Here is a 57671-nt window from a genome sequence, read left to right on the forward strand (position 1 = left end):
CGTTATTATGTTAAATTGAACGGTAAGAGTTTTGAACCTACTGAGCTAGGTGAGATTGTTGATAATCTTATCCAAGAATATTTCCCTGATATTGTTAATACTGATTTTACAGCTCACTTAGAAGATGAGCTTGATAATATCGAAGAAGGTAAAGAAGATTGGGTTAAGGTTGTTGATCGTTATTACAAACCTTTTGCTAAAGAACTCGAATCTGCAGAAGATAAAATCGAAAAAGTTCAAATTAAAGATGAACCAGCTGGTATGGATTGTGATATCTGTGGGGCTCCAATGGTTATCAAGATGGGCCGTTATGGTAAGTTCTATGCTTGTTCGCGTTTCCCAGAATGTCGTAATACTAAACCAATCGTTAAAGAAATCGGTGTAATTTGTCCTAAGTGTAAAAAGGGACAAGTTATTGAAAGAAAATCGAAGAAGAATCGTATTTTCTACGGTTGTTCCAGATATCCAGACTGTGACTTTGTTTCATGGGATAAGCCAATTGGCCGTGATTGTCCTAAGGATGGTCATTATCTAGTTGAAAAGAAGGTCAAAGGTGGCCGTCAAGTAATCTGTCCAAACGGAGATTATGAAGAGGATATTCAAAAATAAATGATAGAAAAAGAATTAATCGATAAATTTGTAGACAATTTAATGGTTAATCATCACTACTCAAAAGAAACAAAAAAATCTTATTTAGAAGATATAGATAATTTTGTTTCTTTTTTAGACCAAAATGGTGGATTTAAAGGATTTACTAAAGTCACACGAATTGATGTAGAAACATATTTGACTTATTTAGACGAAAAAAATTATGCAGACGAAACGATTGCTCGAAGAATTTCGGCACTGAGATCCTTGTATAATTTTTTAGTTAAAAATAAGTTTCTCAAGGCTAATCCGTTTGACTTGGTACAGTTACGTCACAAGGGTCGTAAATTGCCGCATTTCTTTTATGAGAAAGAAATGACACAATTATTTGAAGCAGTTAAAGGTGATGATCCACTCTCCCAAAGAAATTCCGCTTTATTAGAATTGCTCTATGCCACTGGCATGCGGGTGAGTGAGTGTGCTAATCTATTATTAGATCAATTGGATTTTTCTAATGAAATCGTTTTAATACATGGTAAAGGTGACAAGGATCGTTATGTTCCTTTTGGAAGTTTTGCTAAGAGTGCATTAGAAACTTACTTTGATCAAGGTAGAAAAGATTTGATGACAAAATATCATCAAGATCACCAATATGTTTTTGTAAATAGCCGGGGCAAGAATTTGACTAGTCGAGGAATTGAATATATTTTAAATCAGATTATCAAGAAAACGAGCTTGACATCTGATATTCATCCGCATATGATACGTCATACCTTTGCCACACACATGCTTGAACATGGTGCCGATCTGAGAACCGTCCAAGAATTATTAGGACACTCAAGTCTTTCGACGACTCAGATTTACACTCACGTGACAATGGACCATTTACAAAAAGATTATAAAAAATATTTTCCAAGATAGAGAAGGTAAATCAATGACTACAATAGTTGCTGTTAAGCATGATGATCACACTGCAATTGCTGGTGATGGTCAAGTTACAATGGGCGAAAAGTACATCATGAAGGGTACTGCTCACAAAGTAAGACGAATTTATGATGACAAGGTTATTATTGGCTTTGCCGGTGGTGTTGCTGACGCCATCACTCTCCAAGATTGGTTAGAGAAGAAATTAAAGGCCTATTCAGGTAATTTGAAACGTGCTGCTGTGGAATTGGCTCAAGATTGGCGTAAAGACCCTACATTGCAAAAATTAGAGGCACTTTTGATTGCGATGGATAAGGATAATTTACTATTGATCTCAGGTAGTGGAGAAGTTATTGAACCAGATGAAGATGTTGTTGCGATTGGTTCCGGTGGTAACTTTGCCCAAGCAGCAGCCATTGCTATGCAACGTCATGCTAAGGATATGGACGCACAACAAATCGCTGTCGAAGCAATTAAGATTGCATCAAGTATTGATATTTTTACTAACGAAAATATTATTTCAGATAAATTTTAGAGTGGAGATTAGTAAATGGACACATTAACACCGAAACAAATTGTTGCCCAATTGGACAATTATATTATTGGTCAAACAGATGCTAAAAAGGCTGTAGCGATTGCTTTATACAACCGTTACCGCCGTATGCAAGTACCAGCAAAACTACAACAAGAAATTACACCAAAAAATCTAATGATGATTGGACCTACTGGTGTTGGTAAAACTGAAATTGCTCGTCGTTTAGCAAAAATTGTTAACGCTCCTTTTGTTAAGGTCGAGGCAACTAAGTTTACTGAAGTAGGTTACGTCGGACGTGATGTTGAATCAATGGTCCGTGACCTAGTTAGTGTTGCTGTTTCAATGGTCGAAAAAGAAAAGTTTGAAGAAATTAGACCTGAAGTTCGTCGTGACGTTGATAAGAAATTAGTGAAATTACTTGCTCCTGGTGTTAAGAAAGAACAAAAGCAAAATAATAATGATTTCATGAGTATGTTAAATAGCATGCAAAATGGTGGTCAAAATCTTGGCAGTATCTTTAATAATGCTGATACTGTAGATGAAGATCCTGATGCTAATTCAGAGGTTACTGATGATGTTCGTAATCAACGTTTATCCGTTAAGGAACAATTAGACAAAGGTTTACTTGAAGATGAAGAAGTAACAATCAAAGTTGAAGAGTCAAAAAAAGTTGGTCCAATGGACGATCAAATGGGTCAAATGGGTATTGATATGTCAGGGATGATGGATTCATTGATGCCTAAGAAAACAATCACGAGAACTTTACCTGTTAAAGAAGCCCGTGAACTCTTGATTCAACAAGAATCACAAAAGCGTGTTGATCATGACGAAATTTATCAAAAGGCAATTGAAAAAACTCAAAATAATGGAATTATCTTTATTGATGAGTTTGATAAAATTGCTGCTGGTGATAAGAAGACTTCAGGTGAAGTTTCTCGTGAAGGTGTACAACGTGATATCTTGCCAATCGTTGAAGGTTCAAGAATCAACACTAAATATGGTCCCGTTGATACTGATCATATTCTCTTTATTGCTTCCGGTGCATTTGCCGAAAGTAAACCAAGTGATTTGATAGCTGAACTTCAAGGACGTTTCCCAATTCGTGTGGAATTAAATGACTTGACTGAAGACGACTTTATTCAAATCTTGACTAAACCAGACAATGCTTTGACAAAACAATATGTAGCGCTTACAAGAGCCGATGGAATACATTTAACTTTTACTAAAGAATCTGTCGAAGAGATTGCAAAAATTGCCTTTGAATTGAATAATAGTAATCAGAATATCGGTGCTAGACGACTTTCTACTGTCTTGGAAAAGATTTTGGCAGATATTCTCTATGAAGGACCAGATATGCAAATGGGTGACATTACCATCACTCGTGAATATGTTCATGAACAAGTTGGTAAAATTGCTCAAGATCAGGATCTTTCACGTTATATTCTTTAGGGGGAAAAACATGACAGTTTATCAATTGAAGAACGACTATTTAACATTAAAAGTTAATTCATTAGGTGCTGAAATGAACAGCATTGTAAATAATGAAGATTCAGAATTTATCTGGCAAGCCGACAAGAACGTTTGGGGTAGACATGCTCCTGTATTGTTCCCAATTGTTGGCCGTTTAAAGGATGACCATTATTTTGTAGATGGTAAAGAATACAAGATGACACAACATGGTTTTGCCCGTGATCAAGAATTTGCTCTAGATTCACAAACTGACTCAAAATTAGTTTTGAGTTTAACAACCAGTGAAGCAAGTCTTGAAAAGTATCCATACCATTTCAAATTAAGAATTGTTTATCAACTTGTTAAAGATACAGTTCAAATTTCTTATTTGGTTGACAGTCTAGAAGAATCAGATGACATGTACTTCTCAATTGGTGCTCATCCTGGATTTGAAGTTCCTTTCGATAAAGGTTTGAAATTTGAGGATTACAAGGTTTCAATCGATCCACTTGAAGCAAGAACTCATATTCCAATAGACAATCATTTGATTGATTTAAATGGTGAAAAGAAAGTTGAGAACCAAAACTTCCCAATGACTCGCGATTACTTCGTTAATGATGCTGTGGTTTATCGTTTAAGTGAACCGGCAGAAGTGACGATCTCAAGTGACAAGTCAAATCACAAGTTAACATTAGATACAGGTAACGCCAAGTTCTTCGGTATGTGGTCAACATATCCTGATGACAATGGTAAGTTCATGTGTATCGAACCATGGTGGGGACTAGCTGATAAGACTGACAGCGACAATAATTTCAAGAATAAATACGCTATTAATAAGTTAGCTCCTAAGGAACAATTTGAAGCCTACTTCTCAATTTCAGTTAAATAATAAGAAAAAACCACTCATTAATTGAGTGGTTTTTTGTCTTTAGAATTTAAATGTCGTTAAAAATAAGATTATTGATTTAACAGCTTTATTTGATTCCTGTCTGGCTTTTTCCGCTAACAGTACCGTCGGTCAAAGTAACGATAAAATTGGCTCCTGTGTTGCCCTTAACGCCAGAAGAGTAGGTATATTCTTTAACATCTTTGCCAGAAGCGATTGTTTCATTGTAATTGTTTGGACGACCAAGATTAGTGAAGATGGCATCTTCTGATTGACCATTTTGAATTGAACTATAGGCGTCTAATCCTAATTTCTGTTCACGATTAACTTTAACGCCAGTGATAGACTTGCTGACAGCATGTCCATTAGTAAAACTAACCTTCATATTAGAACCTAACTGGCCGTTTTTAATATTATTCCATGTATTGATTTCAGTTTTAGTATCACCTTGAGTGGTAGTTGAAGTTGAAGAGGGCTTTCCAAGGATTTGTTGAACTGTTTCCATTGGTGTTCCACTTTCAGCATTTAAATATATTCCGCTATATTGTGGAATGGTTACTCCAGATTTCTTTTTAGTGTTCTTCTTGGTGGAAGATTTCTTTTTGGTAGTTTTTTGAGAAGATGATTGACTAAAAGGACCCATTGAGGTCATCTTCATCCCCGTTAAACCACCACCAGTTAGGAGAATGATAATGATGATTGACCAAAACCACCACTTCTTGTAAAAATGTTTTTTCTGTTTTTTATGCGTTCGTTGATATTCTGCTCTAGTGGGCAAATTGTAGTTGTTCAATTGTGAGCCTCCCCTGATAACGCTTTTATTATTATTTTATCAGTAACGGAAGATAAATGTATCTTTTAATGACAAAAAAAGCATAAAACTAAAATTAGTTTTATGCTTTAATAATTATTTTGAATTTTGTTTCTCACGTTGTTGTTTTTTGTACCTTAATCCAATAGGAACAAGGTTTTCTTGGCCTTTAAGTAGTCGCTTGATATTAGGAATATGACGTACATAAATAATGACAGTAACAATTGCAGCGACGGTTGTTAAGATCCAATCATGCAAGAACAGAGTCGCGATAGTAAAGAAAAGAATCGTTGTTAAACTGGCCACACTAACCATACTAGTTGTATAGACGATAGCTGCTAAAAAGATAAAGCAGATCACAAACAACAAAGGATTATATGCTAGTAAAATACCAGCACTCGTTGCGACGGCCTTGCCACCACGAAATTTTAGAAAGATTGAGAAACAGTGGCCAATAACGGCACAGATACCGATAAATAGAATCCAATGACGGTCAAGTCCAAAGAATACAGGCATCAAGGCACCCAAAGTTCCTTTCAAAATATCAACGATCAAAACAACAGTTCCAGCAAATTTACCAAAGACTCGGTAAGCATTTGTGGTTCCAACATTACCGCTACCGTAGTCAAAAATATTCTTGTGGAAGAATACTTTACCGACGATATAAGCAGTCGGAAACGAGCCAATTAGATAGGCTAAAATTGCACAAATGAGAAGTTTCATTAAAAAATCACTCTCTCAGCTTTATTTTTTGGTATATTGTAACTCTATGGTGTTTTTAGGAGAATTATAAATACCAACCTAGACATTATCCACTATTTTACTCAAAATTAAAAGATTTCTCTTGAATACGAACGTATATTCGTATATCGTGAATAGTGTTATAATACTAGAATATTGATTTAGCAGTAAATGAAAAAGGAATGATATAAATGCCAAAATCATCTTATGATGATTCGTCAATTCAAATCCTTGAAGGATTGGAAGCTGTACGAAAAAGACCTGGTATGTACATTGGTTCCACTGATTCACGTGGATTACATCACTTGGTATATGAAATAGTTGATAATGCGGTCGATGAAGCTTTATCTGGATTCGGTAAAGAAATTAATGTCACTATCAATCAAGATAGTAGTATTACCGTGGTTGATCATGGACGTGGAATGCCAACAGGGATGCATGCTTCAGGTAAGCCAACTATTGAAGTTATTCTAACGGTACTGCACGCTGGTGGTAAGTTCTCAGAGAATAGTTATAAAACTTCTGGTGGTCTGCACGGTGTAGGTTCATCAGTAGTTAACGCTTTGTCAGAATGGATGACAGTTCGAGTTGTTCGTGATCACAAAGTTTATGAAGAACGTTTTGAAAATGGTGGTCACCCAGTTGGAACTTTAAAGAAGACAGGGACTACTAAAGAAAGCAGCGGAACAACTATTAGCTTTAAGCCAGATTCTTCAATTTTTCAAACAACTAAGTTTAACTATGATACTTTGGCGGAAAGATTAAGGGAATCAGCTTTCTTGCTTAAAGGTGTTAAGTTTACGATCACTGACAAACGTGGTGATGAAACTAAAGAAGATGTATTTCATTATGAAGATGGAATACAATCTTTCGTTAAATATCTGAATGAAGATAAAGATACACTTGGTGGTATTTTTTACGTTGAAGGAACTAATTCCGATATTGAAATTGAATTTTCCGGTCAATATAATGACGGTTATTCGGAAAACATTATTTCCTTCGTTAATAATGTTCGTACTGCTGATGGTGGGACACATGAAGCCGGAATGAAATCTGGTTTAACTAAGGCCTTTAATGATTATGCTAGAAAAGTCGGCTTGTTAAAGGAAAATAGTAAAAATCTTGAAGGTAGTGATGTTCGTGAAGGACTTTCAGCTATCATTTCTGTCAGAATTCCCGAAGAGATCTTACAGTTTGAAGGTCAAACTAAGGGAAAATTAGGTACTCCACAAGCTCGCTCGGCTGTTGATCAGTTGGTTTATGAACAAATGAGTTTCTACTTGATGGAAAATGGTGAGCAGGCTCAAATGCTTGTTAAGAAGGCTCTTAAAGCGCGTGAAGCACGGGATGCGGCTAGAAAAGCACGTGAAAGTACTCGTAGCGGTAAAAAGAATAAGAAAACTGATGGATTGCTTTCCGGTAAGTTAACGCCAGCACAATCGAAAAACTCAGATAGAAACGAATTGTTCTTAGTTGAGGGTGATTCTGCCGGTGGTTCAGCAAAGCAAGGTCGAGATCGTAAATTTCAAGCTATTTTGCCATTACGTGGTAAGGTCTTGAATACTCAAAAAGCAAAATTAGAAGATATTTATAAAAATGAAGAAATCAATACGATGATTTATACAATTGGTGCCGGTGTTGGTGCTGACTTTAAGTTGGAGAATCGTAACTATGATAAGGTTATTATTATGACCGATGCTGATGATGATGGTTCTCATATTCAAATCTTATTACTGACTTTCTTCTATCGTTATATGCGTCCATTAGTTGAATCTGGTCACGTCTATATTGCACTTTCTCCACTTTATAAATTGCAAAAAGGCAAGGGTGCTAAGACTCAAATCAGATATGCTTGGACACCAGATGAATTACAAGAAGATATCAAACAAATGGGTAAAGGATATGACTTGCAGAGATTTAAAGGTCTTGGTGAAATGAATGCCGATCAACTCTGGAAGACAACTATGGACCCGGAAAACCGCATCTTGATCAGAGTTAATATTGACGATGCAGCTTTGGCTGAACGTCGTGTTACAACTTTGATGGGTGATAAGGTTAAACCACGTCGTGATTGGATCGAGAGTAATGTTCGCTTTAACGGTACTGAAGAAGGCGACAATATCTTGGAAAAAGTTGATGAAACTGATCCAATTGACAGTAAAATCGTTGACGATTTATTGAATAAGGAATAGGTGATAAATAGTGACTGAAAATTCTCCTAAAATTCAAGATATCTCGCTCGAAAAAATCATGGGAGATCGATTTGCGAGATATTCAAAATCAATTATTCAAGAAAGAGCTTTACCAGACATTCGTGACGGTTTAAAACCAGTTCAACGGAGAATTTTGTATTCAATGTTTTTGGATGGCAATACTTATGACAAGGGCTTTAGAAAGTCTGCCAAGGGTGTTGGTAATGTTATGGGTAATTTCCATCCTCACGGAGATTCTTCAATTTATGAAGCCATGGTACGTTTATCGCAGGATTGGAAGTTACGAAATCCCTTGATTGAAATGCACGGTAATAATGGTTCAATGGATGGAGACCCACCCGCTGCGATGCGTTATACTGAAGCTCGATTGAGTAAAATTTCTGTTGAAATGCTTCGAGATATCAATAAAGATACTGTTGATGAAGAATGGAACTTTGATGATACTGAGAAAGAACCAAAAGTTTTACCAGCTAGGTTCCCCAATTTATTGGTTAATGGTGCTACTGGTATTTCAGCTGGATATGCGACTGAGATTCCACCTCATAATCTAGGTGAAGTTATTGATGCCACAATCAAAATGATCGATAACCCTGACATAACTTTGGAAGAATTAATGAAGATTGTTAAGGGACCAGATTTTCCAACCGGTGGTATTTTGCAAGGAAAAGCCGGAATAAGGGATGCTTATAAGACTGGTCGAGGCAAAGTATATTTACGTTCAAAGACTTCTATTCAAGAGATCAGAGGTCATAAGTCTCAAATCGTAATCACAGAGATTCCATATGAAGTTAATAAAGCTCAATTAGTTAAAAAGATGGATGAAATTCGTGTCTTGAAGAAGGTTGACGGAATCGCTGAAGTTCGTGATGAATCTGATCGTCAAGGACTTTCCATCGTAGTTGAATTAAAACGTGATGTTGATGCTAATGGTATTCTCAATTACTTGTTTAAGAATACGGATTTACAAATTTCGTACAATTTTAACATGGTTGCCATTGCTGACATGCGTCCTCAACAGGTCGGTTTAGTTCAAATCTTGAAGGAATATATTGAACATCAAAAAGACGTCGTCTTACGTCGAAGCCATTTTGATTTAACTAAGGCCAAGAAACGTCTTCATATTGTTGAAGGTTTGATCAAAGCCTTATCAATTCTAGACAAGGTAATCAAAACTATTCGTAGTAGTAAGAATAAATCTGATGCTAAGAATAATTTGATAAAAGAGTATCAGTTTACTGAAGAGCAAGCTGAAGCAATCGTTTCTTTGCAACTTTATCGTTTAACTAATACTGATGTTACCGAATTGGAAAAAGAAGATAAGGGTCTACGTAATCAAATCACTAGTTTAAATAAGATTATTGACGATCATACAACTTTGATGAATGTTATTAAAAAAGAACTTCTTACTGTGCGTGATACGTACGCTGATAAACGTCGGACTAAGATTGAAGCCAAGGTCGAAGAGATTGAGGTCGATACTCGCGTGATGGTAGCAAGTGAAGACGTACGTCTGTTAGTCAGTCATGATGGCTATGTTAAACGTAGTAGTCTTCGCTCATATCAAGCATCAAGTGAAACTGACAATGGTCTAAAAGATGAAGATTATCCAATTATTGATCAAAATGTTAATACTTTGGACCATTTATTCATCTTTACTGATAAAGGAAATCTGATTTATCGTCAAATTTTTGAAGTTGAAGATAGTCGTTGGAAAGATACTGGATCTCATTTATCCCAAGAAGTTGGACTAGATTCTGACGAATCAATCTTAAAAGCGTTTGTCTTTAAGGATTTGAAAGAGACTGGTAATTTCTTAGTGGCAACTAATGAAAACTATATTAAGCAAGTTGCTTTTAGTGACTTGTTGCCAGGGCGAACTTATAAATCTAGAGCATCAAAATATTGTAAGTTAAAAGACAAGGCTTCAGAAGTGATGAATGTTTATTATGTTGAAAAAGATGCCAAAAATTTAGTATATGTCTTTACAAAGCATTCATATGCTTCAGCTTTTCCAATTGAAGAAGTTCCTGTTGTCAGTGGTAAGGCCATGGGTGTTAAGTTTGTTAGTCTAAAAGATGATGATCAATTGGCAGATTATTTCTTAGCTACTGATGAAAATGATAAAATTGCTTTGTTGACCCAACGTGGATCATATAAACAAATGAAGTTATCTGAGATTCCAGTTACTAGTCGGGCTCGTCGTGGAGTATTGACACTACGCGAGTTGAAACGTCAACCACATCGAGTTTTGTTGGTAACTAACGTTTCAAATGAAATGAATCTTTCAATTGTAACTGATACTAATAAAGAAATTGAAATTGATCGATCAAATCACCAAAGTACAGATCGCTATTCTAATGGATCATTTATTATGGACCCAGCAACAGACGGTACTCCAGTAAGATTTGTGAAAAAGATTGAAGAAAACGCATAATATAAAGAGCATAGTTTCACTTTATATAGTATTATTATCTTATTGAATACATTATTTTTTACTTTCACAAATACCTAGGAGGATTCGTTATTGCTGGACGAAAAATCAAGAAGAGTCTTTAGTTCCAAAGCTTTGAATTATTTTGATGAGTTGACTAAGAATATGAGTTATACCAAAACAGCTCAGTTATTAGGAATTACGCAACCTGCATTGACTCAACAAATAAAAAAAATAGAACGTGTTGTAGGGGCACCATTGTTTTATAGTGTCGGAAAGAAGATCTATTTAACTGACGCTGGAACATCCCTATTAAAAGTGACACATCAAATGTTTGATTTGATCAACAATGTGACTGATCAGATTCAACAGGAGTCCTCGGAAAAGAGCGGTACGATCAGTATCGGTTTGTTATCAACTGCTGAATCGGTTGTTTTGGAAGACTTTATTGTTGAATACAATCGAATCAATCCTAATGTTATTATTGATTTGAATCTTTTGACCCGTAAAGAACTTTGGGACAATATCCAAAATAATCGAATTGATTTAGCTATTATGTATTTACCTGACAAGAATATTAAAAGTTGGAAGATATATAAATCTAAGAAAATCATTAGTGATAACATAATGTTGATTCACAACAATGAAAAGCTTAGTAAACGTAAGTCTGTTTGTTACAAGGATGCAGTTGCTAAACCTTGGGCAACTTATTTGAAGTCTTATTACTTTTCGGAATTGTTGGCAGAACGTTTCCGGGATGCTTTAGTAGATTCTCCAAAAGTTATTGCAAGATTTTCATCACCGTATCAACTTTTGAAGTTTGCTCAAGAATCCGATGATGTTTACACGGTTCTACCATTGAGTTTTTGCATTGCACATCAATCAATGTTTAAACTTTATCAAACACCACTTGAACCTGCTATATCAAGTGATTTATCATTTGTATATCGAGAAGATAAAGAAAAGATTCCGCGAATTCAAGAATTCTTGAGTGAGTGGGATAATTTCTTAGATAAAATGAGTTATATTGATCGTCTTAAATCTTCTAGATAAATTTTATAAAGGGGTATAGTACACATGCCAAAGGAAAAAGAACTAGTTTTTGGACACAAAAATCCTGATACTGATGCTGTTTCAGCAGCAGTTGCTTATTCATATTTACAAAATCAATTAGGTTACAACACTGAAGCCGTTGCTTTAGGTGAACCAAACCTTGAAACAAAGTTTGTTTATAACCATTTTGATGTTAAATATCCACGTATCATTTCAGCCATTAATGGTGAAGTTAAAAAAGTTATGCTAGTTGATCACAATGAAAGACAACAAAGTGTTGATGATATCGCTGATGTTGAAATTACTCACGTCGTAGATCATCACCGTATTGCTAACTTTGAAACAGCTCTACCTTTGTATTATCGTGCTGAACCAGTTGGTTGTGTAAGTACAATCATTTGGGAAATGTATAATGAAAATGAAGTTGAAGTTCCAGCTAAGATTGCTGCTATCATGGCTTCATCAATTATTTCAGATACATTACTATTGAAATCACCTACAACAACTGATGTTGACCGCGAAGCTTTAAAGAGCTTGGCTAAAACTGCTGGTATCGACTATGAATCATATGGTCTTGAAATGTTAAAGGCTGGTACTAATTTGGACAGCAAGACAACTCAAGAATTGATCGATATGGATGCTAAGAGCTTTGACATGAATGGTAACAGTGTACGTGTAGCCCAAGTAAATACTGTTGATGTTGATGATACTTTAAAGCGTGAAAGTGACTTTGTTAAGGATATTAAGGCTGAAAATGCCGATAAAGGTTACAATCTATTTGTACTTTTGATTACAAATATCTTAACAAGTGACACAACTGGTCTTGTTATTGGTGATGATGCCGCAATTGCTAAATTTGAAGCTGCCTTGAATACTAAGGTTTCTGATAACAAAGCTGCTTTGCCTGGCGTTGTATCACGTAAAAAACAAGTTGTACCTCCATTGAATGATCAATTCAATAAGTAATGCTTGTTAATTAATTTGATTTAAAGAATAAATGACATTTATGAGAGATTAGGTATGTAGCGTAATCTATCTTATAAATGTCATTTTTTTATTAAAATTTACTATCTCTATTTTTAAAATTAGTTTATGATTATTTAGGAAATTAATTAATAAACATAAAATAAATCAATGAAAATTGACAGTTAAATATTATGTAAATGTTGAAAACGTATTCGCATTTCTGTTATAATATTTTCATTGTCAAAAACTGCTGGATTTTTTGTCTAGCAGTTTTTATATTGATGATAATGGATTGTTTAATTTCAATTGCAAAGAGGGAGTTTTTTAATGAGTGCAATGAATATAGTTATTGGTCTTTTACCAATGATTGGTTGGGGATTTTTCCCCGTACTTACTGGTAAATTTGGTGGGAAGCCAGTAAATCAAATATTAGGAGCAACTTATGGTACATTGATTGCCGCAATCATCGTGGCCATAGTTCGCCAAACACCAATGCTAGGTGGTAAAGAGTTTTTATACACATTCTTGTCAGGTGCTTGTTGGTCATTAGGCCAGATTCTGGTATTTTATGCATTTTCTGAAATGGGTGTTTCTAGAACAATGCCTATTTCAACAGGTTTTCAATTAATTGGAGCATCACTTTGGAGTGTTTTAGTACTTGGTGAGTGGGCTAAGACATCTTCAAAAGTTATTGGATTTTTTGCCATTGCTTTAATTATTTTTGGTGTTTATCTAACTACTTATACAGAAAATAAAATTCCTAAAGAAGAAGGCGGAGCTAACGCTGTAAAAGGTGTACTATTAGTTCTTTGTGCCGAAGTAGGATATTTAGGCTATTCAGCCTTTCCACAGGCAATTCAAAATCTAGATGGTTTTGAAGCATTCTTGCCACAAGCTTTGGGTATGGCTGTCGTTGCAACGATTTTTGCCTTAGTAACTAAGAGCAATCGTGTATCTAAGCCATTTAAAACTAAGAGTTCATACACTAATCTGATTTCTGGATTTTTCTTTGCTTTTGCTGCTTTAACATATTTGATCTCAGCTCGTCCTGAAATCAATGGTTTGGCAACAGGATTTATTCTTTCACAAATGAATGTTATTATCGCTACTCTTGGTGGTGTTTATATTCTTCACGAGAGAAAGACTAAGAAAGAAATGAGTTCTATCTTAGCTGGATTAGCTCTAGTCGTCATAGCAGGGATTATCACATCATTCCTATAAAAGAAGAAAATAAAAACACGTTGGAAAATTAATTCCAACGTGTTTTTTTGTTATATATCAGAGAGTTTACATTTAATTGGTCTATCTTTTATTAATTAATACAAAATTGGGAGGATATTTATTTGTACGTAGTATTAATGAGAAAATCATATTTTGTAATGTATATCTAAGGAGTATATTTTTGTCAGATATCTTTATCTATCTGACGCCTAGAATATAACCCCATTTGTCAAAATAGGGAAGTAATATGCTCATGTTATTTATTATAACTTCTCATTGTTGGTGGGGTATAGGATTGAATAAATTGCCCGATTTCTGTTAAGGAATCGCTGAACAGCAGGGTTTTACGAGTTCTTGTTTCCATGAATCCTTGGTTAGTCATGGAATCGAAGAAACTTGCCAATTCGTCATAGTAATGATTGATGTTATAAAAGATACATGGATTGGTACTGTCGCCGATAATAGTCCAAGAGAAAGCCTCTGAGATCTCTTCCAAAGTTCCCGGACCACCAGGTAAAGCAATATTTGCAACGGAATCATCAAGCATAGCCTGTTTACGTTGCGACATGTCTGGTACGATATCTAATTTAGTAAGTTGATTATGTGACAATTCACGGTCAGCGAGTTCTTTAGTAATGATTCCGTGAACGAAGCCATCTTCTGCTAAGACACTGTTAGCGACAGCTCCCATAAGTCCAAAGCGACCACCACCGTACGTTAGACCATAATTGTTAGATACAATCCAATGACCAAGTTTTTGTGCTCCAATTTTGTAAATTTCATCATTACCTGTGGATGCGCCACAATATACTGCAATATTCTTCATTTTTTCACTCTCTTTAAATGTCAAAGTTTGTTTCGCGTTTAAGTCGACGGTAATACATCAAGGAAGGTGTATCTAAAGCATCTAAAGCTCTTTGTTGATCAGTAGATAGCTCTTTAGTGCTTAATGCTAAGAGAATGAAAGTCGTGTAAAGTTTTTTAGGAGATAAGTCCAAGCCTGTACTTTCACTGTCTTTTTTTAGATCCCGATGGATAGCGGGTACTGTCAATAAAGGGGTATTGGCACCACGATTACGACTTAGGAATAGATTGTTATTGTTCCAATAAGAGCGATAAGGCTCAATATACGCTTTGTATAAATTTAAGAACTGTAATTCATCTTTGTCAAATGATAATTGATTGAATTTTTTGTAAAAATCTGCTTGCATAGCTTCTTTATAGTTGAATCCTTTGGCAATAATCAAAATTAATAGCCTCGTGTAAATACTTAAATCAGTTTTAAGATATTCAGGAAGCTTTAAGAAGACCTCTACGGGGAAATCTGACTGTTTGGGTACAGTTACACTGTTGATATTTAAAGTTGGTATTTCGGGCGTTTTTTTAGTACTGAAGAGATATTTGAAGTAGACATTAAGGTTACTAATAACTTTATTGATCGTGCTGGGACTGAGTTGCAGATTATCGAGCATAAAATTTTTAAATAAACGAACATCCATTTCGTGAACATCTTTAATATCTTCCGATATTTTATAGTCATTGTTGTGTTGAATAGTGTAATTAAAAAAATCATTTAAAGAGTTCATATATTCGGTATGAGCTTTGTCAGAAATATGTCTGGTTTTAAGATTAGCTTCAAAGCCAGTGAGATAAGGGATTTTTACCATAATAAAACCTCCTTTTAATTTCATTATACATTTTGTTAATTTTTCCCACAAAAAACAATTGCAATGGAATGTAAAAAATCCCTGTGTGATTACCACACAAGGATTTTCTATTGATTAGGAATTACTATTTAACAGTAATTTTTAAAGCAGGATCACCTGCTGAAATTGTTTTTTCATCAAAATCACCCATATCTTTAACAGCATCAGAATTAGTAATGATCGTCATGATAGAAGTATCTTTACCAGCAGCTTTGACTTGTTCAAGATCCATTGAAACTAGTTTCTGGCCTGCTTTAACAGTGTCGTTTTCTTTAACAAAAGTTTCAAAGGGTTTGCCATTTAATTCAACTGTGTCGATACCTAGATGCAACATTACTTCCAAGCCATGTTCTGAGGTGATCATCAAAGCATGCTTAGTTGGGAAAACTGTGCCAATAACACCACCGATAGGAGCAACAATTTCATTATCACTAGGAGTTACAGCAAATCCGTCGCCCATTAATTTTTGTGAGAAAACTGGATCACTGACTTTATCCAAATGAATCAGTTCACCATTAGCAGGTGATACGAATTCGTCAATCTTTTTTCTAGAAAATAACCCCATTTTAACTTTCCTCCTTAAAATTCTTAGCAATATATTTTTGTGAAGTAATGATTTCTTTGACATGCTTTGAAAAATCTAATTTGAAGTAACTATAATACAACAAGTCAATTGCATAGAACTGGGCAATTAAGGAAGTCGTTGCGGCACTTCTCAAAGAACTATTTTCAGTACTGTCATCGTGAACCAGAACAACAGTGGCCAATTTTGCTAATGCGCTTACATTATTATGCGTTAATACAATTATAGGTATTTTATTTTGTTTTGCAAGATGTGCCAGTTCAATTGCTTCTTTAGTTTCACCAGAATTAGAAATAATTACCACAGCGGCTTGTTCTTTTTTTGCTAGAAGAATCGTACTAATAACATGCAAATCATTGTTAGTAATAACAGTTTTACCAATTCGAAAAAACTTTTGCTGAAAATCTTCCGCGGTGATATGTGAGGCACCAATTCCAAAACTAACGATTAGATTCTTTTCATGCAGAATTTTAATGGCTGAATTTAAATTAGCGTCCGTCAAAGCTGTATTGGTTCTTAAGATAGTTTGGTTAATTCGAAAAGAAAGCTTTTTTTTGAGGTCATCCATAGAATCATTAGGTGAAATTTCGTCATAAATTTCACTATCTTGGTCACTTTCGGCGGATAAACGTAATTTAAAACCAGAAAAACCAGTATCTGGACAAAACAATTTGCTGAAACGAACAATCGAAGCTGAACTAGTAGGAATCTTTTGAGCTAGATCCTGAACACTCATAGTTGTGACATCAGTAGGGTATTCAATAATATAATTAGCAATTTTTTGTTCGGTCTTAGTTAAATTAGGTAAAGCCTGTTTAATTGAAAATATTAAGCTTTCCATACTAATCTAATTCAGTAGCTTTTCTAGCTTCAGCTGGAACACCGAAGAAGTATGTGGCAATGAAACCACCAGCGTAGGCTGCTAGAAGACCGAAAATATAGCCGAGTACATGTCCATTAGTGATCAAAGGAATTAAAGCAATACCAGATGGTCCAATAGCAATAGCCCCAACGTTACCAAAGGCTCCAACGACGGCACCACCAATACCACCACCGATACATGCAGTAATGAATGGGCGACCTAGTGGCAAAGTAACACCATAGATCAATGGTTCACCAATACCAAGGAAACCAACTGGCAAAGCACCTTTAATCATATTAGTTAGTTTCTTGTTCTTCTTGCAACGAACCCAAAGTGCCAAAGCAGCACCAACTTGACCAGCACCGGCCATAGCTAGGATAGGTAGAAGTAAAGTTGAACCAGTTTTATCAATCATTTCAATATGAATAGGAGTAAGAATTTGGTGAAGTCCTAACATAACCATTGGTAGGAAGAATAATCCGAGAATAAATCCAGAGAAAGCTCCACCAACTTTTAGAACCCACATAATAGAACCAACCAATGAATCGGAAACGACACCAGCAATTGGCATAACGATGAAGATGGTAAAGATACCGACCGCTAGAAGTGAGATCGTGGGTGTAACAATAATATCAATAGAATCGGGAATAACTTTGTGCAATCTCTTTTCGATCATTGCTAAAATCCAAACTGAGAAAATAACACCGATGATACCACCTTGACCGGCGGAAAGAGCTTGGCCGTTGAAGATATTTTGTAAAGGCGTTTTAGGATCAACCCCGGCTAATAGTGTAACCGCACCGATCACACCACCGAGACCAGGAGTAGCACCAAATTCTTCAGCAGAATTGATACCAACATAAATTGCTAGATAAGCAAAGACACCATTTTTAATGACATTTAAAACGGTAATAAATTCATTCCAGTTTTTGCCGATATCGCCAGCCACCATCATATTAGAAAGAACAGCAGCGATACCACCAATTAAACCAGCACCAACGAAAACGGGAATCAAAGGTACGAAGATGTTAGAAATTGACTTTAAAACAGCCTTAGTTTTTGAAGGCTTGATCTTCTTCTTTTGTTGAGCCTTAAATTCAGCAGCTTTTTCAGTAACTTCAGCCTTAGCCTTTTGATGTTCAGTCATGTGCGATTCATCAGTATTGTTGTCTAAATCTTTGGGAAATTCTTGACCTAACTTCACGCCGACTTGATCGATCATTACTTGAGCTACTTTATTAACAAGTCCCGGGCCAACAACAACTTGAAGAGTATCTTCTTGAACGACACCTAATACTCCTTCAATTGCCTTTAACTTTTCCATATCGACCTTATCGTAATCTCTAATGGTCATTCTTACTCTAGTCATACAGTGAATGAGCTTTTCAACATTTTGGGGACCGCCAACAGCAGCGTAGATCTCACGTGCAAGGCGTTCTTCTTTTTTCTCAGCCATAATTTAATCCTCCTTCATAGCTTTTCTTACAAAGCCATCATTTTGTTTAAGATTTTTAATTGCAGTATCTTTATCTGTACCAGTTAAAATCATGATGATAGCAACTTTGACATCTTTATTTGCTGCTAAGAAATTCTTTTCGGCAGTTTGATAACCACAATCAGTAGCTTGCATAATGATTCGTTTAGAACGTTCAACTAATTTGTCATTAGTAGGTTTAACATCAATCATTAAATTTTGATAAGCTTTGCCTAATTTGATCATTGAAGTTGTAGAAATCATATTTAAAATTAATTTCTGAGCAGTACCAGCCTTTAATCTGGTTGAGCCGGTCAAGACTTCTGGTCCGGTGACGACTTCAATAGGGCAGTCGGCAAATTTAGAAATTTCAGCATCCTTATTGCAAGAGATACTGATTGTAGCAGCTCCTACTTTTTGAGCATACTTCAAGGCTCCAATAACGTAAGGCGTACGACCACTAGCAGCCAAGCCAACGACTGAATCATTTTTGTTTAGTTGTAGATTTTTTAAATCTTCTTCAGCCAGGTTCACTGAATCCTCAGCACCTTCAACAGCTACAGTCATAGCACTTTGACCACCAGCAATAAGCCCTTGGACTAGAGTGGGGTCAGTTCCAAAAGTTGGAACACATTCAGCGGCATCAAGTACTCCTAAGCGGCCACTAGTACCAGCACCGAGATAAATTAGACGGCCACCATTCTTAAACTGTTGAATAACTTTTTCCACGGCAGCTTCAATTTGAGGTAATTGCTCATGAATTCTTTGAGGAACGGTTTGATCTTCAGAATTCATTAAATTTAGAATCTCAGCAACAGACATTGTATCTAACGTCATACTGTTGGGATTTCTAGTTTCAGTACTTAATTTTGCTAAATCCATATCTCCTTACTCCTTTTTATTAATTGTAAAAGCACTATTAGCGCTGATAAATGGTAATAGTTGAATCGAAGCTTGATCCAAATGGCCTAAGACATTGACTTTTTCATCAAGTGGCAAGTCCTTTTTGGTCAACTGTACCTCTCCCATGTAACGACCATAATTTTGGTTGTCGATTGTAATAGAACCTGCATTGCGAGGGATGCTTTGTGTAGGTAGAACAATATCTTTATTCAAAGCATTCATTCCACGACTTTCAACAACACGGATTACATCAGCAGCAGGGTCGGGACGGTTGTGTAGGACCTTCTTTAATAGGTAATCTGGAAAATCAGAGCTTTTTTTAATATTTAGATCCAAAATATCTTTATCAAAATAGTCGTCAAACTTTTCTTGCATATTTAAACTTAATCTAGGATCACCGATAAAGATTTTGTCGACTTGATCATTTTGCAATTGAATTGCAGATGCCAAGAGGTTTTGATGACGTTGTGATTCTAGTGTAGGCAAGCCAGTATATATTGGCCCCCGAAGTGTTTGATCTCCAGGGATAAAAGCTTGCGTCGTAATGCCCAATTGTTTGAACCAGAGATTTTTCTCTTTAAACCATTGGCTGTCTAATCCAGTTTCTGGACGAGGATAGAAATTGTGCCAAGCCTCAATGTTATCGAAATTAGCTTGGTATTTTTTGAGTTCTAAAATATCCTGTTCATTTAAAGTACTAGCATTTAACGCCAAAGGATTCTTTTGTGACATTTGAGCAATTGTTTGATTAGTAAAACCATCATCAAGACGTAATTTAAATGCAGGTAGATCAGCAGGTAGGTTAGCGAGTGTCTTTTGATCGATGTCAATAAAAACATTTAGATTTAATTCAGCAGTGTAATTTAAAAAGATTCTTAGACGTTGAGCGTAGGCTGTTTGGTCGTCTTCAGGAATATGTAGTGAAGTAAATATTTTATTAAAATGATGTTGTTGCATACTGTGAATATAGTTTTTATCATCTTGATTGAGATCATGATCTAAATAATATGAAAAACCTAACATAAAATGGAACACCTCCTCTTTATTGAAAACGCTTAACTTACAAGAAATATCATATAACCGTTGAAATAAAATTACAATATAATTTAAGAAAACATTATAAAAATGAAATAAAAATACAAGAAACCGCTAGTACTGATTTGCCAAGAGTTTCTTGTATTTTTGGAATTATTTGTGATTGATTTAAAGGTATGGTTAGGAATTTTTGAAGGAGATGATGTTTTACAAATATATGAGTGTATTTAATATCCTAGTAGAAGATGCCGTCAGATTTATGACTGTTCTGAACTATTGTTTGCCAACATTGTTTAAAGGGATGCTTGACCAATAGACCTTGAATGAAAGTACAAGATTTTTAAATAGACTTTAGCTTATAATAAGGCTACATAAAAGCTGGTGAATAAATATGAAAAAGATCTACTATCATGTATTTGAAATTCAAAATCATAGTTACCTATTGGGAGTAACTGATAAAGGGTTAGCATTTGTAGGTTCCTGGGATCAGGGAATTGCGGAGTTAAAACAGTTTTATCCTGAAGCTATCCTCGAAGATGACTTTGAACATGTTATTAAATATGAAAAACAATTAGAAGAATATTTAGAAGGTTCGCGTGAAGAATTTACATTTATGTTGGATACTTCTGGGACAACCTTTCAGGAGGCTGTTTGGCAAGAGTTAAAAAGAATACCTTATGGAGAAGTAAGCAATTATACAAAGATAGCTAAGGCGATTAATAAACCAAAAGCAGTTAGAGCTGTAGGCACCGCAATTGGTAAAAATCCTGTATTGATAGTTGTTCCATGCCATCGAGTTTTGACTAAAACTGGTGATTTAGGTGGTTATCGTGGAGGAATTAAAATGAAGCGGGCTTTATTAGATTTAGAAACAAAGTTTTGCAGACAATAATCCTTACGTAATTTTATTTGAGTTGATTTTAAGTAGTGCTGGTGTGCGATTGAAATGATAGTTCGGTATGCAATTAGAAAATAATTTATGCTATGCTTTACCTATATTATTTTTGGCAAATGAGGAGTATTTAACTTTGAATTTAGAAGCTACCTTAAAAGAAGAATTTGGTTACGATACTTTTCGACCAGGTCAAAGAGAACTGATAGAAAAAGTTATGGCCGGTCAAAAAGCCATGGGAATTATGCCTACTGGTGGTGGTAAGTCAATTTGCTATCAATTACCAGCTACTATTTTGCCAGGATTAACATTGGTTGTTTCGCCATTGATTTCATTGATGAAAGATCAAGTTGATAGTTTGATTGAAGCGGGTATTCCTGCTACCTATTTAAATAGCACTGTAGAATGGCATGATCGTGAAGAAAGAATGCGCTATATTGAAAGTGGTGCAGTAAAGTTATTATTCGTAGCTCCTGAAAAGATTGTTGATGATGAGTTTTACAGTTGGCTTTCCGCTTTGGACATTTCTTTGGTTGCAATTGATGAAGCTCACGTATTGTCCTCTTGGGGACATGACTTTCGTAATAGCTATCTTAAAATGGTTCAGCCACTACAAGAATTACCAGGCAATCCTGCTTGGTTAGCCTTGACAGCAACGGCAACTGAACAAGTTCAAGATGATTTAGCTAATATCCTAAAGATTCCGACTGATAATATTATTAAAACGGGATTCGATCGTGATAATTTGGCTTTAAAAATTGAGCGTGGGGTTGATAAGTCGGAGTTCGTTTTAAACTATGTGAAAGCCCATATGGATGAATCAGGTATCATTTATGCGGGACGTCGTGAAGATGTTGATAATATTTATAGCTTTTTGAAAGCTAATGATGTTAAAGTTGGACGATATCATGCAGGTTTAAGCGATGAGGAACGACATGCTCAACAAGAAGATTTTCTTTTTGATCGTATTAATGTAATTGTAGCGACTAATGCTTTTGGAATGGGAATTAATAAGACTAATGTACGTTATGTTCTACATTTTACGATTCCGGGAACTATTGAAAGTTATTATCAAGAGGTTGGTCGTGCTGGGCGTGATGGTTTACCAGCTGAAGCTATTTTGCTATATGCTCCAGTTGATTTGAGATTACATCAGTTCTTTATTGATAAATCACTAGGTGATGATCAATACAAATTGAGTTTGAAGAATAAGCTTTTCGAAATGAGCCGTTATGCTGAGACGGAAAGCTGTTTGATGAAATTTATCCTCGATTACTTTGGCGAAAAAAATACAGAAGTCTGTGGTCGCTGTTCTAATTGTTTGGACGATCGTGAAGTTGTTGATGTAACGTCTGATGCTCAAAAGGTTCTTAGCTGTATTGTACGAATGAACCAGCGATTTGGTAAAAAAGTTGTAACGCGAGTTTTAGTTGGAAAAGATGATGTTGCTAATGACTGGCATCATTTTGAAAAGCTATCGACCTTTGGTATTTTTAAGGATAGAACCTTGAAAGAAACTAGTCGTCTGATTGATTTTCTTTTTGCAAATGGTTTTTTAAGCAGTAGTGGAGGTGAGTATCCTACTTTGCTGTTGTCCAAAAAAGGCGTAGCTGTGTTGAAGGGACAACTGAATGTAGCACGAAAACAAGACTTTAAACAGCTTCCAACTCGTAAGCCAATGGTAGACGATGGAAGCTTTGACGTGGCTTTGTTTGAAAAGCTACGCGAGTTAAGGACCAAGTTTGCTCGAAAGCAAGCTTTGCCACCATTTATGATTTTCTCTGATAAAACTCTAAAGGACATGTGTGTTCGAATTCCAACTAATAGTCAGGAGTTTCTTGCCGTCAGTGGTGTGGGTAAGGTTAAATTAGAACAATATGGTGAAAGCTTTATTAATGAGATTAAGGAATATCAAACAAGTACAGTAAGTTAAAAATAGAGAAGTAGTCAAATCAATGACTACTTTTTTTATGATTTATAAAATAGGGTGTAGTAATAAAAGTTTTAGGAAAACATAGCAAAAAAGACAAACGGCTTTATATCAATGGTTTAGGGGAGTTTATTAACTCAATAAATCTAAAAGAGGCTTGAAAAAAGTAAAATAAGCATGGTAGGAAGGTGCTGAGAGGCGAGTTCTATGAAAGTATAATGAAGAACTCATGGTTAAATATAATGCAAAAAGGTCAATAAATGAACTTGATTTATTCAAATGGTTGCTTTTTTTTGTAAAAAGCAATATTAAATAAAATGTTTTACGAAAACATAAAATATAAAAACAAAATTCAAACTGCCACACCGTTAATTTAGACCTAAAATGCTGTAAAATTAAAGTAGGGACCAAAGAGGGGGTAAAAACTTGAAAAAAATAGCATTAATTTCAGACATTCACGGTAACCTCACTGCCTTCAAACATGTCGTTGCCGATGCTGAACAACAAAATGTTTCAGAATACTGGTTTTTAGGTGACCTTTTAATGCCTGGACCAGGAACTAATTCAATTTTAAAACTTCTGAACGAAATTAATACTACCCGCATGATCCGTGGAAATTGGGACGATTTCCTTTTTGAAGATATCTTATCTATTAGCAAACAGTACATCGATGAGCCCCAAACTACCTATATTGTTGAGCTTATTAAGTACGTCTCCACTCACATCAACCCTGAATATCTTCAGCAAATGCGCCAATGGCCTATATCTTCCGAAATATCTATAAGTGGTTTGAATATTCTCTTAGCCCATAACTATCCAACTAAGAATTATGGACATGAATTACTACCTTATGAAAAACAAGCCAATTTTGATAAGCTTCTTTTTAATAAACCATATGATATTGCAATTTATGGTCACACACACCATCAAGTACTCAGAACTAGCAGCAATGATCAATTGATTGTTAATCCTGGTTCCATTGGTCAACCATATACGTCCTGGAATAAATTTGGTGCTGACAGACGCGCTCAGTACACAATTTTAACTTTTGATGATACTGGTTATGGTGGAATTGACTTCAGAAAAGTTGACTATTCAATTAAATCTGAATTGCAGTTTGCACAAGAAAATAATTTGCCATTCTATGAGCTATATGAGCGGATTTTTACAGATGGCAAAGCATTTACGCATAATAATGTAGCTCTTAACCAACAAATTAAAAAATATCGTTATAAACAAGATGTTCTTAAATATCTGGAACTTTTAGCTAATTCTAGAGAAAATACATAACTTCTTATAATACATATTATGTAACCTTGAATATTTAAAAAGAGTCCTATTCTTGTTATTTTACTAATTTTAGCTATTCTGCTTTTTTCCATCTATCTGTATGTATCCTATCTGTTCTTTAATTGATTAAATAAAAGAAAAAATAAAAACACCTCAATCAACATATTATGATCGGGGTGTTTTTCGATTACTAGTGCAATAAAACTCTGATGAAGTCTGTGAATAGTAAAAATTAATGTAATACATAAAAATAACCATAAAATGCGCGCAAACAACATATTTAGATTATAAAAAATCGAAAGTTTGCTACTAACCCTAGAATTTCTATATTTATGTGATGAGGAACATATATTAACAAAATTGTATTCTGAATTGTTATTTAAACCTATGCTTCGACAAATCAAGAATTATATGTTCTCTTTCACATATCTAGCACATATTATCATTATGATATATTATTTCTTTACTAAATACTTCTTTTTTGTAGGAAATGAAAACATTATTGGTAATAATACTATCAAAACTGGAATCCACATATTATATATCGATAGATATGCATGATTAAGTTTAGTTAGATCTATAATTCTTAAAGCCTTTATATTTGAACTCATCATTGATAAAAATACGGATACACCTAAAACCGAACCTATTTGTCTCACCACGCTAATGACACTTTGTGACGATGTAAGTAATGATCCACTGAAATTAGAAGCGGCCAATACATTTATTGGACCTGCAATTATACCAAATCCAATACCTAGTATAAGCAATGCTACAGAAAGCCAAGAAGAACTCGCTGCTCCGTTCATTACAATCAAAATGTAAGCCAACAATATACTAATCATACCAACAAGAACTAATAATCTTGGTCCTAATTTATTGATGACCAGGCTGCCTAATCCTCCGAATGCAAATACAGTTAAAGACATTGGTAATAAAATTAATGCTGCTTCCAACTCTGTTTTGTGATCTACATTTGTTAAAAAACTTGGAATAACAACCACGACTCCTATATAAAAAAATTGTGCTAGTAAAGCGACAATTGCAGATGCGGAGAAATCCTTAACTTTAAATAAACTTAGATTTATCATCGGATGTCTCACAGTTCTTTCTACAAATATGAAAAGACTTATTAAAACAATACTAAGTAGAAAACACATAACAGTTTTAAAATTTTGAATTCCCCAATCTTTCAGTTTAATCAAACCAAGTGTTAGAAAAAATAAACTCAGCATTGAGATAAGACTACCTACCCAATCGATTTTTTCTTTTAATTTTATGTCATTGTTAAAGTTCAAAGAAATACCGGATAAAAATATTCCAATAAGAACAATCGGAATATTCATTAAAAAGATCCAATGCCAGCCAAAAAAATCAGTGATGACCCCTCCTAATGTTGGTCCTATTGCAGCAGCCCCTCCTTGGGTCAATCCTAAAATAGCAACTATTTTAAAGCGATTCTTTATATTCCAAGTAGATAAACCTATGGCATTACCCAGTGGAAGTAAGATTGAAGCTCCCAAACTAGAAAAGATTCGTCCGATTATCAGATATACAAATGTGGTAGCAAAACCTGAAGATAAACTGCCTAGTCCAAATAGAACCAATCCAACAATATAGGTTTTGTTCTTTCCAAAAATATCACCAAATTTGCTTAAAGGGATTGTACATGTAGCGAATATAATCGTATAGATATTTAAGGCCCAAGAAAGCTGATTGTAATCAACTTCAATTCCTCTTTGTATGGCTGGTAATGCTATATTCATAATCGTAGTATCGAGCATAACAAGAAATATTCCTAAGGCCATTGCTATTGTTATGCTTATTTTTTTATTCAAAATCATTCCTCCATGGTAAATTTCAGTAATAGTTCTTTTGTTTACGAGCTATTACTCATATTAAATATTTTTAAAGTACAAAAATATTACTAAATATGTTGATTTTCTATGGTCCAGAATAATTTAAGATAGTAATCTTCATATATCACCTCATATATGAGCAAAAGCTCATCTTTTAAACAAGAATATCAAAAGATGAGCTTGAGAATGGCATTTTGCAAATAATATTAATTAGAATAATTCGCATAAACACGAGCTTGAGCTCATATTTATGTGATATACTAAATTATTACAAAAAAATATAAATGAAGTGAAAAAATGGATAAAAGAAAAGATACTAGAACCCCTGTTCAAAAAAGAGGTAAAGATAAGAAGAGTCGAATTCTTTTGACAGCAAAGAAACTATTCATAGAAAAAAATTATTTTGAGGTTTCAACGAATGAAATTGCAAAAAAAACTGGAGTCTCAATAGGAACACTCTACTCATATTTTTCTAGCAAAGATGATATTCTAGCTGAACTCTTGAATGATTATAATAATTATTTTTTGTCTGTTTTAAAGAAAATAAACAATCAAGAATCCTTTCAGGCGTTTAAAACCGATACTAAATCTTGGCTATCTTATTTAATAGATCAGTTAACTGACGCGGAAGATAAAGAGTTTCACTTACAGATTGAAATGTTATCTTTTGACGTGCCTAAGGTATTCGATCTGCGGAAAAAACATAATGACCAAATTATGGATTTAATCTATGAGTATTTTTTATACTATGCGAATAACACGTCTGTTCATGAAATTAGACTTTTATCTATTATTATTTTTGATTATATATCTGCCTTAGTTGATGAGTTACTATATAATAAACGTTCATCTTCTGAAAAAGATGACATAAAGAAGTACGGAATTGATAGCATTCATACTATTATCAAAACGCATTTGAATTAGTGTAGAATTTATACACTCCACAAAATCGATTAAATAATAGAGTTTACAACTAGTGAGGCCCTAATTACTGAATAATCAGATTGCAGTACGCATTTATATTTGTTCTTTTATTTTATTTGATCTGAAAAAGTAAGATAATATAGTTATTAATAAATAACTTAATGACCTTTTTAAAATGCGTTATTGAAGTTATTTAAAAACATGGAGGATTCTATATGACTATACTCTTAGGCATAGGATTAATGATTTTAGCAATTTTTGCTATTGCTGGTAATATTAGTAATTCAAAACAGTTTGGCAGAAAAATTATGTCAAACAGATTAATCATTTATATTTTAATATTAGTTGGCGGATTAGTTCTTATCATTCTCTAGGACTGGTATTAGAATGATAAGACCAATGAATAAATAAAATAGCATAACAGGAATTGAGCTTTGAAATGAAACATTAATATCATGAGGAGCACCATGCAAAAGTGTGAGTAAAAAATCAATTTCAAAATGACATATCATTGGATATAACAAATTACCCGTTCTGAGAAAGATACTGGCAAAGACGAAACCCATGGTTATAGCTATACAGACTTGTACTATCGTAAAGGATAAATTTTGCGATGCTAAGTTAAGAAAATGTTCCATTCCGAACAGAATACTAGATATGATAACTGGCGGTAAAATACGAGCAAATCTATTATCAAAGTTAGCAAACAGACGTAATAGTGTTACTAGAACTATTCCCCTCATGAGATATTCTTCTGTTGTACAAGCAACTAATCCGATTGTTAAAGCCACAAAGAAATTTTTAATATGTAGAAAACCTGCAATAAATGTAATGATTATTAAAATTGAAATGATCTGTCGTTGTTCCCGTTTCAGCTTAAAAGAAAAAGGAATTTTTTGTTTCGTCAATTCAAAATTTAGGATAAACAATAGAATTAAAAAAAAATCTTGCCTAGAACTAAGAATATCAAGTCATTGGTTTTGCCAATGAAGCTAAAAAAGATACCTAGAAATAATTCAAAGCAAATTTCAACGAGTATTACCAAAAAAAGATTTTTTATTAGTTTTTTACTATTCATTAGTTTATTCTCCAAATTTTCACTTATAAGCGGATTATATATTTAAGAGTTAAAATGAAGCAATAAAATAATGAGAGTTTTTCGATTGAATTTACTAAAATTTTTAGAAATATATTTAGAAATATATATAGAAAAAAGATTTGGATAATATAAATGTCTAAGTCTTTTTTTATATCAAATAAGGCACCTTTTTTTGCTTTTTTAAGAAGAAAATTTCTGTATACTTAATCCAATTATATAATCACTTAATTGGAGGAAACTTAAACTTTGAATCAACATCGTAAAAAAAGAAGCTACCTATATTTGATAGTTTCTCTCTTTGCCCTACTCTTTTTTGCATTTCCCCAATCTCATGGTACTGTGCAAGCGGATGAACCCTCAAGGATACCATCAGCTGCTCCGGAGGGGTCTTTTTTTCGTTGGAAAACTAGTGGTTTTAAAACTCAGCCTAAGGAACTATATAACGTTAAACGGGGCTCTAGAGTAGACATTAAGACTAAATTTGTTAAAAAAAGTAGTATTCTTCCTTGGCGGGGAGAAGCTAAGTATAAATGGTATCAGAGCACGGATCAGATTAAATGGACTGAAATGAGTAATAAGAACTCGGCTGACTTGAGCTTTGAAACAGATAAAAATGACAGAACTCACGATTTTTACTATCAAGCCGTAGTTAATTATCGTAAAGTAAATTATTATTCTAAAATTGCCCATGTCCATATTACTGATAAAGAAAAACCTGCCAGTTCATTACATCTTACGGCTGATATTGACTACCTTTATAGTATTGATACTAAAGGTTTATTTGATAATTTGGCTTATGTTGACGCAAATCTTGATCCGGTCGATTCCACTGGGGACATTCAATGGACTCTAGGTGAATTTAAAGGAGCAGATGTCGAACCTGTCAGAGAAAATGAATTGGCAACAATTAATTCAGAAGGATTAGTAACTGCTAAAGAAAATGCTGAAGGAGAACTTTTAGTTACTGGTTATGTTGTTTACAATGATGGCTCTGTAATTTATGACCAAGAAAATATCAGTATTGGTGGTGGTCTTAAGGATGTGGTAAGTCACGTTAATCAAAATGCTACCTTTAACATTCAGACTGGGAACATTAAAACACGTGGAGATCAGTTAGATGACGTCAAAATACAGTGGCATCAAATTAAGCACGGTAAAGACACATTAGTTAATAACAATAATTCTGATCCATTATCATTGACTACGCATAAACTAGATGAAACAGACAACGAAAATCAATATTATGCAGTAATCACTTTGGATAGGCTCTCTTTTTCAACCAAAAAAGCCAAATTAACGGTTAAACCTCAACTAGAACCAACTGTTCATGTGGATAGCTGGTTAAAGAACAATGATTATATTGATGCTCTTGATTCCGACTTAAATTTGCACAATGTTGCTAGCAATGATTCAATCAAATATACTTTGACAATGAAAAATGGCGGACTTAAGGATTTAGTAAAATCATCTTTAAATTTTAATTTAAATCAGTATCTTCAAATCGATACTATTACCCTAGACAATAGTGCTGTTAGTTATACGTCAAAGAATCTTACTGGTACACTTCAGGAAATATCTATTCCCATCACCACCCTATCCCATGATGCTGAACACGTAGTAGAAGTTACCCTAAAAGCAGCTGGCATTAATAAGAATAACAGTTACTCAATCCAACCAGTATTGTCAGGCTATTATGACGATATGAAACAGGAATACGAAAGTGATGGTCAAGTTGCTACATTAAACTTTACCGATAATAGTATTAAGGCAAAATTTAGAGCAATTAATTTTGAACCAATTATGGCTTATGAAAAAAATATAATTAAGTATCGTACTGATGAATCCACCACCCCTAATCCCATTGTTAACATCAATGATCATCGTCGAGAAAAGAATCCAGTAAAATTATTTGTTAAGCAGTGCCACCCTTTTGTTAATGATCAAGGTGAAACATTAGATGCTGGATTGGAATTTTTTGATCAAGAATCTACCCCAATCGCTGTAGGACAATCAGTCCCAATTGCACAGATTGAAAAGAACCAAACAGTGAAATCTATATACTGGGATAAACATCAAGGATTATTGCTGCGTCTTAATGCTGCTCCTTTAAAAGCAGCCGAGTACAACACTACGTTGCAGTGGAGTTTTCAAAATTCAATTTAAAATTTTACACTAAGCAATTACATTTTAGTTTCATAAATCAACAGTTGAAAATATCAACTAATAACTTTATAATACTACCCATAAAGGGTGGTATTTTTTTATGGATAAAAATATTGAGAAAATCAGAGTCTTTAATCGATTTTATGCTAACTATTTCAATCGTTTTGAGAAAGAGCTTTATCAGGGGTTCCCTTCAATGAACGAAGCTCGAGTTATGGCCTTTTTACACTTCCATCAATCTAGTACGGCTACCGATATTCAAGATGAACTGGGCTTTGATAAGGGACAGCTGAGTAAGATGTTGACGAAATTGGAGAAAAAAGGTATTTTGAAACGTACTCTCAATCACGAGGACAGACGACATTATCTCTTGGATTTAACCAATTCTGGTGAAGAGTTGCATAAAAAGCTTGCTAACAAAGCGAGAACTTATTTAAAGAATTCTTTTAAAGATTACAATCCCTCTATTTTAAAAATTATTGCTGATGACGTATCTGAAACACAGGCGCTTTTTCAACAAACAGAAGATATTAAGATTCGTCGTGGTAATATGACTGACTTGGGTTTTATTGCCGATTTACATAGTCGAATTTATTCTACCGAAATACCGTTCAATCCAATTTTTCATAAGTACGTCTTACAAGCTTTAGCCAAATTAACAGATGACATATCAAAAGGTTTTATTTGGATTGCTCAGTTAGATAATCGAAGAGTTGGAACAGTTTCTCTAGTACAAGATACAACCGGAAAATATCAGTTACGTTGGTTCGCGGTTGATCCTGACTATCAAGGTTTGGGGATTGGAACCAAATTGCTGAATTCCTTAATGGACCAAGTTAAATTGGATAGTATTGATGAAGTCTATCTTTGGACAGTTGATGAGCTCACAGGTGCACGGAATTTATACAGAAAGTTCAAATTTGATTTGAGTGAATCGAAAATAAATAACGATTGGTCCGATCACCCTATTTCCGATCACCCTATTCATGAAGAAAAATGGTTATATCGGAAGGAAAATGAAATCATGGCCGATGAAAAGACAGAATTAATGCGTTTAATCGATACCGCTTATAATAATGTTCAAAATAATAAATATAAAAACTTTAGAAAAGAGTTATTGAACTATTATACGGCTTTAAACAATGATGAAGATTATATTAAGATAATGCTCGGTTTAAGGTCAGCTCTATTGCAAGCTGATTTAACTTTAAACCTTAAGCAGCGTATTTCAGGGTTGCCAGATGAATATAGTGATATATTTAAATTCATTGACCCACAGTTAAAGAAAATTGATTCAAAAATTATAGATAAGTATTCTCATTATGGATTTGTTCCTCTTAAGTTGGGTAGTACAGTCAAGTATTTCTAAAATGTAAATAAAAAACGTACCTTCACTATTATTGGTGAAAGTACGCTTTTTTATCGCTTAGAAGTTTTTATTAATGAATTGTATAGCCACCATCAACAGAAATGCTTTGTCCAATTATATAGCTGGCAGCATCACTGCATAGGAACAAAACTACTTGAGCTACTTCTTCAGGATGAGCTAATCTGCCAATCGGAATTTCTCTAATAAGATCATCCATTTCAGTTTTCTCAGTTTCATCCATACGATCGACCATTGGTGTATGAATAATACCAGGACAAACAGCATTTATTCTAATTCCATCTTTAGCATATTCCAAAGCACTACTCTTGGTTAATCCTAAAACACCATGTTTAGAAGCATGATAAGCGGTTCTACCAGCGATTCCGACTAATCCCCCCATGGAAGAACAATTTACTATTGCGCCTTTAGAATGTTGCTTGCTCATCTGCTTTAATTCATATTTCATAGATAAGAAAATACCCTTTAAGTTAATATCTAAAACTTTATTATATTCATTTAAAGATAGATCCTCAGTTTTAGTAACGGGACTTTGAATGCCGGCATTATTATAAGCGTAGTCTAGGTGACCAAACTCTTTAACTGTAAAATCAACCATTGCTTTAACGTCAGACTCTTGTGATACGTCACATTCAAAAGAAACTGCTGAATAGCCTTGTTCCGTTAACTTTTGTGCTTCTTTCTTTGGTTCATGTCTTCCAGCTAGCACGACACTAGCCCCTGCTTTAGCAAATAATGTTGCTGCACTCAAGCCAATACCTGTTCTTGCTCCTGTAACAATTACTACTTTATTATCAAAATTATTCATGTTGCTTCCCTTCTTAAATTTTTACTAAAAATCTTATATTCATCTAGTATGTTATGTTAATCCTAACTATTTTTATTCATTTCCTTAGTATTTGAGTGGCTAAAGTACAAGCTTATGATAACGATTAAACCAACAACATTTGCGAATATAATATATCCCAAAGTTATTTGGCTAAAATTAAAAGTGCCACTTAATTTTCCTGCAATAAAACTTGGTATTCCAGCTCCCATATAGGATAGAATATAAATCACTGACAGTAAGCCTGTACTTTTTTCTTTAATAGTTTTGCTCAATAAATTGTTCATCGCGCTTGTATAAGCAATTCCTTGCATAATACTGGCGGCTATAACAACTACGATATAAAAAATGAAATTATGCATGATAATTCCCAATCCCATAGCAATTATAGAAATCATGAATCCTAAGATACCTATCAATTGTCCCCTTCTAGCTGAGAATTTATTAGAAATATTACTACCAATAAAGTTAGGTGCCATGTACGCTACCAAAATAATAGCGGCAACTAAGGGACTGTTTATCTTAAATATATTTTCACTAACAGTTGCACTAAAGGCTTGGAAGTATCCCCCAAAGGCCCAAGTAGCTATAAAACAGCCTGCTGCCGGAATGAGAGTTTGAACTATTCCTTTTGGAAGATCAAGTTTTGGACGTAATGAATTTAAAACTCCATCTTTTAGATTTGTCGTTTCAATACTAGTAAATAATCCTAAGGAGGTAATAACCAGAGCAATTAAAATAATTAAATAAGTTAAGTTTTTAATATTTGGTAGGAATTGCCCAATTATCCCGGATAAAAGTCCGCCTAATGCTAATCCTAATAATACCGCTGAACCAGTGATAGCTGAAACCAGGTTCGAATTCTTATTGATACCACTTTCGATGATTAGAACTGATAAAGTACTTGAGCCTAAACCACAACTAAAACCTTGAACGGCTCGGGCTACTAGTAAAGTTGATCCATTATTAGTGTTCATCAAAAGTATTAATCCTAGTATAGAAAGTATCAATGTTGCAATAGAGACTTTCTTTCGACCGATATAATCGGAAACTCTAGAAAAAACTAACAAGGCAAGGATACATCCAACGAAATAGCAAACGGCTGTCATAGAGATGGTATTTGTTGTAATATTCAATGCTTTTTGCAATCGTGCATAAGTTGGAATAGGACTAGCAGATGCCGAAAATATCAGAATTAGTCCTAATACCGAAAAGATAAAAGTTCGATTTAATTTGTTCTGTTCCATTAAGATCCTCTTTCTGTAATTAATTTTTTTAATATATTTTAGCCTTTTGCTAATAATTTTATTTCTTGATGATCAATGATTTTATTTTTTAGCGAATCTCTAAATTGATTGTAAAAAAATCCATTTTCCAGGTCCATTGATTGATTTAATGCATAAACAGTAAGTGTATATGCGTGTGGTTTATCCGGTGGGACTGGTCCAGCATAATGATTTATCACGTAATCGTCATTTAAGGTATAAAACCGAGAATACCAGGTATTCTTCCCCTGTGGACCAGTAAAATTACGACTAAAATCTTCTGGTATATTGTTTTGAACAGGAATATCTGAAATCAACCAATGAATAAATGGAGCTCCCATTCTTGTAACTGCATCATAATCAATTAAGGTTACAGCTAAATACTTTGTGTTATCAGGTATATTTTCCAAATGAATTGGAAAAGAAACAACTGGCTGATCACTAAGTTTAGTGTCCGAAAACTTGCTATACTCATCAGGTAGAAAACCATTATTCAATTTAACTGTTATTTTCATATTTAAGTTTCTCCTTATATTTAACTTTTTGTTTATTCCGTTATTCTCTTGCTTGCTTACAAATACTAGTATATAAGGATCAATAGATATTTGAAGAATCTAATAATTGATGTACTACTAACTAAAAGTTTATACTAGCCGTGGAGGATAACTATAATGGATATTACACAACTACAAACATTTGTCAGAGTTAGTCAATATGGCAGTTTTACCAAAGCTGGTGAGCAAAGCTTTATTTCAGGAACAGCGGTTATGAAACAGATCAATCGCTTAGAGAGTGAATTGAATCTAACACTTTTCGTACGTAAAGCTACCGGAACTGAACTGACAGTTGAAGGCGAAAGATTTTTACCTTATGTTAAACAGATTCTAAGTTTATTGGATACGGCCGTTGAGGAAACCAGAAAAGCATCCCTTTCAGGACAAAATATTATTACCGTAGGAACTTCAATTTTGCATCCAGCGGAGCCTTTTATGGATATTTGGAAAAAAATAACCACGCAAATGTCAGATTTTCAGGTCCGAATTGTGCAGTTACAAGAAGATATGCAATCAAAAAATCGTGAATACGCTATGTTAGGAAAAAGTTGTGACTTAATAGTAGGAACATTTGACAATGCCACTTTGAAACAATCGTTCAAGGCTCTACCATTGGGCGAATATGATTTTGGTATTGCCGTAAGAAGTGATAATCCTTTGGCAAGGTTAAGTGAAATAACATTCGACGATCTCAAAGGAAAATCTTTACTAAGTGTGCCAATGGGAGTCAGCGACACTAATGACCAACTACGAAAATTAATCAATGACAAGTATTCTCAAATTAAAGTAGTAGAAATCAATGGTCGATATGATATGAACACCTTCAATCAAGCAGTTGAAGAAAATATTCCCCTGATTACAGTTACTCCATGGAAGAGTATCCACCCTAACCTTGTTTCAATACCATTAAAAACTGACGTTCATGTTCCTTACGGTATTTTGACTACAAAACTACCTGGTAGCAATGTTGAAGAGTTCTTGATCAAGATATCTAAATTATTGAAAATAGTACCAACTAAAAGTTAATAGTTGACCAACCCATTGATTCTTCTAATTAGGTTTGAATCACCTATACTTAAAAGTGTTGAAAGAAAATCTAGTTTAGAAGGTATGGCATATGGCATTAAAAGATAGATATTATCGCTTTTTCATTCTTCTGTTGGCTTTATTACAGATAGTAGGAATGATTTTTAATTTTGATTTAACATTTATTACTTTCTTAGTTTCCATTCCTATTTTTGTATTAGGAATCACTCGACTGAGTAATTCATTTAAAGTTGCTACTGTGATCTTCATTATAGCCGGCATTGTTCTACTGTTTACTGGTACTTTTAGTATTTATGCAATTGCAAAGGCAATGACATCAATGATTGATATCGTCGTTCTTTTAGTTGTAATGCAATTGTTTATGTTACCTGTCACCGTAGGAAATTACCAAAAAGCTGTTGAACAATTTATGGAAAATAAATTACATACGCCTAAATCTATTTATATTTTCGTTATGTTAATTACACATTTACTTTCAAGCATTCTCTCAATGGGGACAGTATCTATAGTAATATCTGTTTTGGGGGACAGCATCAAACGAAGAGTCAAGGACTATGAACATTTTTCCGGGACTGCCATCACTAGAGCCTTTACTTTAGGTACTTTATGGGCTCCTGGCGCGGCAACTATCTTTTTAATCAGTACCGTAACCAAAGTTCAGTGGAGTTCATTATTTCTTCCCTGTATTTTATTAGGTATTTTGGGGGTGATATTGGCTTACCTGATGGAGTCAAAAAAGGATTACTTAAAACCTATTAATAAACATATACAAAATAATTTAAAAAAAGAAGTTAAGAATCAATCGCTTATTCATGTTCTATTAGCAATCTTGGGATTATTAATATTGAGTTTTACTTTTATGCATTTTAAAGTTGGTTCTTCTATGGATTCGGTAACATTAGCAGGAATTATTGTTGTAGTATTATGGTTATCGCTATTACTGTTATTTAAGAATAAGATTAGTGTTCAACCAACTACTCCTGCCGTAAAAGAATATTTGAATCGGGGAATTTTTAGTGGAGCTGCATTAGCACCCTTCTTCATTGCTATTGGTACCTTCACATACGGATTTGAACATTCACAGTTAAGTGTAGTGCTGATTAAAACTTTAAGACCAATTTTTGCCCAGTTAGGATGGTATTTGGTTATTCTGATTCCTTTAATTGTTGTGGCCTCTTCCCTTATTGGAATTCATCCCTTAGCTTCAGTAGCATTAGTAGGCAAAATCGTTATGTCAGCTCATATTGCTATGTCCCCACTCCTAATAGCATTAAGTCTTAATATTGGTAGTGTCATTGCCTACATGGTCTCACCATTTGCAAGGATCATTATTATTGTAGCTTCTTTGTTGGATGTTAAACCAACAACAATTTCCTTACATTGGAACTGGTTATTTTGTGTAATGTTTGCCATTTTAGGACTCACTTTTTCAGTTTTGTTCAGTCTAATTTAATCAAAAAAATACACTTCATCTATATTTACTTAATAGATGAAGTGTATTTTTTAATGTATAGTTTTCTTTAAAACTCTAAAACGAATCAGTTTACCTAATTCGGTAATAACGAGAACGATAATTCCAGCCAAGATTGGAATAAACCAGCCATAGTAGAAATTGATGTTGGTAGTTTCAAAGATTGATTGCATAAATGGCAGATAAATAATTCCTAACTGTAGAACAATCAAGATTCCAACAATCAAGAAAGCCATTTTGTTTTGGAAGAAATATTTGGAAACCACAGGATGATCGTTTCGCAAATTAAAGAGGTAAAAGATTTTACCAAAAATAATAATGTTTAAAGCCATCGTACTACCGACGGCAGCCGGTAATCCTTTACTTGTAAGAAAATCAAACGCCCAGATACCTAATCCTGAAATCAATAAGGAAACATATACAATTTCAAAGGTATCTAATTTAGTCAACAAACCTGCTTTAACATTTCTTGGACCACGTGCCATAATACCAGCTTCTGGCGGTTCAAAGATAAAAGCAAATTGAATAGTTAATGCTGATACCATATTGATCCAAAGCAACTGTGCTGGATATAATGGTAATTCTTGTCCAAGCAAAATACTGATAACCACGATCAAGCCTTCTGCAAAACTAGTTGGCAATAAGAAACGAATTGTTTTTCGAATATTGTCAAAGACATGTCGCCCTTCTCTAACCGCTACTGCAATATCAGCAAAGTCATCATCTGCTAAAACCATATTAGCTGATTCTTTAGCCACCTCTGTTCCTTTAATACCCATGGCGACACCAATATCCGCTTGTTTTAATGCTGGAGCATCGTTCACTCCGTCACCAGTCATGGAAACAATATGATCATTAGCTTGCTGAGCACGAACAATTCGTAGTTTATTAGCAGGCGTAGTCCTAGCGAAGACGTTATAGTCGTCAATTCTTTCCTTTAACTCATCATCAGACATAGCGTCAATTTCAGGACCGGTTATTGCTTTGACAACTGAATCTAGATCTAACTTTTTGGCAATAGCTGAAGCCGTTTGGGGATGATCGCCAGTAATCATTTTGACTTTAATGCCGGCCATTCTTAATTCATGGATAGCTGCTCTTGCTTCTTCACGAGGTGGATCAATGATACCGACCATACCAGCTAAGTGTAATTGATTGATTTTTTTCTGTTCGATATCTTCGATGGAATCTTCAACAAACTTATAAGCTAAGGCTACTACTCTTAGCCCGCTGGCAGATAATTCAGTAATTTTTTGATTCCAATAGTCTTGATCTGTATCTGATATTGAAGCTTTGAGAATTGTTGAAGGAGAACCCTTTACCATTAGAACTCGTCGATTGTCGAAATCAACTAAACGTGCCGAATAACGGAAAGCTGAATCAAATGGCAAAGAATCGATCTCGTTTACTTCAGGATCAGATCCAGTTAATTTTCGATAAAGAGTTGTTAAGGCACCGTCAGTTGGTTCACCAGTTAATTCCCAGCGATTGTTTTCAAAATGCAATTGAGCATCTGTCGTTTGACCAGCAATATTGACTAGCCATTGCATAGCTTGATCGTTTTTCCAGTCAAATTTTTGGTTACTAAGTTCTAACTCTCCATTAAAGTCCAATCCACCATCTGCGTCATATCCGACACCGGTAATATCAAATGTGTGATCCGGTGTGACTGCCTTTTTGACGGTCATTTCATTCTTAGTCAAAGTACCAGTTTTATCGGTATTAACAATGTCGACAGCTCCCAATGTTTCAACAGCTGGTAATGATTTAACAATGACCTTTCGCTTAGTCATTTTTCTAGTACCCATAGCTAAAACTACCGAGGTACTAGCAGGAAGTCCTTCAGGCATTGATCCAACTACCATGGTAATAACTGAGATTAGTAACATTGGTAAAGTATATGTATCTAAGAAGTATCCAACGATAAACAATATTACGGCTGTAACAACAATGGCAATTGATAAACCAAAACCTAACGAATTTAAGTTGCGCATTAAAGGTGTTGGCTTCTCTTTAACTGTTTCAACAGAACTTTGAATTTTACCAATTTCTGTATTGCCTGCAGTAGCAACCACGATTCCTAAGCCTGAACCACTAGTAACCGCAGTAGAAGCAAAGGCCATATTCTGACGTTCGGCTAAAGGCAATTTACCAATGGAAATCGGTTCTTCAATTTTTTCAACAGGATTAGTTTCCCCGGTAAGAACGGATTCTTGAATACTCAAGTTATCAGCAGAAATTAATCTTAAGTCAGCCGGTACAGCGTCACCAGCCTCCAAATTAACTAAATCTCCAACCACTAATTCGCGTGCATCCAGTTCTAGTTTTTCACCACCACGGAAAACAAAATTCTTTGAGATTAGCATTTCACGGATTTTTTCTAAAGCATTATTGGCTTGTTGTTCCTGAATATATCCAATAATAGCATTGGCAACAATCACCAAACCGATTACGACCGAATCGGAATAACGGTGCATTAAGAAAGTCATAATTGCTGCTGCAGCCAAAATGTAAATAATACTATTATTGAACTGCTTGATGAATTGAATGATCTTGGAAGTTTTTTTAGCCTTCAACTCATTAAAACCATCTTGTTTTAAACGTTCGTCAGCTGTTTTTGTACTTAAACCATTTTCAAGATCAGTCTTGTATAGGTCCTTTAATTGTTGCTCATCTAATTGCCAAGTTGACTTATTAGAACTCGGGGGAGCTTCTGCTCCATCGGTATTTTGGTACGAATCTTCATCTAACATTTAAAAATCTCCTATTTATATTTATCTGATAAATCTTTATATTTGATCAACTTCAAAAAGACCAATTTTCTCACATCCCTTTATCCGAATGATATATAATAATATATTATCTGATTAATTGAAATATGTAACTATAATAATAGAAATATTTCCTTAATTAAAGTTTGCTAACTTGATAAAAATCGTTTCTAGGAGTTTGATATGAGCTATTCTACCTTATTATTTGATTTAGACCAGACACTACTTGATACTGATAAGAATGCTGAAATGGCGTTAAAGAAACTAACTTTACCGTTTTCTTTCGAATTTACGAATCAGCGTGTTATGATGTGGCATCATACACAACAAGAAATGTGGAAGGAATTAGAACTTGGAAAGTTATCGCGTCAAAAACTAATGGCTACTCGCTTTAAACGTTTTTTTGATCACTATCAAATTAATGTAAATAGCGTGGCCTTAGAACAGCAATTTGAGCAAAAATTCTTTGCTGAACATGAATTAATGCCTTTTGCTAGAGAGATTTTAAAAGAATTGAATCCCCAAAATAATCTAGTAGTTATTTCAAATGGTACTAGACAAAAGCAGGAACGAATTTTAAACGATGCTAAAATCGTTAATTTCTTTGATGATATTTTCTTGGCTGAGGAAGTCGGTTACAGTAAACCTGATCCCAAATTCTTCCAAATTGTAACTCAAAAATTAGATATCGCTGATTCTTCTAAGATGATAGTTATTGGTGATTCATTAACTGCCGATATCAAGGGTGCTAACAATTACAATTTAGATAGTATTTGGTTTAATCCTCATCATTTAATGTCATCTACAATTAAACCGACTTACGAAGTTGATCAGTTAAGTAAAATTTTGAATATTGTCGAGAATTAAAATTCACTAAAAAACATCTATCTGAAATTTCCGATATTACCTAACAATAGGTATACCGGAATTCAAGATAGATGTTTTTTTGTTATTATTAAAAAATTCTGACACCAAATGATGGTCTAAAACTTGATAAAATTGAATCTATTTTTACATTTGTACCTGGACGTAAAGCGTTCAAGTATTGATTATTTCCTAGATATAAAGCCACGTGATAACTAGCACCTGGTGTACCCCAGAATATAAGATCCCCACGTTGAATATCATTCATAGAAACTCTAGTCCCTGCAGTTTCTTGAGGAACAGTCCAGGCACCAATATTTTGACCCGTTACCTGACGGAAGACATACTGCATTAATCCTGAACAATCAAAGTTATCAGGACCTTTACCATTCCAAACGTATGGTTTACCGAGCTGTTGTTTTGCAGCAGAAATTACTTCTTCAATAGCCTGTGATTTTGACTTACCATTTAAAGAAATTGGATCACGATTAAGAGTTAAAGCTGAAACATTAGTTGACGGTACCCAACCGCCATTACTTACTTCATACCAAATAGTATTGCCGTCTTGAACGGTTGAATCTACCTCTAACAATGCTCCGGCACCAACATCCTTAGTTTTGCCAGCAGAAAAACTACTATCCTTATATACACCAGAATCTTTGTTAACTTTAACAGCAGCATAGTTAGGGTCCCAATTTTCGGCCGCATTTTGGTCAAAGCTTTCATTAGTGATTTTAGTAAAACCACCTGATATCCATTGATTGTTCCCTATCATATACCAAGAATCTCCATTAGTATCGATCACTTTCTGGGAGAACTTCCATTGTGTTCCATTAGTGAGTTTTTGGCCAGTAGCAACTTTGTTACTTCCATAGCCCTGGTAAACGTCAGTTCCTTGACTTGACGCATAACTTATTTCTGCAATACCAGTATTTCCGATTGTAACTGCTGTTGAAGCATCATCACTATTGATCCAAGAATCATTAGATACTTGATACCAAGTTTTACCATTGAAATTATCAATTCGATTGTAACGCCATTTACTATATGCAGCTAAAGCATTTCCAGAGCTCTTATAGTTGCCATCTTGGTAACTAAATACAGCTGCTTGGTGCGTGCCAACATTGATAACTCCAGACTCATCTTGACCATGTTGAAGCTGAACATCCCCTGCTTTTACAAATTCATTAGTAGCTACTCGATAAAGTTTACCTAATTGGTCAAATTCTACTTCTTCATCAGTTACCCACGGAGTGTTATTAGCCAAAGCACGATTGGTTATAACTTTGCCATTTTCGTCATACAAACGTGCCATTTTTAATGTCGTAACAACTCCCTTAGTGTTGTTAATCACACCATCAGCTTTAACAGTAGTTGTCAGTGATAAACCACCAATAATACTGGCACTGATCAACAAAGATGCAAATATCTTCTTTTTCATATTTTCCCCTTAAAAATAAATAAGTTTATATCAAACCAAGTTTATTATTATATCTTGTTGAATTCAATGCTTTCCTGATTATAGAGAATATTTAGGGAAATAAAAAATCTCTTCCAATGAATAGAATTTCTTCTAATTCTATTTTATCCAAGATGCTGATTAATTTATATGATGATATCAAGGGTTTTTACGTGTTTAGAGGTCATGTTCAATTTCTCGAATATAATGAAGCATATTATCTGTACCAGGTTTACTGATACCAAAACTTTCACGTTGATATCTCTCAGGATCATTAATGATTTTAATAACGAAGTCAGCAATACTACTCCGAGAAATCATGGTTCCTTTAAAAGTTTCGCCTTTTTTGGTTAACTCGTAATTTACCTCGGTGTCGTCGGTCATATAGGCAGCACGGATAATAGTATATGATAGTTGACTACTTTCAATAATCTTGGCAGCACGTCTCGTATCTTCTTTTGAAGCATGTCCAACATAATTTTCAACCCATGAACCAAAGGGATCAGGTACTTCGTGATAAAGTCCAGATCCAGTTACCCAGATTAATTGTGTTACTGAATTTTGTTGCATTGCGAAAACGATGTTTTGTGCCCATTGTTCCATTTGACCATTGAGGTTGGCATAAACTACATCCTGATCAGCAATTACTTTTATCAAAAAGTCTTTGTTGCTGACATCCCCTTCAATTACAGTTACATTATTGTAATTCTTTAACGAATCCAAACGATTAGCGTGTCTTAAAACCAAAGTTAATTGATAATCGGGATTATCCAAAAGTCTTTTCTCTACGATACGAGCAATCTTACCGTAAGCTCCTAAAATCAATACTTTTTTCATATAATGTTCTCTCCTATTCTATAGAGAATTCTATATCGGTATCTCCCAATTGATTAAAGAAGGAGATGTCATCTTTAATATGACCAATCTTTTGTAGATCGCCGATTACTTCACCAGTTTGTTTATAGAAGATGACAAAGCTATGGCGCGGTGTCCAATAGGCAATGTCACCTACTTCGTAGCCGCTAGTTTTGGCTTTCTTGGCGGGCAATGCTGTTTTAAAACGATAAGTCATTTCACGTGAGTAGAGATTCATCATTGATACTTTTAGTGGAAACCGAGCCATGATAGCTCTAGACGTATCGTTGTCGTCAAAATCGGCAGTCAATTTTTGATTATTAATAATTAATTTTACTTTTGTCATTTATTTTCTCCTCATATGGTTATTAGTTATAATTATTATCCTTGTTTTGTAGGATATACGGTGAATTCGTTAACATTAACGTCTTCTGGCTGATCAATGGCAAAGTTTACAACACGTGCAATGGCATCCGGTGTAATACCAACTGATTTATATAGCTTATCCATTCCCTCTTTGGAGCTCTCATCACTGATATGTTGTAGTAATTCAGTATTGATAGCGGCGGGATAGACGGTAGCTGTTCTAATATTAGTTTGCTCTTTGGCACTTTCCATACGAATAACTTCCATCAAGTTTCTGACCGCAAATTTAGTTGCTCCATAAACACCTGAACCAATAAAACTCTTTAATCCAGCGACTGAAGAAGTTGTGATGATTTGACCATGTTTTTGAGTAGTGAAATCAGGCATAACTGCGGCCACACCATTTAAAACACCTTTCAAATTAACATCAATCATCATATTCCATTCTGCAGTCTTTAAGGCACTAATTGGTGATGTAGGCATGATTCCAGCATTGTTATAAATGACATCGATAGCGCCAAACTCTTTTTTAGCTAAAGCAACTAAAGCCTTCAAGTCATCAGGGTTAGTAACATCAGTAACTCTATATGCGGCTTGACCACCATTTTCTTTGATATCCTGACTGATTTCTTGTAAACGATTTTCACGTCTAGCTCCTAAAACGACTTTGGCACCATTTTTAGCTAACAATTTAGCTGTTGCTTCTCCAATACCTGATGATGCACCTGTAATTACGACTACTTTATTTTCAACTGACATATTTATACTCTCCTATTTATTTAATTTATTATTTTTGCAATTTTTAGTAAAATGATGGTTTATCCCATTCAGTATTAGGTTCGACTACACCAATGCTCTCCGACCTATATAAATCAGGCTTGGCAATGATATCGCTAATCAATTTAGCAACTGCTTGTCTAGTGATTTGAGTTCCCTTCATAGGTTGACCTTGCGGAACAATTTCATAACTATAGTTGTTATCTTGGTTGTACAACCAAGTCATTCTTAGAAATGTATAATCCAAATCACTATTATCAATGATTGCCGCAGCTTTTTTGATATTGGCATAATCGCCCATCATTCTGGCATTCCATTTACCAAACTTACCGGCAACTTCATCATAAATTCCTAACCCGCCCGCAACAATCAGACGTTTAACATTCTCTTCCTTCATGACTTTAACAACATTTTGATTGGCTTCAATAAAATGCCCCGTTGCCATATAGACGATATCCTGATCTTTTATACCCTTTCTTAAATCTGATAGATTATTCCAATCACCATCGATCAAAGTGATCTGTGGATTTTCTTTATATTCAGTCAATCTTTGTTCGGCACGTCTAGCAAATAAAGTAATTTGATTGTCAGATTTTTTCAGTAACATTGGAATTAAGTATTTCGAAATGTTGCTTGTAGCTCCTAATAAAATAATTTTTTTCATAAAGCTCTCCTATCCTATTTTTTATTCAAAATGTGGTGATAATTAACTACATCGATTTTCTTAACATCATGTTTATCAAAAACAATTTTTTCTCCATAAGGTGCCAAGTTGATTGTTCTTTTGCCAACAATTTTCCATGTGCCTGAATAAATGTTTTTGACACCGTGTTGATTCTCATTCCACTTATGATTTTTGTGAAAAGTTATTTTTTGATGAAGATTTTTGTTATGATGATTGATCCAAACACCGACCACATCTTTGTCCCTAATTTTTTTAACTGTCGAAATATGACTCGTGTTCTTAGCGGCCAAAGAATCATCACTAGGTCCAAAACGAAAACTAATAAACATTAGGATACCAACAAGGATAATCGTTGATAAAACTCCTTTAAACTCTTTGTTCATATCATGCTCCTTCTTAATGATTCGTTCTTGATTACAAATACTAGTATAATAGCTTAAAAAAATATTTGAAGAATCCGATAATTGAACCAGTATTAACTTATACTTCATACTATATGTAAATTAAATTTTGGGTTTATTAGGTATTTTCATTGAAAAAATTAGCAAAGTTAGTCCTCTAAGACAAAACATTATCAATTTTAAGCAAAAAAAGAACCTCTCCTAATTATTGGAGAGGCTTAGAATGGCTCTTTAACCATTCAGCTAAAGAAACCATTATAGAATCATTATCCGAACCATTAGTTACATTCAATATTAGTGATTCACCATCGTCAGTTGAAAAGTTCAGTTCAATCCCATTTATACTAAGAAATGTTAATCCAGATAAAAGTGCTGTTCTCTTATTTCCATCTATAAATATATGCTTTTTGGTAATCTTCTGAATAATAAAAGCAGCTTTGATCCAAATATTGGGATATAATTCTTTTCCAAAAACAACCTGCCTGGGTTGATTGACTACTAAATCTAATCCTTGAGGGTATTGAATACCAATAGACTTACTATTTGAGTGTTTTAGCACTAATTCATTAATAGCTACAAACTCTTCTTCAGTCAAATAAATCATAGATTTTCCAATCTTTTCATCAAATCAGAATGTTTGTCATACAATTTACTAGCAGTTTCTAGAACATTGGGACGTACTTTTTCAATCTTTTTAAAAGTTATTTCTTTACCATCCGGTGATACAATTTTTTCAAAATGAGTGTCATTATCAGCATCGAGGAATTCCCTATCCTTTTTTGAAATTCTAAAAGCATATGAATTACCATTTTTAAACATTTTAACATTTTGTTTCAAATCAGCTGGATTAATCATTTGCATCGCCTCCTCGTGTGTACATTATACATCATAATACATACAGATGACTATTTTTTCAACCATTCTGGGATGTATTGTTCGTAATCACTAATTAGCTGTTCCTGTTCAACAAATTTTTCTAATGCACTGATCGATTCCATTTCCTTTAGTAAAATTTTATTGGCTATGGGAAGCTTTGTTGTACGTCCAACATCATTTTTACCATATCTAACTAACCAATCAAGGACTCTTTCTGGGGTTTGGATAGAAAATAGGGTAGTATGTAATATTGAAGAAAGGTGGTCAGCAATTCGTATGCCCTCACTATCTAAATCTCCCAAGTAAGTCATTTCGGTATTTTTTGAAGTCAACATTCTCAAAAAATCATTATAAGTCTTGTTAAAATCATTTCCCGATTGATTTATTAATGGCCAATCTGGATGTAGTTTGTATAACCAAATAAAGACACCATTATTTTCAATAATAATTACCTTTTTAGAGTTGATTTTGAAAAGTTCAGGGCTTCTCATTTGCCAAGGATTTAGAGTAATTGGCTGTGGTAGATTGGTTTCAATTAAATTGGCAGTGACAATTGAAGTTCCAATCAAATTAGAACTCAATTCGTTTATTGGCTTGTCTTTAAAAAAATAATTGATTACCCAATGATAGTATTTATAAATTTCAGGATTTTCACCTGAATCATTGAGAGTATGTGCGGTAAAGCCCAAATTTACAGCCTGTTGTCCACGTGGTGGTAATGGCATCCCCTTTTCGATATGATCGAAGAGTTTATCTAGTTTAATTGCCTGTGGTTTTAATATTTTTCCAGTTTTTTCTTGGTAAGTTTTCAAATATTTACTCATCTTTTCACCTTGTTCATATTAGTGCTGGTCGAACAATATTCTTGTGAAATTTACTATCGTTCTTTTTAACTGGTGCTATAACATCGTAAGCTATGTTATCAACTCCATCGGCTAAAATTTTATTTTGAGACCCACTTGGCATAGTTGCTAGAAAATTGAACCCAAATTGATCGATAGTTCTGGCAAAGGATTTGGCAGTTTCAGGGTCTAGTTTGTCAGCAAATTCATCAAACATAACTAAATGTGGAGCATCTGATTTTTTTGATCGATGTAAAATCATTTTTGGAACAAGTAACAATGGCAATACCATAGCTTGTGCCTTTTCAGCTCCAGATCCACCTGACTGCACAAATTTATCATCGACTAATTCGAATTCCCCAATTTCCGCTTGTTTACGGTGAATCCAAATTTGAAAGTCTGACCACTGTCTAATGTCTAATAGTTGATAAGCTCTTTCCATGAATAATTCATCATCATCTGCTACATCCGTATCATTAGCCAATCTCTCTAAACGATTTTGAACTTCTCTTAACAAAGTAGGACGCTTACTTAATGATGTATCTCGTGCCTCCTTAATTACTTGCTCATCAACATCTTTAGGCTTCAATGATACTTTCAATTGAATACCATGAGTCTGTTTTACTCCTTGAGCCAGCATATCATTATAGCCGTCAATCAATTCATATTGATCAGAAATCTGATGAATTGCTGCTTGAAGATAAGTTATCTGGGCAACTTCGTTTCCGGATTTTAATTGTTTCAAAGATTTTTCAACTGCAGAGTGATCATTATCCAAAATTGTCTGTGCTTGATTAATATCAAAAGAGACTGTAATTAGATCATTTTCATAAACTGATCGATTTTGTCTCATTAAACTAGATATATCATTGTACCCTCGATCTTCGAATAATGTATCTAAAGCATATGGATCGATTCCATCTCTATTGTTAGTACGAATTAATTTGGAAATTTTTGTTGATAGTTCTTCATATCTATAATTTTTAACTCCATTGCGATGTTGATTTAAAAAAATCATCGCATCATCTATATTGTTTATCTCAACATCCTCTATTGCATATGGTTTAAGTGATGTTATATAAGATTCAGCTTGTTCTTTTGTCTCGTTAAGTGATCTTGTTAGCTCTTTATTCTGATTTTCGAAGTTCGAAATATTAGTGGTTTCAGTAGTAATCTTTTGATTCAAATCTGTTTCTGAATGTTGGTATTTTCGTAAATTGCTTTGAGCCTTGTTGAATTTATCATTTAAGAGTGGATCGACGACTAAGATGGTAATTTCTTGGTTAATCTTTTGTACTTTAGCTTTTTTTGCTTCTAAATCAAAATCTTTGAATTCATCTTCTAAAGTTTGTTTTATTTTAGAAATATCTTCTTGAATATGAATTAAATCTGAGTTTTCATCTTTTAATTGTGAATCCTTCTTCTCTAGTTCCTTATTCAATTGTGTTAAATACTTCGAAATATCATCTAATTTTTTATATAGATTGGAATCTCTTAAAAATTCCTTGAGATCAGGATTATTGGACAGTAAATCTAATTTTTTTTGCTCCAAAACCGCATAACGAGTATTCATTTGAGCGGCACCAGCATTATGAACTTCTAAGTTATCTTGATGTAATCCATTTCTAATCCTACCAACGACTGGACCATTTGTTCTTAAATCAATTTTTACATCCATATTTTCACGCATATTAGTTACGATTTTAATATCTTCATTCAAATGAATTTGACTATCAACGATGTTTTGGTAATCTTTTTGGAGATTTTTCATTTTATGTAGATAATGTTTCATCTTCTCTAATTGGTTTTTGAGATTAATAATTGTTAAGTTAGTATCCAATTGCTGAAGACCCTTTGTTTGTTCAATGGTTTTATTCTTAATAGAAGTTAAGTTTTGATTTAAAAGATTCTTTTCACTTTCAAACACTTGAATTCTTTTTTGACTCTTATCAAGTTCCACTTCTTGTTTTCTTAAAGAGTCAATTGTCTCTGAGTAATTTTTCAATTGCTGTTTTAGTAATTTCACTACTGCAAGTTTATTTTCACGTTGTTCCGTAATAGATTTTTGTTTAGCCTTTTGTTCCTGAAGTTTTGAAACAGTTTCAGAGGCTTTTTCTAATTGATATTTTAATAATTTCAGTTGATTAGAGTAAACTGAAAAATCTTTTTGTGCTTTCTCTTTTTTGTCATTTAATTCGTTTATTTGCTGAAGAAGCTTAGAATACGGATCTAAGTAACGCTCATTCAAACGATTGAAATTTCTCCAGAATATCTCTTTTTTCAATCGCTTTAACCGATCTTGTCCACGAGAAATACGTTCTAACAAGGCTCTTTTTCTGTTTACCCCTCTTTGCGTAGCGGCAACAGAGCTAATTATCTGACTATCAATTCCCTCCTGTGCATTCTTCATAGCTTCTAGAATGGGTGTCAATCTAGCATTACCTGCAGTTAAAATTGGAGATGCCAACAGTCGATATGTGTTAGCCAATTGGTGTAAGCTTCTGATATCAGTAAAGCCATAAATATTTTCGGCAATGTAACTTTGGAACTCACCGAGTTGTGAAAAAACTCTAAAACTATTGCCCAAAGCAGCATTTATTTTTGTGAAAGCATCTTTTTCAAGTGCTAGATTATTTTTGTCAGTAGTCATTAGCACTAATTCCTCGTTAACATTGTTACTAGTTGCAACGAACCACCAGGTAGGTTTTCTATTTTCTCCAACCGCTCTATGAGCACCAATACCAATGATTACTTGCCGTGATTTAGACTTCAGAAGGACGTAACTGTAACCGGTTCTTACCTTCATAGCTCCTTTTCCCCAACCTAATAACATACTCTCAAATGTTCGAGTATCATTTTTTGAATTACGAGTTGAGGTTTTCTCAATCTTATCGGTTCCTTTAGCTGGATTAAAAGATGGTGTAGCAATTGAACCATCAACAAGCATTGGAAAAAAGCAATTGGCCAAAGTAGTTTTTCCAGCTGCATTCTCACCAATCAAAGTGAAATTACCTCTTTTAGAAACAGGAATGTCAAGTTGGATATAATTATTAAAATTTCTCAAATGAAAACTTACTGGCGTCAACATTTCTTTATTCATCATCATTACCTCTATTATTTTTTTCAATTGAAAAGCGTTGAATTAATGGTGTTGGAAAAATAAATTCATTTTTAATTTTAATTAACCCAAAGTCCATTAGAGCTTCTTTTACTGCTGAGAGTGCAATTGAATTCTTGGGAAATATTATTCTTGTTTGTTCTTTGATTAGATCATTTAAATTATTTTCACTCACCCCAGTATGAATTGCCTTGGCTACCGCGATTGCTACGACAGATGGCTTGGACTTTACTTGTTGTCGTTTAGTATCCAATAATAAGGCATAATTGTCCCCTATTTCTAAATCAAAGCGATTTAAATTTTTCCAAGATTGACTAATTGAGTCTTTATGATCCATTAAATAGTTCCATAAAGTGAAATTAGACTCCCGGCTTATAAATCGACTATTTAGTAGAAGACGATTTAATTTTTGTTCGTCGTTTAAATCCAATTTTTGGTGAATAAGTAATTGGTTAACGATGGCTTGAGCCACTTGATTGAAATTTGAATTGACGTTCCAATATTCAGCCACTTCCTGGCTTTGATCGCTCTGTGTTAATTCTGGATAGTCCAAAGTAAAAAGTTTAAAGCGATCAACAAATAACTGGTTAATAATCCGCCTTATTTCTTTTTCATCTAAGTCGATTACTTCGCTGTGAACCTGGCGAACAATAGTCTGAGTTAACACGGATCGATCTTTTTGATTGGCTTGTAACTCGGGCAAATTAATAACTGCCTTCAATGTCGCAAGTAGAACATGAATATTTTCACTATTTTCATATTCATTACCAAATAATAATAAAATATTCTCTTGAACATTTTCTGGAGCCACACCAATTAAATCCTTTAAATAAAAATTAATTCTCTTTTGAAATTGGGGTTTCTTCATGGATTTAACGGCATTAGCTACTTCATTTGTTGGTTTATATGGTTTGCTGGTGAATAAGCCTGTATCTAAGAGTTGATTAATAACTAAACGTTCAGGATTATTAAGTTGAATAGTCACATTAATTCTCGCTTTCTTTAAAAATTAAAATAAAAGCCACTTGGTAATTGAACGCTATATTGTTCTTTTTTACAGTGTATCCAAATCGCTTTTGATTCAATGATTCTTTTGACTGATTTAACAGGGCGACCAAATGGAGCAAAACTTTCATAATGATTATAATTAGTGGCACTGTATAAACGAATTATTTCATCCCTTGTCAATAAGTTTTCTAATTCTAAATTACGATCAACTCGCCCCTTTTTATCACTAATCATAACTAAATTTTGAAATTCTTTTAATGCATCAGCGTAATTTTCGATGATTTCATCATCATTAGCAACTTCAGGATTATCTTCAGCAGTAGCAACTTGTCTAACAAATGAATTAGCTTGATAAATAACTGGACCAAGAGTCCCAGCTTCCAATAAATCATTTGAGTCAGAAATTTCTCTATCCTGTGCCAAGTGTCGAGGTAATTGAACTGGCATCGAAATATTTTGATAGTGAGTTAAAAGTTCATCAATTTGTTTTGTCAATTGCTTAACATCAATCGTTTGAGCATTGATATGGTCGTACTCATCGCTCAATAAATCGATGGAATCCTTAATCGTATTAAAAATTAGATAAATTGAATCAAAATTGCTATCAATCCCAGTGGAGGTTGGATCAAAGCTGTTGGATAAATTTTGTAACTGTGTTTTAACATAACTCTTATCACGATGTATTTGAACAGACAATTTTATTCGATTATCAATGGCTTGATCAATTTCTAGGCTATCTTCGCCTTGACGACTTCTAGCTACTTGATCTGGAAAAATACTATTACGATTCAAATCTCGAATAACTGGTCCTTGAGAAATTAATTGCTTATAAGCGGGGACTGCTTTTTCTGTCAACATTTGATTTAAATGTTCAGCAATTTTTCCGCCATGATTAAAGGCTAAGTCATTCGATACTTCTTCTAAGTTTTCGCTTAATTTATGCATTCCTTTCATCACGTCGGAATATGCAGAAACCATGTTATAAAAATCATTAAATAATTGAGTGTGTGAAGTATCTAGATGTTCAGAATTCAATTTATTTAACAAATCACAGTACTCTTTGATTCTGGCAGTATTGGCAGTGACTGTTGATTCAGCGTCAAGAACTTTAGGGAGCATTGATAAATATTCAATTCCTTGACTAGTAATTCGATATACAGGAGCATTCTGCATATGATAGGCTCCGCTTGTCATTCGAACTCTGATTTTTCTAGGTGACACCTCAATAAATTTGGCATCTTCTTCTAATGTTTTTAAAATATTTTTGATTACGGCATCGGTAATTAAATTTTCCTCACTTTCGCTATCTAAGTAATTGGCATTGTACTGTTCGACTAAAAATCCTAAGGTCTGTGGAATATCTGCACTGGCTCGATTTCCATAAAGAATAGTTAGGATATTCCATCCTGCCAATGGATGATCACGACTTTTACCTAAATTGGTTGCTAGCAATAGATTTCTTAAATCACTATTCATATCAATTTCTCCAATGAATTATTTATAGTTTCAGTATGACTAATGAACTTGTCTAATTCAATCGTCTGTTCAAATAAGTAAATTTAGTTAGGAAATAATTGATTGAGTTATAAGTGGACAATTAAAAAATCCCATTTAAAGTCAGTAAAGTATTTGTCTGACTTTAAATGAGATTAATATACTTAGAATTTTTGTTTAATAATTCTTTGATATGTGGCGTTGAACAAATTTAACAATTTCAACAATACCAATCATCATTAGTCCTGCTACGAGAACAATCGACCATTGTAAGAGCATTAATTTCGTTACATGGAAAAGACTATTAAATCCCGGTACGACAATTGTCACTGCTACCATAATGAAAGAAGCTAATACTCCAATATTAAAAAACTTATTTTTGAATGGATGAACTTTAAAAATTGATTGATATGTTGATTTAACATTGAATGCATGGAACAGCTGAATCAACGCTAAAGTAGCATAAGCCATTGTCAAAGCATCGGCGTGGATTGCCTCACTACCAGTATGAACTGGATACATGATAGCCAAGCCATAGACACTTAGAGTAATTAATCCTTCAATAATTCCCTGGTAAACAATAGAAGATCCGATACCGTTGCTCAAAAAACTGGATTTACGTCCCCGTGGCTTACGATCCATAATTCCCGGTTCTGTTGGTTCAACTCCTAATGCAATCGCTGGAAAAGTATCAGTTGCTAAATTAATCCAAAGTAGTTGAACCGGCAAAAGAATATCCCATCCGAGTAGGGTCATGATGAAGAGTGTTAAAACTTCACCTAAATTAGCTGACAGCAAATATTGAATTGATTTTTGAATATTAGAGAAAACCTTTCGTCCTTCCTCAACTGCTACGATGATGGTTGCAAAATTATCATCAGCTAGAACCATATCAGAAGCGCCTTTAGAAACTTCAGTACCAGTGATACCCATTCCAATACCAATGTCAGCTGATTTCAAAGCAGGTGCATCATTAACTCCATCACCTGTCATAGCAACAACTTTCCCTTGATCTTGCCAAGCTCTAACAATTCTTACCTTATGTTCTGGTGAAACTCGAGCATAAACTGAATATTGACTAACCTTTTTATCAAATTCTTCATCACTCATTTTATCTAATTGAGCGCCAGTAATAACGGCCTTATCATCACCTGCCTTAATAATTCCCAATCTTGCAGCGATAGACTCAGCATTATCCTGATGATCACCAGTAATCATCAAAGGACGAATCCCTGCTTTTTTAGCATCGGCAACTGCTTTTTCTACTTCAGGACGTTCAGGATCAATCATTCCCACTAATCCCGCAAAAATTAAATCGCTTTCAATGGTTTCAGAAATTATCGTAGCGGGAATTTGTTCAATAATTTTATATCCCATCGCCAAGACCCTCAAAGCTTGTGATGCCATTTGTTTATTTTGCTTTAAGATTTCTTTTTGATTAATTTCAGTAAAATCACGAACTTCATTTGGAGTAGTTTGAATTCTAGTAACTCTTTGTAACAACATATCTGGAGCTCCTTTAACAGCTACTAAGAATTTACCATCTTTCAAGCGGTGAATTGTTGACATTAATTTTCTTTCCGAATCAAAAGGCACTTCCGATACACGGGGCTCTTTCTTTAATTCATCTTCAACTTGATATTGATGGTCAAGGCCAAATTGAATTAAAGCTGTTTCGGTGGGATCACCAATCAAAGTGCCATCATCTTGAACTTTAGTATCATTACTAAAAGTCATAATTTGTAAAACTTTATCTGCTCCTGAAATAGTATCTTTAGCATCTTGTAAATGCCCATATTGATAAACTTTTTCAACTGTCATTTTATTTTGAGTTAACGTTCCCGTCTTGTCAGAGGCTACAATATCTGTACTACCAAGTGTTTCCACCGCTGGCAGCTTCCGAACAAGGGCTTTTCGTTTAGCCATTCTAGTTGTACCCAAGGCCAAGATGACAGTTACAATAGCAGGTAATCCCTCTGGAATTGCAGCAACAGCTAAAGAAATTGCCACTAATAGCATTTCTATAATCAATGCATTTGTCGGTAATCCAGAATTATTATTAAGTATTCCTACTACAAAAATTACTGTTGCAATAATTAAAATTAACCAAGTTAAAACCTTGCCCAAAGAATTCAAGTTACTTTGTAGAGGTGTAATGTTCTCTTCACTACGATTTATCATGCCAGCGATATGACCAACTTCAGTATTCATGCCAGTGCCTACGACAATTCCTTGACCGCGTCCATAAGTGACATTGCTATTCATATATGCCATATTTGTTCGGTCACCTAAAGGAATATCTTCATCAAGTAATTGTTCTGTTTTCTTCTCAACAGGTACTGATTCACCAGTTAAAGCTGATTCTTCTATTTTCATTGAAGCTGAATCGGTTAATCGAATATCAGCCGGAACGATATCTCCAGCTTCTAATAAAACCAAATCACCCACAACTAGATTTTCACTACTAATGGTAGTTATTTTTCCGTCACGCATAACATGCGCTTCAGGAGTAGACATTTCGCGTAAAGCGTCAATTGCTTCTTCAGCCTTGGATTCCTGAAAAACACCAAAAACAGCATTAATAATGACAACCGCTAAAATCAATCCGGCATCGGCCCATTCTTTGGCAACAACGCCCGAAACAAAGGCAGCAACTAATAAAACAATAATCATGAAATCTTTGAATTGATTAAAGAACCGCTGAACCAAACTTTGTTTTTTAGTTTGTATTAATGTATTGGAGCCATTTTCCTGTAAGCGTTCTTTGGCAACTTTCTCTTTGAGGCCATTAATACTTGTATTCAAATCCTTTAGTAATGAAGCTTTATCAAGTGCATAGTATCGATACTTTTTGTCGGTATTCTTAGCTTGTGTTTTCATTGATAAAATCTCCTTTTTAATTTTTTTATAAAAAAAGACTTGCACACAAATACTTGTGTACAAGTCTCACTGTTTAAAACAAAACCAGACTTTAAGTCTTGCTGACGATTTTGTTACAGATAAAATCCTGCCAGTTACTCCCTTGTCTTTGGTTGTAATTATACGTGCTATGAAATAAGAAAACAAACGATAACCGTATAAAATATTCCAATTGTCTAGTATATTTAATTGGAACTTTTTTGTATTGATTTATATATTATTCGATATTTTCATTATTACCTGTTAAAAAGAAATCCTAATGAGTCTTTTTTATTGTTCAAAATCAGTGATGCTGACAGGCGCGTTCTACGAAACAAGAATGTATAGTTGGTAGTCAAAAGAATGAACTAGGCCGTAGAATTAAGATTCATTAAAATCGCCTTTTTTTACCAAAAACAGGGGCTATTTGTAAGAAATAGCCCCTGCAAAACATTGACTTATCAAGCCAAAAAAATTACAATTAATACCTAGGGTCTATTTATTCAATATACTAAATAATAGCCCCCATAATCAAAAAGCCTATTAAACCGGCATTTTAAGTAATTGAGTTCTAAAATTACTATCAATTGTTCTGAATGGAGAAATAATGAAACAATTAGTTTTACCAATCAAAGACAGTAACATTTTAAGTGAAGTTCAAGATACGTTATTACGAAATTTTAAATACGGTCGCAGAAATTATACGATCTTTCAAACTGGGAAGGCTACCCTACTTCGAGTCTCCGATGTTTTGACTTTGAAGTACGACGACGTTTTTGACAAATACGATGAATTAAAGAAAACAGCTTTTATTCATGATAAAAAAACTGGAAAGCCTAATACCTTATATTTGAAACCTATTACTCGTGATCTATTGATTTATCAAAAATGGCTGCTAGAAAATAAGGTGAATTCCGAATGGCTGTTTCCATCAATGCAACGACCTGAACGACATATAACTGAAAAGCAATTTTATAAAGTAATGTCTAAGACTGGAGACTTGCTGAATATTAATTATCTGGGTACACATACAATGAGAAAGACCGGTGCTTATCGTGTTTATGTCCAATCGAACTATAATATCGGTCTGGTAATGAGATTATTGAACCACAGTAGCCAACAGATGACTTTGGCATATCTGGGTCTGGATCAAGAATCACGTGAAGCAATGCTTGATCAAATTGATTTCGGATAAACAAAAAAATATCATATTAGTATTTGATTACTATTAAATACACTTGAATAAAAAGGAGTAATTAATGTTAAAAACGATATTAAGCTTTCTTCAAACATTTTTTTATATAAATATTGAAGGACTTGGCTGGAAAATTGTGTTTTACCTCTTAATTATATTGGTACCCTTATTATTTTGGTTTAAAGATAATCGTTATAAATACGAAAACTTCTTGGTTAGGGTAATAAAGTCCGACGAGTTTAATAAAATAAGCTACGAAATGAAAGTTGAATTACAGTATAATTCAGACGATATATCCAATGTAAAAAGAACATGGATATTCGGATCTAACGAATTTCCATCAAAAATAGAATTATTCGAATATAATATTGGTTCAGATAAGGATTCAGGATTTCTGTCGAAATTAATTAAAAAATTTCACAAAAAAACGTATGAAGAGTCCTATAAAAAAATCACTAACTCTATTACACTTGATCCAGGAAACTTTGTAGCTTTTAACCTCACTACCTCGGAAGGGCTTCCTGTATATAGAGTAAAAGTAGAAATGAATGGAATGATTGCTTGGATTGATATACATTATCAATTACGATACAATACAGACACGAATGATCAGAATAGAATAAAGTTTAAACAAACTTTTATCTCGTTTTTAAAGAGTAAAATTGCCGAGTAAATAATCATTTCAGTTTAATTAAAAAGATATATACAAAAAACAATCTTCAGATTTCTAAAGGGTTTGAGAAGATTGTTTTTTGTATATAAAGTTATCTCTCTCCAAAGTTACATAACATTAATTAAAATAAGTTGTTTAAAATTAAATTGTCTAATCCTAAAAATATCAATTTTCATCGACTATATTTACTTTAAAATCTTAACAACAATTTTTCCAACCGTATCGTGATGATACAGTTTTTCCAGTCCACTAACTAATTGATCGAATGGCAAAATTTCAGTAATACAAGGATTTAATTTTT

The 57671-nt window shown here is 34.0% G+C and carries 51 protein-coding genes (2 of these 51 only partly in view); 22 read left to right on the forward strand and 29 right to left on the reverse strand.

The window, feature by feature from the left end; translation table 11 throughout:
* The 5 genes in view from topA to LAB100_RS01180 are tightly spaced (at most 15 nt apart) and all read left to right on the forward strand, a layout consistent with a single transcriptional unit that may run on beyond the window.
* A protein-coding gene (gene topA, locus LAB100_RS01160; protein ID WP_119326347.1) for a type I DNA topoisomerase crosses the window boundary here: on the forward strand, window positions 1-609 show its final stretch. It extends 1479 nt beyond the left edge of the window; the window shows 609 of its 2088 coding nt (coding positions 1480-2088); its start codon lies beyond the left edge, outside the window; it ends in the stop codon at window positions 607-609.
* Window positions 610-1509, forward strand: coding sequence for a tyrosine recombinase XerC (gene xerC, locus LAB100_RS01165; protein WP_119326346.1), 900 nt, complete (start codon window positions 610-612; stop codon window positions 1507-1509).
* Between the two features lie 13 nt (window positions 1510-1522).
* Complete coding sequence (hslV, locus tag LAB100_RS01170; protein WP_057868168.1) at window positions 1523-2047, forward strand: HslVU peptidase proteolytic subunit; 525 nt, start codon at window positions 1523-1525, stop codon at window positions 2045-2047.
* 15 nt (window positions 2048-2062) lie between these two features.
* Window positions 2063-3496, forward strand: a complete 1434-nt coding sequence (gene hslU / locus LAB100_RS01175; protein ID WP_119326345.1) for an ATP-dependent protease ATPase subunit HslU — start codon at window positions 2063-2065, stop codon at window positions 3494-3496.
* A gap of 10 nt (window positions 3497-3506) precedes the next feature.
* A complete protein-coding gene (locus tag LAB100_RS01180) occupies window positions 3507-4385 on the forward strand; it encodes an aldose 1-epimerase family protein (protein WP_119326344.1) in 879 nt (292 codons plus the stop codon).
* Between the two features lie 85 nt (window positions 4386-4470).
* Here LAB100_RS01180 and LAB100_RS01185 read toward each other — a convergent pair whose 3' ends face one another.
* Both LAB100_RS01185 and plsY read right to left on the reverse strand, forming a co-directional pair.
* A complete protein-coding gene (locus LAB100_RS01185; protein ID WP_119326343.1) occupies window positions 4471-5175 on the reverse strand; it encodes a DUF3862 domain-containing protein in 705 nt (234 codons plus the stop codon).
* A 114-nt stretch (window positions 5176-5289) separates the two neighbouring features.
* Window positions 5290-5916, reverse strand: a complete 627-nt coding sequence (gene plsY / locus LAB100_RS01190; RefSeq protein WP_119326342.1) for a glycerol-3-phosphate 1-O-acyltransferase PlsY — start codon at window positions 5914-5916, stop codon at window positions 5290-5292.
* A gap of 209 nt (window positions 5917-6125) precedes the next feature.
* On the opposite strand from plsY, the gene parE reads away from it, so the two are divergent.
* The 5 genes from parE to rbsU all read left to right on the forward strand — a co-directional run bounded on the left by parE (window position 6126) and on the right by rbsU (window position 13818).
* Window positions 6126-8126, forward strand: coding sequence for a DNA topoisomerase IV subunit B (gene parE / locus LAB100_RS01195; protein WP_119326341.1), 2001 nt, complete (start codon window positions 6126-6128; stop codon window positions 8124-8126).
* Between the two features lie 10 nt (window positions 8127-8136).
* Window positions 8137-10581 (forward strand): DNA topoisomerase IV subunit A, encoded by a 2445-nt coding sequence (gene parC, locus LAB100_RS01200; RefSeq protein WP_119326340.1) that lies wholly within the window; start codon window positions 8137-8139, stop codon window positions 10579-10581.
* Window positions 10582-10674: 93 nt separating this feature from the next.
* Complete coding sequence (locus tag LAB100_RS01205) at window positions 10675-11631, forward strand: LysR family transcriptional regulator (protein ID WP_371851206.1); 957 nt, start codon at window positions 10675-10677, stop codon at window positions 11629-11631.
* Window positions 11632-11655: 24 nt separating this feature from the next.
* On the forward strand, window positions 11656-12597 hold the full coding sequence (locus LAB100_RS01210) for a manganese-dependent inorganic pyrophosphatase (RefSeq protein WP_119326338.1): 942 nt from the start codon (window positions 11656-11658) through the stop codon (window positions 12595-12597).
* Between the two features lie 327 nt (window positions 12598-12924).
* Complete coding sequence (gene rbsU / locus LAB100_RS01215) at window positions 12925-13818, forward strand: ribose/proton symporter RbsU (RefSeq protein WP_119326337.1); 894 nt, start codon at window positions 12925-12927, stop codon at window positions 13816-13818.
* 256 nt (window positions 13819-14074) lie between these two features.
* Here rbsU and LAB100_RS01220 read toward each other — a convergent pair whose 3' ends face one another.
* From LAB100_RS01220 to LAB100_RS01250, 7 genes are all read right to left on the reverse strand, one after another.
* On the reverse strand, window positions 14075-14644 hold the full coding sequence (locus tag LAB100_RS01220) for an LOG family protein (RefSeq protein ID WP_119326336.1): 570 nt from the start codon (window positions 14642-14644) through the stop codon (window positions 14075-14077).
* Between the two features lie 13 nt (window positions 14645-14657).
* Window positions 14658-15485: a site-specific integrase gene (locus LAB100_RS01225; protein WP_119326335.1), complete on the reverse strand. Its 828-nt coding sequence runs from the start codon at window positions 15483-15485 to the stop codon at window positions 14658-14660.
* A gap of 124 nt (window positions 15486-15609) precedes the next feature.
* The gene (locus LAB100_RS01230) at window positions 15610-16089 is read right to left on the reverse strand and encodes a PTS sugar transporter subunit IIA (RefSeq protein WP_119326334.1); all 480 of its coding nucleotides are present in this window, start codon (window positions 16087-16089) and stop codon (window positions 15610-15612) included.
* Window position 16090: 1 nt separating this feature from the next.
* Window positions 16091-16948, reverse strand: a complete 858-nt coding sequence (locus LAB100_RS01235; protein WP_119326333.1) for a MurR/RpiR family transcriptional regulator — start codon at window positions 16946-16948, stop codon at window positions 16091-16093.
* A 1-nt stretch (window position 16949) separates the two neighbouring features.
* On the reverse strand, window positions 16950-18425 hold the full coding sequence (locus LAB100_RS01240) for a PTS transporter subunit EIIC (protein ID WP_119326332.1): 1476 nt from the start codon (window positions 18423-18425) through the stop codon (window positions 16950-16952).
* A gap of 3 nt (window positions 18426-18428) precedes the next feature.
* Window positions 18429-19325: an N-acetylmuramic acid 6-phosphate etherase gene (murQ, locus tag LAB100_RS01245; RefSeq protein WP_119326331.1), complete on the reverse strand. Its 897-nt coding sequence runs from the start codon at window positions 19323-19325 to the stop codon at window positions 18429-18431.
* 6 nt (window positions 19326-19331) lie between these two features.
* Window positions 19332-20369, reverse strand: a complete 1038-nt coding sequence (locus tag LAB100_RS01250) for a MupG family TIM beta-alpha barrel fold protein (protein ID WP_119326330.1) — start codon at window positions 20367-20369, stop codon at window positions 19332-19334.
* 403 nt (window positions 20370-20772) lie between these two features.
* On the opposite strand from LAB100_RS01250, the gene LAB100_RS01255 reads away from it, so the two are divergent.
* The 3 genes from LAB100_RS01255 (at window position 20773) to LAB100_RS01265 (ending at window position 24493) form a co-directional block, all read left to right on the forward strand.
* Window positions 20773-21273 (forward strand): methylated-DNA--[protein]-cysteine S-methyltransferase, encoded by a 501-nt coding sequence (locus LAB100_RS01255; RefSeq protein ID WP_119326329.1) that lies wholly within the window; start codon window positions 20773-20775, stop codon window positions 21271-21273.
* Window positions 21274-21409: 136 nt separating this feature from the next.
* Window positions 21410-23206, forward strand: a complete 1797-nt coding sequence (gene recQ, locus LAB100_RS01260) for a DNA helicase RecQ (RefSeq protein ID WP_246001200.1) — start codon at window positions 21410-21412, stop codon at window positions 23204-23206.
* A gap of 423 nt (window positions 23207-23629) precedes the next feature.
* The gene (locus tag LAB100_RS01265; protein WP_119326327.1) at window positions 23630-24493 is read left to right on the forward strand and encodes a metallophosphoesterase family protein; all 864 of its coding nucleotides are present in this window, start codon (window positions 23630-23632) and stop codon (window positions 24491-24493) included.
* A gap of 455 nt (window positions 24494-24948) precedes the next feature.
* On the opposite strand, the gene LAB100_RS01270 is transcribed toward LAB100_RS01265, so the two are convergent.
* The gene (locus LAB100_RS01270; RefSeq protein WP_119326326.1) at window positions 24949-26331 is read right to left on the reverse strand and encodes an MFS transporter; all 1383 of its coding nucleotides are present in this window, start codon (window positions 26329-26331) and stop codon (window positions 24949-24951) included.
* 318 nt (window positions 26332-26649) lie between these two features.
* On the opposite strand from LAB100_RS01270, the gene LAB100_RS01275 reads away from it, so the two are divergent.
* Window positions 26650-27276 carry a TetR/AcrR family transcriptional regulator gene (locus tag LAB100_RS01275; protein ID WP_119326325.1) on the forward strand — a complete coding sequence of 209 codons (627 nt, stop codon included), beginning with the start codon at window positions 26650-26652 and terminating at the stop codon, window positions 27274-27276.
* Window positions 27277-27491: 215 nt separating this feature from the next.
* Window positions 27492-27650, forward strand: coding sequence for a hypothetical protein (locus tag LAB100_RS11500; protein ID WP_162894192.1), 159 nt, complete (start codon window positions 27492-27494; stop codon window positions 27648-27650).
* Here LAB100_RS11500 and LAB100_RS01280 read toward each other — a convergent pair.
* Window positions 27630-28067 carry a CPBP family intramembrane glutamic endopeptidase gene (locus LAB100_RS01280; RefSeq protein WP_281273969.1) on the reverse strand — a complete coding sequence of 146 codons (438 nt, stop codon included), beginning with the start codon at window positions 28065-28067 and terminating at the stop codon, window positions 27630-27632. The genes LAB100_RS11500 and LAB100_RS01280 overlap by 21 nt on opposite strands.
* 875 nt (window positions 28068-28942) lie before the next feature.
* On the opposite strand from LAB100_RS01280, the gene LAB100_RS01285 reads away from it, so the two are divergent.
* A complete protein-coding gene (locus LAB100_RS01285; protein WP_126322013.1) occupies window positions 28943-30538 on the forward strand; it encodes a hypothetical protein in 1596 nt (531 codons plus the stop codon).
* Window positions 30539-30638: 100 nt separating this feature from the next.
* On the forward strand, window positions 30639-31907 hold the full coding sequence (locus LAB100_RS01290) for a bifunctional helix-turn-helix transcriptional regulator/GNAT family N-acetyltransferase (RefSeq protein WP_119326322.1): 1269 nt from the start codon (window positions 30639-30641) through the stop codon (window positions 31905-31907).
* A gap of 70 nt (window positions 31908-31977) precedes the next feature.
* On the opposite strand, the gene LAB100_RS01295 is transcribed toward LAB100_RS01290, so the two are convergent.
* The 3 genes from LAB100_RS01295 to LAB100_RS01305 all read right to left on the reverse strand — a co-directional run bounded on the left by LAB100_RS01295 (window position 31978) and on the right by LAB100_RS01305 (window position 34531).
* The gene (locus LAB100_RS01295; protein ID WP_119326321.1) at window positions 31978-32733 is read right to left on the reverse strand and encodes an SDR family NAD(P)-dependent oxidoreductase; all 756 of its coding nucleotides are present in this window, start codon (window positions 32731-32733) and stop codon (window positions 31978-31980) included.
* A gap of 62 nt (window positions 32734-32795) precedes the next feature.
* On the reverse strand, window positions 32796-33998 hold the full coding sequence (locus tag LAB100_RS01300) for an MFS transporter (RefSeq protein ID WP_119326320.1): 1203 nt from the start codon (window positions 33996-33998) through the stop codon (window positions 32796-32798).
* A gap of 38 nt (window positions 33999-34036) precedes the next feature.
* The gene (locus LAB100_RS01305) at window positions 34037-34531 is read right to left on the reverse strand and encodes a YbhB/YbcL family Raf kinase inhibitor-like protein (RefSeq protein WP_119326319.1); all 495 of its coding nucleotides are present in this window, start codon (window positions 34529-34531) and stop codon (window positions 34037-34039) included.
* Between the two features lie 156 nt (window positions 34532-34687).
* Between LAB100_RS01305 and LAB100_RS01310 the strand changes: the two genes are divergently transcribed.
* Entirely contained in the window at window positions 34688-35596 is a 909-nt protein-coding gene (locus tag LAB100_RS01310) for a LysR family transcriptional regulator (protein ID WP_119326318.1), read from the forward strand.
* A gap of 91 nt (window positions 35597-35687) precedes the next feature.
* Window positions 35688-37070, forward strand: a complete 1383-nt coding sequence (locus LAB100_RS01315; RefSeq protein WP_119326317.1) for a hypothetical protein — start codon at window positions 35688-35690, stop codon at window positions 37068-37070.
* A 50-nt stretch (window positions 37071-37120) separates the two neighbouring features.
* On the opposite strand, the gene LAB100_RS01320 is transcribed toward LAB100_RS01315, so the two are convergent.
* Window positions 37121-39841, reverse strand: coding sequence for an HAD-IC family P-type ATPase (locus LAB100_RS01320; protein ID WP_119326316.1), 2721 nt, complete (start codon window positions 39839-39841; stop codon window positions 37121-37123).
* A 201-nt stretch (window positions 39842-40042) separates the two neighbouring features.
* On the opposite strand from LAB100_RS01320, the gene LAB100_RS01325 reads away from it, so the two are divergent.
* Window positions 40043-40726, forward strand: coding sequence for a YjjG family noncanonical pyrimidine nucleotidase (locus tag LAB100_RS01325; protein WP_119326315.1), 684 nt, complete (start codon window positions 40043-40045; stop codon window positions 40724-40726).
* Between the two features lie 88 nt (window positions 40727-40814).
* Here the strand turns inward: LAB100_RS01325 and LAB100_RS01330 are convergent, their stop codons facing one another.
* From LAB100_RS01330 to LAB100_RS01390, 13 genes are all read right to left on the reverse strand, one after another.
* Window positions 40815-42164, reverse strand: a complete 1350-nt coding sequence (locus LAB100_RS01330; protein ID WP_119326314.1) for a C40 family peptidase — start codon at window positions 42162-42164, stop codon at window positions 40815-40817.
* A gap of 195 nt (window positions 42165-42359) precedes the next feature.
* The gene (locus LAB100_RS01335; protein WP_119326313.1) at window positions 42360-43019 is read right to left on the reverse strand and encodes an NAD(P)H-binding protein; all 660 of its coding nucleotides are present in this window, start codon (window positions 43017-43019) and stop codon (window positions 42360-42362) included.
* Window positions 43020-43032: 13 nt separating this feature from the next.
* Complete coding sequence (locus tag LAB100_RS01340) at window positions 43033-43383, reverse strand: cyclophilin-like fold protein (RefSeq protein ID WP_119326312.1); 351 nt, start codon at window positions 43381-43383, stop codon at window positions 43033-43035.
* Between the two features lie 35 nt (window positions 43384-43418).
* Window positions 43419-44162: an SDR family oxidoreductase gene (locus LAB100_RS01345; RefSeq protein WP_119326311.1), complete on the reverse strand. Its 744-nt coding sequence runs from the start codon at window positions 44160-44162 to the stop codon at window positions 43419-43421.
* A gap of 43 nt (window positions 44163-44205) precedes the next feature.
* Window positions 44206-44844, reverse strand: coding sequence for an NAD(P)H-binding protein (locus LAB100_RS01350; RefSeq protein ID WP_119326310.1), 639 nt, complete (start codon window positions 44842-44844; stop codon window positions 44206-44208).
* Between the two features lie 14 nt (window positions 44845-44858).
* The gene (locus LAB100_RS01355) at window positions 44859-45248 is read right to left on the reverse strand and encodes a hypothetical protein (RefSeq protein ID WP_119326309.1); all 390 of its coding nucleotides are present in this window, start codon (window positions 45246-45248) and stop codon (window positions 44859-44861) included.
* Between the two features lie 223 nt (window positions 45249-45471).
* A complete protein-coding gene (locus LAB100_RS01360) occupies window positions 45472-45870 on the reverse strand; it encodes a type II toxin-antitoxin system death-on-curing family toxin (protein WP_119326308.1) in 399 nt (132 codons plus the stop codon).
* The gene (locus LAB100_RS01365; protein ID WP_119326307.1) at window positions 45867-46121 is read right to left on the reverse strand and encodes an AbrB family transcriptional regulator; all 255 of its coding nucleotides are present in this window, start codon (window positions 46119-46121) and stop codon (window positions 45867-45869) included. The genes LAB100_RS01360 and LAB100_RS01365 overlap by 4 nt, the downstream gene beginning before the upstream one ends.
* A 50-nt stretch (window positions 46122-46171) precedes the next feature.
* On the reverse strand, window positions 46172-46966 hold the full coding sequence (locus tag LAB100_RS01370; protein ID WP_119326306.1) for a DUF2399 domain-containing protein: 795 nt from the start codon (window positions 46964-46966) through the stop codon (window positions 46172-46174).
* Window positions 46967-46979: 13 nt separating this feature from the next.
* On the reverse strand, window positions 46980-50084 hold the full coding sequence (locus tag LAB100_RS11635; protein WP_246001204.1) for an SbcC/MukB-like Walker B domain-containing protein: 3105 nt from the start codon (window positions 50082-50084) through the stop codon (window positions 46980-46982).
* Entirely contained in the window at window positions 50077-51087 is a 1011-nt protein-coding gene (locus LAB100_RS01380; RefSeq protein ID WP_246001205.1) for a hypothetical protein, read from the reverse strand. Before LAB100_RS01380 ends, LAB100_RS11635 begins: the two co-directional genes overlap by 8 nt.
* A 17-nt stretch (window positions 51088-51104) precedes the next feature.
* Window positions 51105-52586: a hypothetical protein gene (locus tag LAB100_RS01385; protein WP_119326305.1), complete on the reverse strand. Its 1482-nt coding sequence runs from the start codon at window positions 52584-52586 to the stop codon at window positions 51105-51107.
* A gap of 195 nt (window positions 52587-52781) precedes the next feature.
* Window positions 52782-55484: a cation-translocating P-type ATPase gene (locus tag LAB100_RS01390; RefSeq protein ID WP_119326304.1), complete on the reverse strand. Its 2703-nt coding sequence runs from the start codon at window positions 55482-55484 to the stop codon at window positions 52782-52784.
* A gap of 625 nt (window positions 55485-56109) precedes the next feature.
* Here LAB100_RS01390 and LAB100_RS01395 point away from each other — a divergent pair.
* Both LAB100_RS01395 and LAB100_RS01400 read left to right on the forward strand, forming a co-directional pair.
* A complete protein-coding gene (locus LAB100_RS01395; protein WP_119326303.1) occupies window positions 56110-56697 on the forward strand; it encodes a site-specific integrase in 588 nt (195 codons plus the stop codon).
* Window positions 56698-56761: 64 nt separating this feature from the next.
* On the forward strand, window positions 56762-57370 hold the full coding sequence (locus LAB100_RS01400) for a hypothetical protein (protein WP_119326302.1): 609 nt from the start codon (window positions 56762-56764) through the stop codon (window positions 57368-57370).
* 185 nt (window positions 57371-57555) lie between these two features.
* Here LAB100_RS01400 and LAB100_RS01405 read toward each other — a convergent pair whose 3' ends face one another.
* On the reverse strand, window positions 57556-57671 hold the end of the coding sequence (locus LAB100_RS01405) for a zinc-binding dehydrogenase (RefSeq protein ID WP_119326301.1). 877 nt of this gene lie beyond the right edge of the window; 116 of the gene's 993 nt are visible here — the last part of the coding sequence; its start codon lies beyond the right edge, outside the window; its stop codon occupies window positions 57556-57558.

This window comes from Companilactobacillus musae (assembly GCF_003967595.1).
In the GTDB taxonomy this organism is placed as follows: Bacteria; Bacillota; Bacilli; order Lactobacillales; family Lactobacillaceae; genus Companilactobacillus; species Companilactobacillus musae.

Bases quoted from the DNA above. Each gene is read 5' to 3' on its own strand.
- LAB100_RS01320 (WP_119326316.1), bottom strand. From the start codon at position 39,841: ATGTTAGATGAAGATTCGTACCAAAATACCGATGGAGCAGAAGCTCCC.
- LAB100_RS01235 (WP_119326333.1), bottom strand. From the start codon at position 16,948: ATGGAAAGCTTAATATTTTCAATTAAACAGGCTTTACCTAATTTAACT.
- LAB100_RS01400 (WP_119326302.1), top strand. From the start codon at position 56,762: ATGTTAAAAACGATATTAAGCTTTCTTCAAACATTTTTTTATATAAAT.
- rbsU (WP_119326337.1), top strand. From the start codon at position 12,925: ATGAGTGCAATGAATATAGTTATTGGTCTTTTACCAATGATTGGTTGG.
- LAB100_RS01365 (WP_119326307.1), bottom strand. From the start codon at position 46,121: ATGATTAATCCAGCTGATTTGAAACAAAATGTTAAAATGTTTAAAAAT.
- hslU (WP_119326345.1), top strand. From the start codon at position 2,063: ATGGACACATTAACACCGAAACAAATTGTTGCCCAATTGGACAATTAT.
- LAB100_RS01325 (WP_119326315.1), top strand. From the start codon at position 40,043: ATGAGCTATTCTACCTTATTATTTGATTTAGACCAGACACTACTTGAT.
- parE (WP_119326341.1), top strand. From the start codon at position 6,126: ATGCCAAAATCATCTTATGATGATTCGTCAATTCAAATCCTTGAAGGA.
- LAB100_RS01340 (WP_119326312.1), bottom strand. From the start codon at position 43,383: ATGACAAAAGTAAAATTAATTATTAATAATCAAAAATTGACTGCCGAT.
- LAB100_RS01250 (WP_119326330.1), bottom strand. From the start codon at position 20,369: ATGTTAGGTTTTTCATATTATTTAGATCATGATCTCAATCAAGATGAT.
- LAB100_RS01305 (WP_119326319.1), bottom strand. From the start codon at position 34,531: ATGAAAATAACAGTTAAATTGAATAATGGTTTTCTACCTGATGAGTAT.
- LAB100_RS01335 (WP_119326313.1), bottom strand. From the start codon at position 43,019: ATGAAAAAAGTATTGATTTTAGGAGCTTACGGTAAGATTGCTCGTATC.
- plsY (WP_119326342.1), bottom strand. From the start codon at position 5,916: ATGAAACTTCTCATTTGTGCAATTTTAGCCTATCTAATTGGCTCGTTT.
- LAB100_RS01210 (WP_119326338.1), top strand. From the start codon at position 11,656: ATGCCAAAGGAAAAAGAACTAGTTTTTGGACACAAAAATCCTGATACT.
- hslV (WP_057868168.1), top strand. From the start codon at position 1,523: ATGACTACAATAGTTGCTGTTAAGCATGATGATCACACTGCAATTGCT.
- LAB100_RS01225 (WP_119326335.1), bottom strand. From the start codon at position 15,485: ATGGTAAAAATCCCTTATCTCACTGGCTTTGAAGCTAATCTTAAAACC.
- LAB100_RS01355 (WP_119326309.1), bottom strand. From the start codon at position 45,248: ATGAACAAAGAGTTTAAAGGAGTTTTATCAACGATTATCCTTGTTGGT.
- LAB100_RS01395 (WP_119326303.1), top strand. From the start codon at position 56,110: ATGAAACAATTAGTTTTACCAATCAAAGACAGTAACATTTTAAGTGAA.
- LAB100_RS01285 (WP_126322013.1), top strand. From the start codon at position 28,943: ATGAGTAATAAGAACTCGGCTGACTTGAGCTTTGAAACAGATAAAAAT.
- LAB100_RS01370 (WP_119326306.1), bottom strand. From the start codon at position 46,966: ATGAGTAAATATTTGAAAACTTACCAAGAAAAAACTGGAAAAATATTA.
- LAB100_RS01290 (WP_119326322.1), top strand. From the start codon at position 30,639: ATGGATAAAAATATTGAGAAAATCAGAGTCTTTAATCGATTTTATGCT.
- LAB100_RS01385 (WP_119326305.1), bottom strand. From the start codon at position 52,586: ATGAATAGTGATTTAAGAAATCTATTGCTAGCAACCAATTTAGGTAAA.
- LAB100_RS11500 (WP_162894192.1), top strand. From the start codon at position 27,492: ATGACTATACTCTTAGGCATAGGATTAATGATTTTAGCAATTTTTGCT.
- murQ (WP_119326331.1), bottom strand. From the start codon at position 19,325: ATGGATTTAGCAAAATTAAGTACTGAAACTAGAAATCCCAACAGTATG.
- LAB100_RS01330 (WP_119326314.1), bottom strand. From the start codon at position 42,164: ATGAAAAAGAAGATATTTGCATCTTTGTTGATCAGTGCCAGTATTATT.
- LAB100_RS01275 (WP_119326325.1), top strand. From the start codon at position 26,650: ATGGATAAAAGAAAAGATACTAGAACCCCTGTTCAAAAAAGAGGTAAA.
- LAB100_RS01345 (WP_119326311.1), bottom strand. From the start codon at position 44,162: ATGTCAGTTGAAAATAAAGTAGTCGTAATTACAGGTGCATCATCAGGT.
- LAB100_RS01180 (WP_119326344.1), top strand. From the start codon at position 3,507: ATGACAGTTTATCAATTGAAGAACGACTATTTAACATTAAAAGTTAAT.
- xerC (WP_119326346.1), top strand. From the start codon at position 610: ATGATAGAAAAAGAATTAATCGATAAATTTGTAGACAATTTAATGGTT.
- LAB100_RS01310 (WP_119326318.1), top strand. From the start codon at position 34,688: ATGGATATTACACAACTACAAACATTTGTCAGAGTTAGTCAATATGGC.
- LAB100_RS11635 (WP_246001204.1), bottom strand. From the start codon at position 50,084: ATGAATAAAGAAATGTTGACGCCAGTAAGTTTTCATTTGAGAAATTTT.
- LAB100_RS01315 (WP_119326317.1), top strand. From the start codon at position 35,688: ATGGCATTAAAAGATAGATATTATCGCTTTTTCATTCTTCTGTTGGCT.
- LAB100_RS01295 (WP_119326321.1), bottom strand. From the start codon at position 32,733: ATGAATAATTTTGATAATAAAGTAGTAATTGTTACAGGAGCAAGAACA.
- LAB100_RS01220 (WP_119326336.1), bottom strand. From the start codon at position 14,644: ATGAAGAATATTGCAGTATATTGTGGCGCATCCACAGGTAATGATGAA.
- LAB100_RS01240 (WP_119326332.1), bottom strand. From the start codon at position 18,425: ATGGCTGAGAAAAAAGAAGAACGCCTTGCACGTGAGATCTACGCTGCT.
- LAB100_RS01360 (WP_119326308.1), bottom strand. From the start codon at position 45,870: ATGATTTATTTGACTGAAGAAGAGTTTGTAGCTATTAATGAATTAGTG.
- LAB100_RS01350 (WP_119326310.1), bottom strand. From the start codon at position 44,844: ATGAAAAAAATTATTTTATTAGGAGCTACAAGCAACATTTCGAAATAC.
- LAB100_RS01300 (WP_119326320.1), bottom strand. From the start codon at position 33,998: ATGGAACAGAACAAATTAAATCGAACTTTTATCTTTTCGGTATTAGGA.
- LAB100_RS01255 (WP_119326329.1), top strand. From the start codon at position 20,773: ATGAAAAAGATCTACTATCATGTATTTGAAATTCAAAATCATAGTTAC.
- LAB100_RS01390 (WP_119326304.1), bottom strand. From the start codon at position 55,484: ATGAAAACACAAGCTAAGAATACCGACAAAAAGTATCGATACTATGCA.
- LAB100_RS01230 (WP_119326334.1), bottom strand. From the start codon at position 16,089: ATGGGGTTATTTTCTAGAAAAAAGATTGACGAATTCGTATCACCTGCT.